This is a genomic window from Nostoc sp., assembly GCF_036917095.1.
In the GTDB taxonomy this organism is placed as follows: Bacteria; Cyanobacteriota; Cyanobacteriia; order Cyanobacteriales; family Nostocaceae; genus Nostoc.
Window position 1 is genome coordinate 57,672 of sequence record NZ_JBALFH010000042.1, and the last position, 57,671, is coordinate 115,342.

46 protein-coding genes and 2 pseudogenes (1 of these 48 only partly in view) are annotated in these 57,671 nt (G+C 41.6%); 36 read left to right on the forward strand and 12 right to left on the reverse strand.

Annotated features, from left to right (window positions below):
* Positions 1-439, reverse strand: the beginning of a protein-coding gene (locus tag V7L01_RS23635) for a GAF domain-containing protein (protein ID WP_335038972.1). Its footprint begins 4,247 nt before the window's first position; the window shows 439 of its 4,686 coding nt (coding positions 1-439); the start codon lies at positions 437-439; its stop codon lies off the left edge, out of view.
* Between the two features lie 234 nt (positions 440-673).
* Here V7L01_RS23635 and V7L01_RS23640 point away from each other — a divergent pair, with 234 nt between their 5' ends.
* The 9 genes from V7L01_RS23640 (at position 674) to V7L01_RS23680 (ending at position 11,949) form a co-directional block, all read left to right on the forward strand.
* Entirely contained in the window at positions 674-997 is a 324-nt protein-coding gene (locus V7L01_RS23640) for a YnfA family protein (protein ID WP_335038973.1), read from the forward strand.
* A gap of 512 nt (positions 998-1,509) precedes the next feature.
* Positions 1,510-2,865 (forward strand): ammonium transporter, encoded by a 1,356-nt coding sequence (locus V7L01_RS23645; protein WP_442937012.1) that lies wholly within the window; start codon positions 1,510-1,512, stop codon positions 2,863-2,865.
* Positions 2,866-3,002: 137 nt separating this feature from the next.
* Positions 3,003-3,872 carry an SGNH/GDSL hydrolase family protein gene (locus tag V7L01_RS23650; protein WP_335038976.1) on the forward strand — a complete coding sequence of 290 codons (870 nt, stop codon included), beginning with the start codon at positions 3,003-3,005 and terminating at the stop codon, positions 3,870-3,872.
* A gap of 436 nt (positions 3,873-4,308) precedes the next feature.
* The gene (locus V7L01_RS23655) at positions 4,309-5,517 is read left to right on the forward strand and encodes a 4-hydroxy-3-methylbut-2-enyl diphosphate reductase (protein WP_335038978.1); all 1,209 of its coding nucleotides are present in this window, start codon (positions 4,309-4,311) and stop codon (positions 5,515-5,517) included.
* A gap of 298 nt (positions 5,518-5,815) precedes the next feature.
* Entirely contained in the window at positions 5,816-6,607 is a 792-nt protein-coding gene (locus tag V7L01_RS23660) for a class I SAM-dependent methyltransferase (RefSeq protein ID WP_335038980.1), read from the forward strand.
* Between the two features lies 1 nt (position 6,608).
* Positions 6,609-7,832 carry a precorrin-6y C5,15-methyltransferase (decarboxylating) subunit CbiE gene (gene cbiE, locus V7L01_RS23665; RefSeq protein WP_335038982.1) on the forward strand — a complete coding sequence of 408 codons (1,224 nt, stop codon included), beginning with the start codon at positions 6,609-6,611 and terminating at the stop codon, positions 7,830-7,832.
* Between the two features lie 212 nt (positions 7,833-8,044).
* Positions 8,045-9,736, forward strand: a complete 1,692-nt coding sequence (locus tag V7L01_RS23670; RefSeq protein ID WP_335038984.1) for an alpha/beta hydrolase — start codon at positions 8,045-8,047, stop codon at positions 9,734-9,736.
* A gap of 663 nt (positions 9,737-10,399) precedes the next feature.
* Positions 10,400-11,158, forward strand: coding sequence for a PEP-CTERM sorting domain-containing protein (locus V7L01_RS23675; protein ID WP_335038985.1), 759 nt, complete (start codon positions 10,400-10,402; stop codon positions 11,156-11,158).
* A 530-nt stretch (positions 11,159-11,688) separates the two neighbouring features.
* The gene (locus V7L01_RS23680; RefSeq protein WP_335038987.1) at positions 11,689-11,949 is read left to right on the forward strand and encodes a DUF7219 family protein; all 261 of its coding nucleotides are present in this window, start codon (positions 11,689-11,691) and stop codon (positions 11,947-11,949) included.
* An 86-nt stretch (positions 11,950-12,035) separates the two neighbouring features.
* On the opposite strand, the gene V7L01_RS23685 is transcribed toward V7L01_RS23680, so the two are convergent.
* Entirely contained in the window at positions 12,036-12,215 is a 180-nt protein-coding gene (locus V7L01_RS23685) for a hypothetical protein (protein WP_335038989.1), read from the reverse strand.
* Positions 12,216-12,224: 9 nt separating this feature from the next.
* Positions 12,225-17,897 carry an alpha-2-macroglobulin family protein gene (locus V7L01_RS23690; RefSeq protein ID WP_335039110.1) on the reverse strand — a complete coding sequence of 1,891 codons (5,673 nt, stop codon included), beginning with the start codon at positions 17,895-17,897 and terminating at the stop codon, positions 12,225-12,227.
* Positions 17,898-18,385: 488 nt separating this feature from the next.
* On the opposite strand from V7L01_RS23690, the gene pbpC reads away from it, so the two are divergent.
* From pbpC to V7L01_RS23705, 3 genes are all read left to right on the forward strand, one after another.
* Entirely contained in the window at positions 18,386-20,794 is a 2,409-nt protein-coding gene (gene pbpC / locus V7L01_RS23695; protein ID WP_335038991.1) for a penicillin-binding protein 1C, read from the forward strand.
* A 307-nt stretch (positions 20,795-21,101) separates the two neighbouring features.
* Positions 21,102-21,269 carry a hypothetical protein gene (locus V7L01_RS23700; protein ID WP_335038994.1) on the forward strand — a complete coding sequence of 56 codons (168 nt, stop codon included), beginning with the start codon at positions 21,102-21,104 and terminating at the stop codon, positions 21,267-21,269.
* 443 nt (positions 21,270-21,712) lie between these two features.
* Positions 21,713-23,347, forward strand: a complete 1,635-nt coding sequence (locus V7L01_RS23705) for a PQQ-dependent sugar dehydrogenase (protein ID WP_335038997.1) — start codon at positions 21,713-21,715, stop codon at positions 23,345-23,347.
* 312 nt (positions 23,348-23,659) lie between these two features.
* Here the strand turns inward: V7L01_RS23705 and V7L01_RS23710 are convergent, their stop codons facing one another.
* Positions 23,660-24,667, reverse strand: a complete 1,008-nt coding sequence (locus V7L01_RS23710) for an NmrA family NAD(P)-binding protein (RefSeq protein WP_335039000.1) — start codon at positions 24,665-24,667, stop codon at positions 23,660-23,662.
* Positions 24,668-24,786: 119 nt separating this feature from the next.
* Here V7L01_RS23710 and V7L01_RS23715 point away from each other — a divergent pair, with 119 nt between their 5' ends.
* The 13 genes and pseudogenes from V7L01_RS23715 (at position 24,787) to hisS (ending at position 34,193) form a co-directional block, all read left to right on the forward strand.
* Positions 24,787-25,551: a red chlorophyll catabolite reductase gene (locus V7L01_RS23715; protein ID WP_335039002.1), complete on the forward strand. Its 765-nt coding sequence runs from the start codon at positions 24,787-24,789 to the stop codon at positions 25,549-25,551.
* A 102-nt stretch (positions 25,552-25,653) separates the two neighbouring features.
* Positions 25,654-26,688: a nitrilase-related carbon-nitrogen hydrolase gene (locus V7L01_RS23720; protein ID WP_335039004.1), complete on the forward strand. Its 1,035-nt coding sequence runs from the start codon at positions 25,654-25,656 to the stop codon at positions 26,686-26,688.
* A gap of 63 nt (positions 26,689-26,751) precedes the next feature.
* Positions 26,752-28,170: an aldehyde dehydrogenase family protein gene (locus tag V7L01_RS23725; RefSeq protein WP_335039006.1), complete on the forward strand. Its 1,419-nt coding sequence runs from the start codon at positions 26,752-26,754 to the stop codon at positions 28,168-28,170.
* A gap of 17 nt (positions 28,171-28,187) precedes the next feature.
* Positions 28,188-28,460: a hypothetical protein gene (locus V7L01_RS23730; protein ID WP_335039008.1), complete on the forward strand. Its 273-nt coding sequence runs from the start codon at positions 28,188-28,190 to the stop codon at positions 28,458-28,460.
* 176 nt (positions 28,461-28,636) lie between these two features.
* Positions 28,637-30,172: an HsdM family class I SAM-dependent methyltransferase gene (locus tag V7L01_RS23735; RefSeq protein WP_335039010.1), complete on the forward strand. Its 1,536-nt coding sequence runs from the start codon at positions 28,637-28,639 to the stop codon at positions 30,170-30,172.
* Positions 30,160-30,774 (forward strand): hypothetical protein, encoded by a 615-nt coding sequence (locus V7L01_RS23740; protein WP_335039012.1) that lies wholly within the window; start codon positions 30,160-30,162, stop codon positions 30,772-30,774. Before V7L01_RS23735 ends, V7L01_RS23740 begins: the two co-directional genes overlap by 13 nt.
* A gap of 15 nt (positions 30,775-30,789) precedes the next feature.
* Complete coding sequence (locus V7L01_RS35500; protein WP_442937011.1) at positions 30,790-30,897, forward strand: hypothetical protein; 108 nt, start codon at positions 30,790-30,792, stop codon at positions 30,895-30,897.
* Positions 30,860-31,027: a hypothetical protein gene (locus V7L01_RS23745; protein WP_335039014.1), complete on the forward strand. Its 168-nt coding sequence runs from the start codon at positions 30,860-30,862 to the stop codon at positions 31,025-31,027. The genes V7L01_RS35500 and V7L01_RS23745 overlap by 38 nt, the downstream gene beginning before the upstream one ends.
* Positions 31,028-31,074: 47 nt before the next feature.
* Positions 31,075-31,548, forward strand: a complete 474-nt coding sequence (locus tag V7L01_RS23750; protein ID WP_335039016.1) for a type II toxin-antitoxin system VapC family toxin — start codon at positions 31,075-31,077, stop codon at positions 31,546-31,548.
* Positions 31,549-31,551: 3 nt separating this feature from the next.
* Positions 31,552-31,779, forward strand: coding sequence for a hypothetical protein (locus tag V7L01_RS23755; RefSeq protein ID WP_109007171.1), 228 nt, complete (start codon positions 31,552-31,554; stop codon positions 31,777-31,779).
* Between the two features lie 174 nt (positions 31,780-31,953).
* Positions 31,954-32,103: pseudogene (locus V7L01_RS23760) on the forward strand (3-phosphoshikimate 1-carboxyvinyltransferase); the annotation flags it as partial.
* Between the two features lie 129 nt (positions 32,104-32,232).
* A complete protein-coding gene (locus V7L01_RS23765; protein ID WP_335039018.1) occupies positions 32,233-32,679 on the forward strand; it encodes a DUF3598 family protein in 447 nt (148 codons plus the stop codon).
* A gap of 125 nt (positions 32,680-32,804) precedes the next feature.
* Complete coding sequence (gene hisS, locus V7L01_RS23770) at positions 32,805-34,193, forward strand: histidine--tRNA ligase (RefSeq protein ID WP_335039021.1); 1,389 nt, start codon at positions 32,805-32,807, stop codon at positions 34,191-34,193.
* Between the two features lie 231 nt (positions 34,194-34,424).
* Here hisS and V7L01_RS23775 read toward each other — a convergent pair whose 3' ends face one another.
* On the reverse strand, positions 34,425-34,928 hold the full coding sequence (locus V7L01_RS23775; RefSeq protein ID WP_335039024.1) for a hypothetical protein: 504 nt from the start codon (positions 34,926-34,928) through the stop codon (positions 34,425-34,427).
* A gap of 444 nt (positions 34,929-35,372) precedes the next feature.
* Here V7L01_RS23775 and V7L01_RS23780 point away from each other — a divergent pair.
* Positions 35,373-35,501, forward strand: a pseudogene (locus V7L01_RS23780) (restriction endonuclease subunit R); the annotation flags it as partial.
* Between the two features lie 83 nt (positions 35,502-35,584).
* On the opposite strand, the gene V7L01_RS23785 reads toward V7L01_RS23780, so the two are convergent.
* On the reverse strand, positions 35,585-36,637 hold the full coding sequence (locus V7L01_RS23785; RefSeq protein ID WP_335039026.1) for a glycerate kinase: 1,053 nt from the start codon (positions 36,635-36,637) through the stop codon (positions 35,585-35,587).
* Between the two features lie 15 nt (positions 36,638-36,652).
* Positions 36,653-36,985 (reverse strand): DUF565 domain-containing protein, encoded by a 333-nt coding sequence (locus tag V7L01_RS23790; protein ID WP_335039028.1) that lies wholly within the window; start codon positions 36,983-36,985, stop codon positions 36,653-36,655.
* 785 nt (positions 36,986-37,770) lie between these two features.
* Between V7L01_RS23790 and V7L01_RS23795 the strand changes: the two genes are divergently transcribed.
* Complete coding sequence (locus V7L01_RS23795; protein ID WP_335039031.1) at positions 37,771-38,397, forward strand: hypothetical protein; 627 nt, start codon at positions 37,771-37,773, stop codon at positions 38,395-38,397.
* A 482-nt stretch (positions 38,398-38,879) separates the two neighbouring features.
* Complete coding sequence (locus tag V7L01_RS23800) at positions 38,880-40,871, forward strand: ArnT family glycosyltransferase (RefSeq protein ID WP_335039034.1); 1,992 nt, start codon at positions 38,880-38,882, stop codon at positions 40,869-40,871.
* A gap of 98 nt (positions 40,872-40,969) precedes the next feature.
* On the opposite strand, the gene V7L01_RS23805 is transcribed toward V7L01_RS23800, so the two are convergent.
* Positions 40,970-44,197 (reverse strand): hybrid sensor histidine kinase/response regulator, encoded by a 3,228-nt coding sequence (locus tag V7L01_RS23805; RefSeq protein ID WP_335039112.1) that lies wholly within the window; start codon positions 44,195-44,197, stop codon positions 40,970-40,972.
* Positions 44,198-44,852: 655 nt separating this feature from the next.
* Between V7L01_RS23805 and V7L01_RS23810 the strand changes: the two genes are divergently transcribed.
* From V7L01_RS23810 to V7L01_RS23845, 8 genes are all read left to right on the forward strand, one after another.
* Positions 44,853-45,434 carry a KaiA family protein gene (locus V7L01_RS23810; protein WP_335039036.1) on the forward strand — a complete coding sequence of 194 codons (582 nt, stop codon included), beginning with the start codon at positions 44,853-44,855 and terminating at the stop codon, positions 45,432-45,434.
* Positions 45,435-45,540: 106 nt separating this feature from the next.
* On the forward strand, positions 45,541-45,855 hold the full coding sequence (gene kaiB, locus V7L01_RS23815; protein WP_335039038.1) for a circadian clock protein KaiB: 315 nt from the start codon (positions 45,541-45,543) through the stop codon (positions 45,853-45,855).
* A 76-nt stretch (positions 45,856-45,931) separates the two neighbouring features.
* A complete protein-coding gene (kaiC, locus tag V7L01_RS23820) occupies positions 45,932-47,494 on the forward strand; it encodes a circadian clock protein KaiC (protein WP_335039041.1) in 1,563 nt (520 codons plus the stop codon).
* Between the two features lie 103 nt (positions 47,495-47,597).
* Positions 47,598-49,838 (forward strand): TolC family protein, encoded by a 2,241-nt coding sequence (locus V7L01_RS23825; protein ID WP_335039044.1) that lies wholly within the window; start codon positions 47,598-47,600, stop codon positions 49,836-49,838.
* Between the two features lie 442 nt (positions 49,839-50,280).
* Positions 50,281-50,658, forward strand: a complete 378-nt coding sequence (locus V7L01_RS23830) for a hypothetical protein (RefSeq protein ID WP_335039046.1) — start codon at positions 50,281-50,283, stop codon at positions 50,656-50,658.
* A gap of 228 nt (positions 50,659-50,886) precedes the next feature.
* A complete protein-coding gene (locus V7L01_RS23835) occupies positions 50,887-51,396 on the forward strand; it encodes a hypothetical protein (protein WP_335039048.1) in 510 nt (169 codons plus the stop codon).
* Positions 51,397-51,921, forward strand: a complete 525-nt coding sequence (locus tag V7L01_RS23840) for a GNAT family N-acetyltransferase (RefSeq protein ID WP_335039051.1) — start codon at positions 51,397-51,399, stop codon at positions 51,919-51,921.
* Between the two features lie 116 nt (positions 51,922-52,037).
* Positions 52,038-52,817: a photosystem II S4 domain protein gene (locus V7L01_RS23845; RefSeq protein WP_335039053.1), complete on the forward strand. Its 780-nt coding sequence runs from the start codon at positions 52,038-52,040 to the stop codon at positions 52,815-52,817.
* 263 nt (positions 52,818-53,080) lie between these two features.
* On the opposite strand, the gene V7L01_RS23850 is transcribed toward V7L01_RS23845, so the two are convergent.
* From V7L01_RS23850 to V7L01_RS23870, 4 genes are all read right to left on the reverse strand, one after another.
* Positions 53,081-53,857, reverse strand: coding sequence for an SDR family NAD(P)-dependent oxidoreductase (locus tag V7L01_RS23850; RefSeq protein WP_335039055.1), 777 nt, complete (start codon positions 53,855-53,857; stop codon positions 53,081-53,083).
* A 351-nt stretch (positions 53,858-54,208) separates the two neighbouring features.
* Positions 54,209-55,117 carry a hypothetical protein gene (locus V7L01_RS23855; protein ID WP_335039057.1) on the reverse strand — a complete coding sequence of 303 codons (909 nt, stop codon included), beginning with the start codon at positions 55,115-55,117 and terminating at the stop codon, positions 54,209-54,211.
* A gap of 885 nt (positions 55,118-56,002) precedes the next feature.
* A complete protein-coding gene (locus V7L01_RS23865) occupies positions 56,003-56,560 on the reverse strand; it encodes a hypothetical protein (RefSeq protein WP_335039059.1) in 558 nt (185 codons plus the stop codon).
* Positions 56,561-56,931: 371 nt separating this feature from the next.
* Positions 56,932-57,294, reverse strand: a complete 363-nt coding sequence (locus V7L01_RS23870) for a type IV pilin-like G/H family protein (protein ID WP_335039061.1) — start codon at positions 57,292-57,294, stop codon at positions 56,932-56,934.
* Positions 57,295-57,671: the final 377 nt, after the last annotated feature.

Consider the following 57,671-nt stretch of genomic DNA (forward strand, 5'->3'; position numbering starts at 1 on the left):
GTAATGCCTCTATCTGATCTGGAGTAAGTTCTCGTGGCACGTAGTCAATTACACATAGCGTTCCTAGCGGATATCCTTCAGGATTAGTCAGAGGTACACCAGCATAAAACCGAATATTTGGGTCAGAAGTGACTAGTGGGTTTGTGGCGAACCTTTGGTCGGATGTTGCATCAGGCACAACCAAAACATCAGGCTGTAGAATAGCATGGGCGCAGAATGCCAAATCTCGATGCGTTTCTATGGCTTCCATTCCGACTTTTGACTTAAACCACTGACGGTTTGTATCAATTAAGCTAATTAAAGCAATAGGAGTCTGACAAATATATGAGGCTAAACGGGTGAGGTCGTCAAAAGCGGCTTCAGATGGCGTGTCGAGAATTTTATACTGCAAAAGCGTCTCGATTCTCTGTGCTTCATTGTCAGGTAATGGTGCTTTCATCCTTGAGCCTTATCTACATTCTGGGGATTGGGGATTGGGGACTGGGGACTGGGGATTAAGGAGAATTCTTAAAAAAGAAGTCCTTATCTTGTTTCTTCCATTCTTTTAGTACCCAGTACCCAATTTCCAATTTAGTCAACAAACTTACTTTAATTAATGACAACAGTTGAGTTAAAAGCGTTAGCGTAATTTCACTGAGTTCGACCTTATTGACCTGATTAAGGAATCGCTAAAATGATTAAGTCCCTGCTGTATTTTTTGTGGGCTGGTTTATTTGAAATTGGGGGCGGCTACGCGATCTGGTTGTGGTTGCGCGAAGGTAAGCCGTTCTGGTGGGGCATATTAGGTGGAATTGCTTTAGCTTTCTATGGGGTTATTGCAACTCTCCAATCGGCAAATTTTGGCAGAGTGTATGCGGCTTACGGTGGCGTGTTTATCGCAATGGCAATGCTTTGGGGTTGGAAGGTAGACAGGATAACTCCAGACCGCTACGACCTAATAGGAGCAAGTTTCGCTTTAGTGAGTGTTCTAATTATCATGTTTGCGCCCAGAAATTAAATAAAATTTCTATATTCTTTCGGACAAATAAGTTTTATAATAGTGCCCCTTCTAAACAGATAATAACCTCACGCAAAATCGTAAAGGTTTTTTAGCAACTAATCGGTGAGAAGCAGCCATACTGATATCTGTTATTTGTGCAAATTCCCTGAAAATACTGGCGAGTAACTAGATACTTGTCAATTCTGACAACGTATCTTGGTTTGTAACAGTAGGTAACTAAAAATTTCTAATTTTGTAGCGGTTCAATAAAATGCTATTCTTCAAAAAAAAGATGCAATGATTGCACACATACACCCTTATTTAAATCTTGGCAACTACAATCAGGATTATATTTTTGTTAACATTTCAAGAAGATTAAGGTTAAGTATCTTTTAAGACAAAAATGTCTAACTAAAAGTAATCAAATGTAGTTAAGAATACAAATAATTGGTGCTTAGGAAGAAAAACAAGTGTTGAAGAAAGTTGTAAAAATTGGGGCTATCACCCTACTGTTTTTGGGAGTACCGCTGATGGGCAATGCTTTTGCCCAAACACCAGCCGCGGCTCCACCTGCTGCTGATACTGGAGATACAGCATTTATGCTGATTTCAGCAGCACTCGTGCTATTAATGACGCCAGGATTAGCGTTCTTTTATGGTGGATTTGTGCGATCGCGCAACGTCCTAAACACATTGATGATGAGCTTTGTGTTGATGGCGATCGTGGGAGTTACCTGGATTCTCTGGGGCTACAGTCTTTCCTTTGCGCCAGGTTTACCGTTTATCGGTGGATTGCAATGGTTCGGATTGAATGGTGTGGGGTTAGAAACAACAGATTATCTCAAAGGGTCAAACCCAGCGGAAGTTGTTTCTTATGCCGGAACAATACCCCACCAGGCATTCACGATCTACCAAGCCATGTTTGCGATTATCACCCCAGCCTTAATTTCTGGGGCGATCGCAGAACGGATGAGTTTCCGCGCCTATTCGCTGTTTGTTTTACTGTGGTCAACCTTTGTTTACGCACCTCTGGCCCACATGGTATGGGCGAAAGGTGGATTTTTAGGTTTGTATGGTGGTTTGGGTGCCCTCGACTTTGCAGGTGGCACAGTAGTTCATATTAGTTCTGGTGTTTCTGCTCTGGTAGCAGCAATCGTCCTTGGGCCTCGGAAAACCCATCCCGATCGCCTTAGTCCGCCGCACAACGTCCCCTTCATTTTGCTGGGTGCTGGTTTGCTGTGGTTTGGTTGGTTCGGTTTCAACGCTGGCAGTGCCCTATCTGTTGCTAGTGGAACTTCTGGTAACTTAGTCACCAATGTGGCAACAACAGCCTTTGTCGCCACCAATACGGCGGCGGCAGCAGCAGCTTTAATGTGGCTAATTTTGGAAGCTGTTTTACGGGGTAAACCGACAGCCGTGGGAGCAGCTACAGGAGCCGTTGCTGGTTTGGTGGGCATCACTCCCGCCGCCGGATTTGTCACACCGCTATCAGCGATTTTAATTGGTTTCATTACCGCCTTTGTTTGCTTCTATGCCATCAGCTTCAAGCACAAGCTAGAAATTGACGATGCTTTAGATACCTTTCCCGTGCATGGGGTTGGTGGTACAGTGGGGGCAATTTTAACGGCCATCTTTGCCACAACTCAAGTCAATGGAGCAGGTAAAGACGGAGTGCTGCGGGGTAATTTTGGTGAATTGGGAGTTGAACTAGTAGCAATTGCCGTTGCCTATGCGATCGCAGGTGTTGGTACGTGGATTATTCTCAAGGTTATCGATGCTACAGTAGGGCTGCGAGTCAAAGAGGAAGCAGAATTGCAAGGTTTGGATATCAACGAACACGGTGAAGAAGGTTACAACTCCGAGTTTGGCGATCGTCCCACTCAGTAAAGAGTGCTGAGTTATTCAATTTTGGATTTTAGATTCAAAGAAAAATCTAAAATCCAAAATTCAAAATCCAAAATTGGGCTGATTTGCGATCGCTAGCGTTAAAATTTGATTCAAATAATTGGTAAATTTCGCTAGTCGTGTCTACATCTGCAAAAACCTTTCCTATCTGGGCATTTTTATCGCTGTTAACCAACGGCATCCTAATGTTGGCGGTCATTCTGCTAATTTGGCAACAGCAGAAATTGGCCGCTTTTTTTGGGGTAATAACATCCCCAGAGTCAATCAGCCTGAACAACTCACGCCAAATTGCTACACTTGATTTAGGTCGCCGTCATCAACTCACTTATCAAGAGTGGGTAGAAATCCTCAAGCAAGAAGCCAAGGTCGCCGCTGACCAACGTCCTCCGCATTTAACTATCCTGGCGGGAGATTCTCTGAGTTTGTGGTTTCCTGCTGAGTTATTACCCGAAGGTAAAAATTGGCTCAATCAAGGGATTTCTGGCGAAACCAGCAATGGACTATTGAAAAGATTAAAAATATTTGACCGCACCCAGCCAGAGGTGATTTTTGTGATGATTGGCATTAATGACCTAATTCGCGGGACGAGCGACGAGGTAATTTTAGATAATCAGCGGCAAATTATCAATTACCTACGAAAGACGCATCCCACAGCGCAAATTGTTGTCCAATCGATTTTGCCACATGCGGCAGAGGAAGCAACCTGGAAAGGACGAGATAAACTTCTGGCTGTTGCCAATAATCGCATTCACGAGTTAAATGAGCAACTGCAAAGCATATCTACCAAAAAAGGTGTTAAATATCTCGATTTATATCCCCTGTTTACCAACAAACAAGGAAATCTCCGCCGTGAATTTACTACTGACGGCTTACACTTAAGTCCTGAAGGCTATATGGTTTGGCGTTCTGCATTGCAGATTTATAGCGAGATCGAATTAAAACCCCAGCTTCACGGAAGAGGACAAGGGGACAAGGCGATGGGGGGATAAGGGACTTCCAAATAAAAAAATAATCAATCGCTGAGGGAGCAGGGGAAGAAGATATCTACTAGTCCTGTTGGATGCAGGAATTGAGTAATTTAAGAGTAATTTAATTTTTGGAGTTCTCTAAGGATGAAAACCTATAGATAAATCTTCATGATTGAAATAAGGACATAAAGCGCCTCGTTGCAAGCAATCAAGAGAATAATTTTTATTTTTCTCCATAAATGAATTCACTCTTCTTGCCCTAAAAGCAATGGGATGTTTTTTTATTTGGAAGTCCCTTGTCCCCTTGTCTCCCCCTTTCCTTGCCCTATAAAGGTCAACGTCCTTCGGGGGAAAAAGGCTAAAGGACAAAAAGAAGTAATATCTTTGAATACAACTCTGTATAAATCGCGTATTGGCGCGAGAAAATAAAAAATAGTGGTTTAAGTAGACAAATCTAATGGATACAAAAGCTTTTAAGCGCAGCCTGCAACATTCAGAAAATTACAATCGTAAGGGCTTTGGTCATCAAGCAGAAGTTGCCACCCAGTTGCAATCTGAGTATCAGAGTAACTTAATTCAAGAAATTCGCGATCGCAATTACACCCTACAACAAGGTGATGTGACAATCCGACTAGCACAAGCCTTTGGCTTTTGCTGGGGTGTAGAACGAGCTGTTGCGATGGCCTACGAAACTCGTCAGCACTTCCCCACAGAACACATCTGGATTACTAACGAGATTATCCATAACCCTTCTGTAAATCAGCGGATGCAGGAGATGGAAGTAGAATTCATCCCTATTGAAGGAAAGAATAAAGACTTTTCTGTTGTTGGAACTGGTGATGTAGTCATATTACCCGCTTTTGGGGCAAGCGTTCAAGAAATGCAGATACTTCACGATAAAGGCTGCAAAATTGTTGATACAACTTGTCCTTGGGTCTCTAAAGTTTGGAATACAGTAGAAAAGCACAAAAAAATCGATTACACATCAATAATTCACGGTAAATATAAGCACGAGGAAACAGTTGCAACTAGTTCCTTTGCTGGCAAGTATTTAATTGTGTTGAATTTGCAAGAAGCACAATATGTTGCTGACTATATTATCAATGGTGGCAACCGTGAAGAATTTCTGACAAAATTTCCTAAAGCTTGTTCAGCAGGATTTGACCCCGATAGAGATTTAGAAAGAGTTGGTATTGCCAACCAAACTACGATGCTGAAAGGCGAAACTGAGCAAATTGGCAAGCTTTTCGAGCGGACTATGTTGCAAAAATATGGCCCCACCGAGTTAAATCAGCATTTCCAAAGCTTTAACACCATTTGTGACGCCACCCAAGAACGGCAAGATGCAATGTTGGAGTTAGTAGAACATAATTTAGATTTAATGATAGTAATTGGTGGGTTTAATTCATCGAATACTACTCAGTTGCAACAAATTGCTTTTGAGCGGGGAATTCCTTCTTATCATATTGATACTGTTGAACGGATTAAATCAGGAGATTCTATAGAACATCGGCAATTAAATGGGCAGTTAATAACTACAGAAAACTGGTTACCAAACGGAGAAATTGCTGTGGGAATAACTTCTGGTGCTTCTACGCCAGATAAGGTGGTAGAAGATGTGATTGAGAAAATTTTTGCATTGAAAGCAACAGTAGCGATGGTTTAAGAGCGATCGACGATCGAGTTGGTAGTAAGGATTAAAGTCCTTACTACGAACCCTCAAAACTATAGCAGTCCTAAATCATTGGTGAAAAATATATCTCTCTTTCTTCTTTTTTTCCTTTGCGTCCTTCGCGTCCTTCTCTAACGAGACGCTGCGCGTTCGCATAGCGTCTCGCAGAGGAGGCGGTTCGTTTCCTAATCTATATTATTCACAACTCAAATAGGATTGCTATAGCTTGAAAAAGTACTAGTGGTAACTGATAACTGTTCGCTATTTTAAAAATTTGTGAGAAATTCAAGAAATGGCTGTCTATGAGCAAATTGGCAAAGGCTATGATTTGACTCGTCGCGCTGACCCTAACATTGTTGCCCAATTAGCTAAACACCTTAAGGTTAAATTAGATTCTTCATATCTCGATGTGGGATGTGGCACCGGAAATTATACGCTAGCTTTAGCTAAACACGGTGGGATTTGGCATGGAGTAGACCAGTCAAAACAGATGATTGACGCTGCTACGAATAAAAGTAATGCTATCGCTTGGCAACTTGCAGAAGCTGAGGCTTTACCTTATGCTGACGGAAGTTTCTCTGGTGTGTTATGCACGCTAGCAATACATCATTTTGCCGCACTAAATCAGGCTTTTCGAGAGATTTACCGTGTTTTGGCGGCTGGTCGTTTTGTATTATTTACTGCCACACCGGAGCAAATGAGCAAATATTGGTTAGTCGAATATTTTCCAGAGGCTATACATAAATCTGCTGAACAGATGCCAAGTTTAGAAAAGGTCAAATATGCTCTCAATGAGGTAGGTTTTAGCTCAGTAGATATTGAACCTTATTCTATTTCCGAAAACTTGCAAGACTTGTTTTTATATAGTGGAAAACATCGTCCGGAAATATATTTAAACGAAAATATCCGCTCTGGAATTTCTACGTTTGCTTTGCTAGCTTCTGCGGATGAAATCGCTACTGGGTGTCAAAAGCTAGCAGCAGATATTAACACAGGACGCATCGCAGAGATTGTCAAGAAATATGAAAACAATCATGGAGATTACTTGTTTGTAATCGCCGATAAAGTATTAATCATGAATTAGCATGACACAGAAATGGCTTTCAATCGTCGGTATTGGGGAAGATGGATTAGAGGGGTTAAGCGCGATCGCTCGTTCTCTAGTCGATCGAGCTAAAGTAATTGTGGGAGGCGATCGCCATTTAGCAATGCTCCCTACAAATGACCAACGTGAGAAACTAGTCTGGACATCCCCCATTAGCACTTCTGTAGACGAAATCATCCAGCGTCGCGGTCAGTCAATTTGCGTACTCGCAAGCGGCGATCCTATGTGTTACGGCATTGGTGTCACCTTGATGCGGCGAATTCCCGTCTCTGAAATGACGATTATCCCCGCACCTTCAGCCTTCAGCCTCGCCTGTGCCAGGGTTGGATGGTCTTTAACTGAGGTGGAAACCTTGAGTTTGAATGGTCGTCCATCCTCTCTACTCCAGTCTTATATTTATCCAAAAGCGCGGCTGTTGATTTTGAGCGAAGGGAAGGACACACCCGGCATTGTCGCTCAAATTTTGACAAATCGCGGTTATGGTGGCAGCAAAATCACCGTATTGGAGCGGATGGGTGGCGCTCATGAAAGAATTGTAGAAGGGACGGCTGCATCTTGGAGTGAACCTGAAGTTGCGGCTTTGAATGCGATCGCAGTTTATTGTATTGCTGATGCTGGGGTTATCCCATTACCAAGATTACCAGGATTACCAGATAACGCCTACCACCACGATGGACAGTTAACTAAACGTGAAGTTAGGGCAATCACCCTAGCAGCTTTAGCTCCCACACCGGGAGCGCTGTTGTGGGATGTTGGCGCGGGTTGCGGCTCAATTTCTATCGAATGGATGCGGAGTAATCCTCGGTGTCGAGCGATCGCGATCGAACAAAATTCTTCTAGACTACTTTACATTGCCGATAATGCCGCCACTCTGGGTACTCCAAATCTGCAAATCATTGAAGGGAAAGCGCCCCATGCCCTGAAAGATTTACCTGCACCAGATGCCATTTTTATTGGTGGTGGGGTGACAGCAACGGGACTTTTTGATGTTTGCTGGGAAGCACTAAAGCCGGGTGGGCGTTTGGTGGCAAATGTAGTGACGGTAGAGGGCGAGCAAACTTTATTTCAATGGCACGAACGAGTCGGTGGTGATTTAACTCGTATTGCAATTCAGCGGGCGGAACCTATTGGGAAATTTTTGGGCTGGCGAGCAATGGCACCGGTGACGCAATGGGTAGTTTTGAAGTCTGAAAAACTAGTATAAGCTATAACCCACATTCCGCACTTCAATTAGTAGTGTATGTCTTCTACCCCTGTTCCTAAAAGCTATTCTCCTCAAGTTAAGGAACTTGCAACATCTGGGGATGAACTAGATTCTCCCAATACTGCTCGGTTAAGGAAAAATCGGGGTCATTATATAAACCTAAAGCATAGTGAGCGCGATATACTTAACCTAAATTATCGAGGAAAATAGACATGATGAACTGTCCTGATAAGAATAATCTGTCAGACAATCAACCATATCAAATTTACGAATTTAAAAAAACCAACCAGGAAAAAATTCCTGGTTATCTAGTAGTTAGTACTGCCAAACTTAATGTTGAAACTGAAGAGAATCGTTCTATTAACTATTTATCAGAAGTTGTTAATAAAAACTTTTTTAACATCAATGATGGACAAGCTGAATCTTCAACCAAGGAGATGATTAAGAAAATTGCTAAAACTTTACAATCAAGTCCAGAACCAGAAATTATTATAAATATTCATGGTTATAGTTCTACACCATCTGATACAGAGACAGGCTGTAAAAAGATTTATGAATATGTTAATACACATATTCAGCAACCAAATAAGTATATTTTTATAGGATATAGATGGCCCGCAGAAAGTCCCATAAAAACAGATGAATCTGGTTCCTTTGGGCAAAAGCTAATTAATGCACTGTATTCTTTACCAATTTTACTAGCTATCAATTTAGTTGTAGGACTAACAATTAGTATATTTTCTGCCATAGTTTTGTTGTTTCTAGATATTTTAAGTAATAGCGCTGTCCACTTTTTCACAGTGTTGCTAATTTTTTCTGGTATTGTATCTTCAATTATTTTTACATTAATTATTCTCCGAATATCTACTTATTTCCGTGATAATTATAGAGCGAGTAATTATGGTGTAACAGACTTAGTTGAATTGATCAGACAGCTTGATTTTACAGTAAACTTACCCCCGAATAAACGGATTAAATTGTCATTTATTAGTCATAGTATGGGGTGTTTTGTAGTTACAGATGTAATTCGTATCCTCTCTGATGTTTTTGACGCTAAATCTATTAATAAAAAACCTGATTCAGATATTGGCAAGGTATTTTGCTTAGGCAGACTTGTGCTAGTTGCACCTGATATTCCTGTAGAAACTATTTTGCCAGGACGAGCTAATTTCCTTCGTTCTTCTTTACGTCGGTGCGAAGAAGCTTATATCTTTTGTAATGAGGGAGATTTAGCGTTACGATTTACCTCCACTGCCGCAAATTACTTTAGTTTCCCCGCACGAACTCGTATTAGTGGCTATAGGCTTGGTAATATAACAGTTAAGCATTTCAACGATAAAAAAGATAAAGTTGGCCATACACCCAGATATGGAGTTGTTAATTTCCAGGAAGAAGAATATGAAAAAGATTACATACTCGATAACCCTTATAACTATTTAGAAATTCGTTCTTCTAGTAGCGAACACAGAAAACTCGAAGGAAGATTTGAAGAAATAACTGAAATTTCTCCCAATGAGGTTAAACCCGCAGATTTATTTACATATTTTGACTGTACAGATTATAAAGACGATCGGAGTGCTCAGATCGGAATTGTTAGTTCTGCTCTACAAAAGCCAGCGATAAATTTTGTCAACTATATTTTCCTAACTTTGGCATTTATTCGCAAGTCTATTAATAATAGAGATCCTCAAGGTGTTGATACCCACACTGGCTATTTTCAAGGTACTTTTAGTCAGAAAGCTATCTACGAATTAGCTTTTTTAGGATTTCAGGGATTTTTAAAATCTTTGTCCATTGAAGGAGACGAGAAAGCTCAAATCCGCAGTTTTTCTCAAAAATGCCAAGAAAAGCAAATTCAAGTCATTCTTGCACCGCAAATTTATCAACAAAAGACTCAAGATTAGATTTAAACATTTTTAAGTATGAATCCTGTAACTTATCTATGAGTTATCTAGTTTTTTTTGAGCATTAGTATTAGCTATTTCAATAGAATTAATCAACAATTTTTACAGAGGAGCAGACAATTAAGCTATAAATCATCAGGAATGCTCCTCCAGTATTAATGTAGACTCAGCAGTACGCCCAAATTCTGCTGGTGCATATTGCAGGTGAACTTGGGCACCAGATCGAGAAAATGTCAGTAAATCGAAAAGTATGCGATCGCACGGTAGGCAAGCTTTGTTTGTCTAGCAATGCCCTGAAAGGGTATTGATTAAAAAAGAGGGATGTTCCCAGTTAAATATACTGTTAACCTGACTCAAGATAAACATCAACAATTAGTGAGTTTAACTAAGAAATGATATAAACCACTAGAATTATCAATGTTTAGATGAAGTTACTGTTAAGATCTGATGTTTAATTTAAAGTTCAGTTAATTTAAATTTATTAAATATCATACCAAAATATATTGCTATCTTAATAATTATTTTTTAAGGCAGTGTTAACATCTGATAATTAGAATAACGAAAAATTACGTAAAGTATGAATTTTGCGAATTTAGTAGTTATAAAATCAAATTTGACTGATTACTTACTAAATTATTTCTCATACTATCTACAACTAAAATTATGATTTCCAAAAAAATCTCTACAAAAATTGCTTATATTTCTGCTATCTGTGCATCTATAAATATTGTAGCTATCACTAAAACTCCTACTGCAAATGCAGCAAGTTTAAGTATAGCTAATGCAGGTTTTGAAGAACCAATAATAGGAGAAGGAGACTTTACTATTAATGTGTTACCTGGCTGGACATTATACGATCCATCTAACCTGACATCTGCCAGTATAGGTGGTGGTGAGCCAATTTATGGTGCATACAATCCTACAGCAGACGTTTATTTTAACGAAGCTCCAGAAGGTAATAATGTTGGATATGTTTACCTCACTTATCCGCCTGGAAGTGGTGCTGTGGGAATATCACAAACACTTCCCAGTCTATTGACAGCTAATACGAAATATACCTTACAGGTTGAAATAGCCAATATTCCACCTGTGAATGGTTTCACCACTTTAGATGGTTTCCCTGGCTATGCTATTCAATTATTAGCTGGAGGAACTTTACTTAGTCAAGATTATAATAACCTGAGCATAACAGAAGGAGCTTTTGTTACCTCTAGTATTTCGTATATTAGTTTAGCTAATAACCCAAACTTAGGGAAACCATTAGAAATCCGATTGCTGAACCTTTTACAGAGTGATGGGATAGAAATTAATTTCGATAATGTGAAATTAAACGCAACTCAAATTCCAGAACCTGCATCGATTTTGGGTATAACATTAGGATTTTTAGGTGCAGGCTTAACCTTAAAAAAGAAAAATGATTAGGTAATAAGGAATACGATAAATTCAAATAGTATCCATCACTGAGCGATGGCTACGCCCGCCGTTGGCAAAGCCTCTCTAAGAGTTGGCATTGCAAAACTTTTCGGTCTACTGGAACGTACCAGGGGCGACAGAACGGACTAAGTAATGCAGACAACTCCTGGTTCGAGGTGGTCAGCGTAGGCGATAATGCGTAGGCGTAGCCCGCTGTAGGCATCGCTCCTTTCAAATCTTCGCACTTCAATTACAATATAATTCATAAGGTAAGGCAACTTAATTTCAAATTGAAATTTCTATTACTTATGATTGCAACGCTATTATCAGAAGCTGGTGTAAATCGCACTTAATGCTCAGGATTGAAAAGCCTTACTGTTATTGCAGCTAACAAACAGCTATTTGCTGTATAATTAGTTTTGTGTTCCCTTTTAGACTCGCTCATGGTTTGCAACTGCAACAATCGTGGCAATTTCTTTATTGAAGCGATTTCTGTTGTGATTATCGTTGGCAAAAAGTCACTTATTGGGAGTTAAATAATGGACGAGCATAATCTTGACAACAAAAACAAATTTCTTTACCTTCGTAGTCGCTATTACGGTCAAGTTAAGCCAGAGAATTTGGTATTTAATGCCAACCTTCAAGAATTTGCTCAAAAAGTTGGCTACATTACCAATTTAGAAACCAATGGTAAGCTTGACCCAGAAGATGCTTATAAACAGATTAAAGCACTTTGGAAAAAGTTGAAGCGTAGTAAAAAAGCATTGTTCATTGGTGAGGAACCACAAGAAAAATCTTGAAGTTGCTTAGGAAACGCGATAATGCGATCGCTTTTTTGTTTATCTTGTAGTATTGCGTAGGCGTAGGCGTAGCCATCGCCTGTCTTTCAGCTACCCTGGTTATCTACTATTAGATTTCTCAAATTTTCTTCATCAAAAGTAAGCCCATGACGTTCTAAATATGGGCGCAAATTTATTTTAATAAATAAATCTTTCAGTTCTTGGGCAATTTCTTGGGGTGGATTTCCTGATAATGCGTAGGCGTACCCCAAGCCCAAGCCAGGCATCGCTCATACTTACGACTTCCCATCCTCCAGTATTAATGTAGACTCAGCAGTACGCCCAAATTCTTCTGGTGCATATTGCAGATGAACTTCTGCACCAGGCCAAGAAAATGTCCCAGGAGTAACAGAACGGACTAAGTAATGCAGACTATAAACTCCTGGTTCCAGATGGTCGGCGTAGGCGATAATGCGATCGCGGTACACATTCTTAAACCCAAGTTCCCAGCTATCGGCTTTTGCTTGTAATGCAGCGGTAGCAGTTTGAAAACTCGCATCCACCGCCTCAAATCCTGCTGGTAACGGATCTTTAATTACCACACGATCCACGGGGCGATCGGCAATGATTTCTAAACCAATATCAAACACCTGTCCAGAGGCTAAAGTCAAGGGTTTATCGAAAGCGTAAAGACCTGTTTTTTGCAGAACTTTCTCTTCATTTAACTTGCTAATTTCTCGTGTTATCCGTAAACCGTTAAATCTGCCTGGTTGATTTCCCTGCAAGCGATAATTATAAGCAACCAGATAGTGTAAAGTGCCATTACCTGCTTTTTGCAGCGTTAAATCTTGACGCCCACGAGGTAATAGATTCATCGGCACAATTAGTTGTAAGCTAGGATTTTTGTAACCTTCAAAGCGATTTTCTCCTAACTTATTACCAGCTAATTGTACTGTGGCAACAAAATTAGGTGGCGTGGGTTGCAGTTGGCTATATTCTACTAAAGCTGTTAAGGCTTGGGCATTATCATAGTTAGTTTGCCATGTGCCATTGCGTCGCAATGCGAGAAGACTTTGGAATAACTTATCTATAACTTCGGGTTTACTTTGTTTGGCAATAAACAAACGTAAAGCTTGCGCTTGCGTCGTGGTAGATGAACTCATCCATCCCCAACTGTTGGGTAAACTCACAACTGCTGTGCGACCAGTTTCATATATACTCTGTTGCAGTTTGTTTACTAATTGTTGAGATTCGTCTTGCCATTCTGGGAATTGAGATAAGTATCGCGCCAATTTAATTTGAGTTACTAAATCAAAGTTATTGCGCTGTTCATAAATATCTGCGAGGAAAGTATTGCGTTTATCGCCAAGTTCTGCTAGAGCGATTAAAGCATTAAGTTGTAGTTGTCTTTTGCACAGTTGCTGTTTGCAAAAATCGTATTCTCCAGGATTTGCGAGAACTTTTTGCAGATAAGCTTTCAGGCGAGACACCATTGCAGAATCGACTAAATTAGGGAATGCCTGACTGGCTTTAGCCAAAGATTCACTCGAATATGAAGAAATCCAAGGGTCGGATTTTTCTTGTCCGGGGAAAGCAGCAAAACCACCATCTGCTATTTGGAGTTTTTGTAATTTTTCAATAGCTTGTTTTGCCTGTTGGCTAGGATTAAATTCTGCAAAGGTCTGGCCATATTTTTGGGCAATAGTTTGCAGATTAGCAGCAATCATTAACTGACTTGCAGCAGGTTCTGTAAACGGTAAATCATCATCTTCTAAAACCTGCTTTGCTGGTGCTTGAATCTCTGGAATTAAGGTACTCGCCAACTGAATATTTAAACCTCCTGCATCCGGGAAGGTATTTTTATCAACATTCAGAGGAATTTTTACCTGTTTTGCAGTGACACCAGTTTCAACGACTTGTTCTGTAATTTCAATTGGCTTAATTTCCAAAGGAACTTCAAAAGCATCTGCGGCTGTACCATTTAGTTGAGTGGTAAAGCGAACTTTACCAGTTCCCACACTATCCGCCACCATTGGAAAGCGATAAGCGTGAGTTGCAGATTCAGCTTTAGTTTGCAAAGCACTAGTTGTGGGGTTTTTGTCAGCAAACTTTACATTACCGCTAAGTTCGCCATTAATTGAGAGATTTCCAGTATTCCCAGTGTTGTTAGTTACAGATAAACCAGCGAGGATGCGATCGCCTGGACGGGCAAACTGTGGCAAGATGGCATTAGTTAGCAGTGGCTTTGTGGCAATAAACGTCGCTTCCCCATTCCCGAAACGCAGATTTCCATCGGTGGCGACAGCCATCACCCGCCATGTAGTTAAATCATCCGGCAATTTAAAGGTTATCTGTGCATTACCATTTGCATCGGTGAGAACAGAACCATTGTAGTAAGCTAAGGCTTGAAAGTCTGTGCGGGCGCGAGTATTTGCTGCACCAGTTGAGAAACCACCGCCATAACCCCAACCTTTAGGTTTAGTTATATTTTGTGGTTGTAATATGACATCTGGTCGATTATCGCTAAAGCGGGTAGATATTGGCTGTTCTGCATAAATTGTATCTACTAAATCTGGCGGACGATAGCCAGAAAGTTGTAACACCGCTTCATTTACCACCATGACTGTAAACTGTCCTTTGGTGGGGTTTCCTTGATTGTCTTTCAATTCTAGCTGTACCGTTGACTCTGCACCAGGTTCTAATGATGCTTGCACTGGCTTAACTTGCAGTTTTAAATACTTATCTTCTAAGTTAACTTTAAAAGGTGTAAAGCCAATCTTCACCAAGTTATCTAAACTTCCTGCTTCCACTTGGTTTATGGGTTTACCTTGCCTGACTAATACAGCTTCGATGGCTGCATTTGGCAGCATTTCTGGCGTAACTTGAAACTGGATTTTTGGTGTGCCACCCTGAACTTTGGTAATTTGCTGATAAAGAGTTTTATCTTTAATTACAGCAAAGTATAATTCTGCATCTGGATAGGGAGATTGAATTAGTACAGTCGCAGTATCACCAGGTTTAAACTCTTTTTTATCTAATTTAACTTCTAAGACATCATCTTCCTTAGAACCCCAAAATACAGGATTTTCTCCAGTTGCCCAAATTTGTAAATCTGTGGCGCTTAATTCGCTTTTTGCATCGCTAAAATTAACTCTAATCCGATATGAAGCAGATTCAGGCGCTGTTAAACTTACTGATTGCGGATTGCTAGCAGATGTAATTTCTGCTTGTCCCACTGTTTTATATTCAACTTGATTTTTTGGTGTTTGACTACCTTCCACCAACTGCGTGACACTGCTGTATTTAATCTGTTGTAATTCCAGGCGCACCCGTTGACCTGTTATCGATTTTCCTGTAGGGTCAGTAACAATCACTTCAATAGGGAAAGCCTTACCAGCATCAGCGATGAAATTACTTTTTAACCCAATGAGGCGATTACTCGGTAAGGCTGTAAAAGTTTTGGAATTCGCTACAGACAGATTAGAAACATCTGCAACTTGCACATCAACCTGGTAAGTCATCGGATATGGTAAATCATTTGCCACATTCACAGTTTGACTAGTTTTACCATTAGCATCTAGCTGGGCATTAGTTTGCAATACATCACTAGATATAGTAGGGGTTTCCTCCGGCCATAACCATTGCCTACCAAAAGTAAATTCCTCCCAACCTTTAGGAACAAAATCAGCCTGCTGGCGAGTGATAAAATATTTTGCTTCTCCACCTTCTACAGGCGCACCAAATAAATAATTACTTGTAGCATTAATATTAACTTTCTCGTCAATGAGAGCAAATTCTTTATCTAAGTTGAGTTCGACTTTAAAATTAGGTGGCTTAAACTCAGCCACCCGAAATTCTCCAGAAATTTCTTGCCCATTCTTCGCCTTAGCCTGGATTGTATAATAGCCTAAGCGCTGAGTAGTTTTGATTGGCAGTTCTAGAGAAAATGTACCAAATTCATTTGTAGTTTGCGTACCTAAATTAGTCTTCTGCCCATCAGGATTTACCAAAGTTAATTGGTAAACAGCATTTTTATCTTGCTGGATTGCACCATTTTGTAAAAAGTCCGCGAAACCAGTCAACCAAGCTTTTTCGCCTGGTTGATATAACTGTCTATCCGAGAAAATTACCCCGCGTGATTCTGGCTTACCATCTTGCCAACCCGCATCAATACCATATCCATAAGCGCCGCTATATTCTTCAACTCTGGTAAATGCCCAATCTTGATTTTCACGGGCAATTACTAATAATTGTGGTGATTTACTAGAACTTTGATTCCCAGAATAACATTGCTGTAATCCTTCACGAATAATTGTAAAAGTTCCATTTTCATCAGTTTTACCCGTTGCACAAGGTAAAGGTTCCGGGCGAGACGTTGCCTGTAATTTTGATTGATAAATTTCCACAGTAGCCGCTTTCACTGGCGAACCATCTGTAAGATGATTGACGCGAATTAACCCTGACTCAGGAAACCATTGAGTAAATACGCCCAAATTCGTCAATTCAACCAAGCCATAAGTCGTAGGTTCTCGCCACAGTTCCTTACCGTTCTCCTGATATTTATTAGTGCGGGCTTGCACTCCATAAGCTAACATTCCCGTAGCTGCACTGATTTTTTCCCGCAGAGGAACAGCAATGTCAACTGATTGATTTTTATTACCCGATACCTTAAAGCTTTGCCAATCAGAAGGTTGTGGTAATAAATCACTACCATTATTAAAATAAACTAAATCTGTTGGGTTAACTACTCGATAAGCTGCTTTGTACTTAGATTCTGGTAGATTCCCCGTACTAATATTTAGCTGTAAATCTTTACTTGTGGGGAAAATATTCAAATCTGATGGTACCCAAATATCCCCAGCTAAATCTCCAGTATCATATTTAAATGTGACGGGTTTACCCAACGTTTGCCCAAACTTATCTTTGAGATTTTCGCCAATAGTAATTGTATAAGTCTTGGCGGGTTCTAGCGCATAAGGATTGATGCCGACAATTTTATCTTCATCATTTACTTCCAAAATTCTAGAAATTTCTTTGGGTGCTGGATTAATGGTAATATTTTCTTTAGCTGAATCTGCTAATAAAACGTTATTAAATTCTAGCTGCGGACTGCCTTTAAGAAACCTTCCATAGGTTCCGCCTGAATCCGGCTGTCCGTAATAGTTAATTTTCTGAAATGCCAAAGGCGAATAAGTTGCTAACTTACTGGCAAATTCTTTCTCTGTAGCTAGATTGCCATAAGCAGGACGTATTCCTGGAGAAAATACCAGGCGATAACGAGTTGCTTTTTCGAGATTTTGCTGGGGAATGAGGTTATAAATCCAATTGCGGGCTGAAGGGTCAAATTTTTCTAAAGGGTCTTCTTCATTTTTTACTGGTTTTTCTTCTTTGTTTAATTCAACTTTAAAACCTGTACTTTCACTTTTACCTTCGGGAATTAACTGTAAATGTTTTTGTACAGAAGCTAAATCCAATTCAACATTTGAAGTAAACTGTAACTTTTGTTGTAAATCAATTGGCTCAATTTCAGCCTTTTCAATGGGATTGACACCGGGTAAATTAGTTAGTTTTATAGATTCAGTATTGAAAGTCCAAGGTAAATCTTTGTCTAGGCGATGATTTTTTAAATCGGCTAAACCTGCTTTGAGAGTGACTTGAAATCTTGTCGCTATGGGCAAAGCTTTCTCAGCTTGAAAACCCACCATTCGCGGTGTTAAAAAGCGAAATTGACCGGGTAAAGGCGGCCAAAGGGCAAATTTTTGTAATAACTTTTGCTGTTCTGGACTGTCAAGACTTTCAACTGGGATTAAAGCCTCTTTAAAACGGATGCGGATTTGGTTAAGAGATTTCGTATCCCCAATGGGACTAATTTGTTCAATCCAATCTGGTAATTTCGGTGGCGTGAGTGCGGAAACTGTTGGTAGTTGTTCTTTACTTGAGTTGATACCAAAAAAGTTACATCCTGCCATCCCCAATGTAAATGTAAACAGCAGAATAAACTGTATTGTTCTCTTCCGGCTTGAAGAATGACGAATTTTTTTTAAGGAACCGCCAAGGAGGTTAAAGAAGATATGGAGAATTGTATGGTGTAAACGGAGTAAAACTCTGATAATCATATTTTGAATAATTAAAAATTCACAAACTATAGCGAATAAAAGTTGGCGTTACCTTATCTATTAGGCAATGTCAAGGCTAAAAAATATGCAGTATGACTAGTTATTTGTACTCAATTTTTGGATCTAACTATGTTTATTTACATTGATAACTAACTCAGTGTGATTGTTCCCAAAAATAACTACAATTCTTAACTATAAAGAAGTATTTAAATTTTGCAAACATTAATTTACATCTGCTAAGTTAGTAAAAATTAATTATTAAGTATTTGACATATTTCCTGATGTAGATGTAATCGTTGCGTCAAAATTAAGGTAAATTTTCTTAGACAGGGAATTCCCTGATGAAACTAATTTCACGATCGCTACTCAAACTTAAGCGCACTAGTAAAGTTATCCTGGCTGTGCTGGTAATCTGTCTCGTGGTACGCCTACTACCTTATTTTGCGCCAATTCGTGCCGCAGACATTGCCCAAAATCAGTTGGCAATGCAATTTAGCGATCGCAATGGTTTACCATTAGGAACATTGCTCACCCGCGACCAAGAGCATACATCAGTAGTACCACTAAATCAGGTTTCGCCCCAGTTTATCCATGCGATTTTAGCCGCCGAAGATGGCAGCTTTTACCATCATGGGGCGTTGGATATGAAAGCTATTATCCGCGCCAGCCAAGAAGCCATCCACGCCAAAAGAATTGTTTCCGGCGCTTCCACAATTACCATGCAATTGTCGCGGATGTTAGATCCTGTGCCCCGCAGCTTCTCTGGTAAACTGAGTGAGATTTGGCTATCTTGGCGGTTAGCAGCAGGGATGAATAAAGATGAAATTCTGGCTGCATATATCAATCGGCTGCCAATGGGAGGGAATATATATGGTGTGGAAGCAGCCGCGCAGACTTATTTTTCCATCCCAGCTAGTGAATTGAATCTTGCTCAAGCTACTTTGTTAGCTGCTATTCCTAATAATCCCACATACTTTAACCCTTACCAGCATTGGGAACGGCTGAAGCAGCGACAAAAATACGTCCTTAATCGGATGGTACAGGAAAAGTATATTAGTGGTGCGATCGCCACCCGAACACACACCGAAAAAGTTGTGTTTCAATCTCGCCAACGGGGAATTATCGCCGCACCACATTTTTTATTTTGGTTAGCCAATCAAATCTCCCCAACACCCCTTGAGAAAGGAGGCTTAATCCCCCCCTTTTTAAGGGGGGTTAGGGGGGATCAATCCGTTATTCGCACCACCATAAATCGTCCTTTGCAGCAGTTTGTCGAAGCACAGGTACAGCAGGTAATTTCTTCCCTCGCGCCTAATAATGTCCATGATGCAGCCGCGTTGGTGATTGATAACCATACTGGTGAAGTATTGGCTTATGTCGGTTCGCCTGATTACTTTAATGAAGCAAAACTGGGACGCAACGATGGAGTGCAAGCACTACGTCAACCAGGATCTACCCTCAAGCCTTTTGTGTATGAATTAGCTTTAGAAAAAGGTTTAATTCGTCCAAATACCATTTTGGCAGATGTACCCGCCCGTTATGCAATTCCCGGCGCGAAACTTTACAGCCCCACAGATTACACCGAACGCTTTCTTGGCCCTGTACGCGTGCGAATCGCTTTAGCAAATTCTTTGAATGTACCAGCAGTGCGGGTGTTAGAAAAAGTAGGTGTGGAAACTTTCCTTGAACGACTGCATCAGCTAGGATTTGAACACCTGAATCAAACACCAGAACATTATGGTTTGGGTTTGACTTTGGGTAGTGGCGAAGTCAGTCTCTGGGAACTAGCTAGAGCTTACCTTACTATGGCACGACTGGGAGAAGCTGCCCCCTTAGTAAGCACATTTTCCAATTCCCCAATCCAAAAGACCCTCTCTACGAGACGCTACGCGAACGCAGACTCGCTAACGCTACGCTATCCCGAATCTAAAATCCAAAATTCGACGACAATATGGCAATTAATCACCAACATCCTCAGTGACAGCCATGCTCGTGCAACAGCGTTTGGTGTAGACTCAGTGTTAAATTTACCCTTTCCCAGTGCGGTTAAAACTGGCACTTCTTCCAATTTTCGCGATACTTGGACTGTTGGCTTCACTACCGATTACACCGTTGCTACTTGGGTAGGCAATTTCACTGGCGAACCAATGCGACAAGTTTCAGGTGTTACAGGGGCTGCACCCTTGTGGAATCGGATTATGCTACACCTACACGAACATCAAGAACCAGCAGATTTTCCATCTCCAGAAGGTTTAGTGCAATTACCTGTTTGTGCAATTTCTGGGTTACGACCAACACCAGATTGTACCTCAGTGGTACAGGAATATTTCTATCCTGAAGATAAAAGTAAGTACGAAGGTGAAAATCAATTCAATTTGCCACCAGAGTATGATGAGTGGTTAGCAAAACAACAGCAATCGAATTTTACTTCTACCAATTTGAGAATTTTATCTCCGCATCATGGCGATTTATTCTTACTGTATCCAGGTGAAGAATCGAAGCAAAAACTCGAATTTAAGCTAGTGGGAAATAAATCTGTACCAGTTGAGTGGTGGTTAAATGGTGAAAAGTTAGATACAAACTCAGCTAATTCTTTATTTTGGAATTTGCGTCCTGGTAATTGGATTTTAGAAGCGAAAAGCGGGGAAATGAGCGATAAAGTAAGTTTTCAAGTGGAATTAGCTAGTCTCAAACCCACTCGTCGGGGATTTTCTATTAGTAATTCTCAGGTAAAGAGGAATCGTCCATAATTAAATAATATCGTGTCCGGTTAAAGACTTATCATTAAGAGCGCAAGGGGGAGAAAGAGTTTTCAGGTTGTTGCACAGATGCAGGAATCATAACTAATTTGACGGACATGATATCACACTCATATTTGATTATTGAAATATACATAAGGTGTGTTAGCAACAGTGTAACGCACCCTTATTAAGGGTTTGCTACTATTTTTCCAGCAATAACTACCTTTTTCACCGAGAATAGAATCCTGATACTTATAGCTACAATAAATATGTGCGACTTGATAAGCGTGGTGTACCCATCATTGCAGGTATAACTATGAAAGTTGTTGAATTGGTAACTTCTCAATTTGTGGCGTTGCAGAGAAAGCGGGATGATTTGGCAATTTCTAAAATTCCTCCTTTGCTTTCCCTGTGGGACTTAAACAAAATTCAGCCTAAATTTAGCCCAAACTGGCGATATTCACAGCAAATTAGTCACGATTAACAGTCAACTCATCGAAAAATCTGCCCCGGACAACTTATACTCCGGGCGATCGACAAAAAGTCTTACGCTGAACGGAAAACTCGTACCTCAGCCCTCAAAGCCAGCTTGACAAAGTACTAGTATAAGTAGTAAAAAATACTTGTTTTCCTTACCGATAGTTGCAATTAGCGCTCTTTTTTACTCTCATTAGAGAATATTTAAATCCTTGTTTCTCCGTGCTTAGTTTCAAACAAAGGTTTTTTGGCTTTGCTGATAAAGCGAGGCTTTGAAAAAGATTCAAGGTCAGCATCTGATTTTTCTCTCGTCAGAGATATAAAACAACGTTAGTCCTAGATAGAAACCATCCTGTTTGCAGGTCAAAGCCTTTCTGGCATTACTGGCTGATACAACTAAAGCTCTAAACACAGTGGTACTTTATTACCCATCTCAAAAGGGAGTTGAAAATGTCAATTCTGTTTAATCTACAGCCGAGACAATGGCTCGGACGGATAGTATCTGCGCGGCTAGTTAGTTTGCTTACCTTGCTTACTGCTGCGATGCACTTCGAGGTTCTTTCAACGCCAGCGTTAGCCATCCCAGCACCTGCGTCTGTTGAAACCAAGATTAACGTGCCTATTACCATGAACTACCCGCCTTTCAATATTAGCCGTTACTTGAAAGTGCCGCCCTATTTCTTCGTCTCCGTTTATGCTCGCATTCCGAAAGCCCGCTTTATTGCAGTTGCTCCTAATGGCGATCTTCTAGTGTCACAGCCCAGTACGGGCAAAGTGTTAATTCTAAGGCCAAATGGCAACAATGACCCAATTATTTCAGACTTCGTGACAGGTCTACGCAACCCGCACGACATTGTGTTTCACACAATTGACAACACCACATATATTTATATCTCTGAGACTAATCAGATTAACCGCTTCATCTACAAATCTGGAGACATAATGGCGCAAAATCGCCAAATTGTCGTAGCTGGCTTACCAGACAGCAGCACCTCAGAACTCAAAGGTGCTTACGGTCACGAACTGAAAAATATCGCACTTGATGCCAACCACAAACTATACGTGGCGATCGCCTCGACGTGCAACGCCTGCAAGGAAGATACTGTCAGTAACCCACTGCGCGGTGCAATTTACCAGTACAACGCTGATGGAACCAATCAGCGGCTTTTTGCCCAAGGTTTACGCAATGCAGAAGGACTGGCATTCGTCCCTGGCACAAATGACCTCTGGGTAGCCGTTAATAATCGAGATAACATCGCCTATCCCTTCAATGATGTGACTGGCAACTACGGTAAGATTATCCCTTCCTACGTAGACAACCACCCGCCAGAGGCATTCACGCGAGTCAGAGATGGCGGCAACTACGGTTGGCCATTCTGCAACCCTAATCCTGACACGCCAAATGGCTTAAACGATATGCCCTTAGACCTCGACTATGAGTTCAATGCTGATGGACGTGTTAATTGCAATACGATGGACAAGACTATCAAAGGTATCCAAGCGCATTCGGCTCCCTTGGGACTAACCTTTTTACAAAATACTAACTTTTCCAGCCTGTACTCAAATGGGGCTGTTGTGGGGCTGCACGGCTCGTGGAATCGGCAGCAGAGAACGGGCTATAAAGTAGCTTACTTTCCCTGGGACAGTGCGACAAACCTCCCAGGCAACGAGATAGATTTAGTCAGCGGGTGGGTAATTCCAGCAACGCAAGAAATCTGGGGACGACCCGTGGATATGGCAGTAGATCCGCAGGGTAATTTGTTAATCTCGGATGACTACAGCGGCACCATCTACAAGCTCTCCTACACGCCACCACTTGCTACACAGGTTCAGGTCTACAGGGACGCTAACTTTACTGGAATTTCCCAGTCTTTTCCCATAACTCCAGGTGTATACAAAGCCAACCAAGGTAACTTAAATGTCATTGGTAATGACACTATTAGCTCATTACGCGTGCCACCAAATACAGTGGTACGTGTATGTCAACATGAAACTGGTGGTCTATGCCGTGAGTTCAGTGCCGGTGATTATGCATATGTTGGAGATGACTTTAATGATTTAATATCGTTTATAGAGGTAAAGTAATACCAAGTTTTTAACGATTGTAAGTAAATCTATTTAGGCAGATGACAATCCTCCCTCGACAATTAAAAAAGTTTCTAGCTGTTGCAGAGGGGGAGTACGGATTAGACAGTCCATAATCCCAGTCAAGGAATTTTATAGCAAGTTTTTCTGCTTACGGAGCAAGAGCTATGGCGATTTAAAGAGCCATTTTTTTTGCAAGCTTTTTGCGATCGCAGATCCTAACTTTAGAATAGCAAGATTGTTGAATCTCCCATACTGGCTGGTCATGGAACGGATTAAAGGTAGGCAAATTGCCACAGTGTACTAATCCGATTACAGACTCTCGTAGGTGAGTTCCGCATTTGCCCAGTTGGTTTCTGCCAGAAATTCCTTAAATGTGGTCAGAAGTCCAGGAAACTCCTCTTCTCGTAAACGCCAGACATCAGCTTGATAACCTTGTTTGCGATACCACTGAATCAAATCGAACAGTTCCTTTTGCAGCAAGAGTAAGAAAATCCAGGCGGGTGTCTCTTTGTAGACAACTTTCATCCCCTGCGCTTGAGAGAATGCCTCTACCATCTGAAGAGGAGTCAGCACATCGCCAGCTAGCTCAATTTCTTGACCAATATACTTGGTTGGATGTTTGATTACGTAGGCAGCAACCCGGCCCATATCCTTCGTTGTAATTAAATGAAGGGGCTTGTCCGGCTGAATAGAAAATGGGAAACTACCTTTGAGGATGGAAGGTCGGGTGTACTTCTTCCAAAACTCCTCCATAAACAAACAGGCTCGCAACATAGTAGTCGGTAAGCCAGCTTGTTTGAGAATTTTCTCCACTTGGTACTTTTGTTCAATGCGGGGGATTCCTGAATTTCTGTCCGCCCCACCTGCGGAATTATAGACAAAGTGCTTAATGTCAGCCTGTTTAGCTACTTGTGCAACTCGCCTTGCTCTCTCCACCTCTAGCGGGTCAATTTTAGCGGAGTCCGCAGAAGTAGCGTGGCAGTAAACAGCCGAAATCCCTGCAAAGGCTGCTATGAGGGAGGCTTCATCGTCGAGGTTGGCTTTTACCAGTTCAACTCCGGCATCGTTGAGCTTCGCAAGAATTGGACGATTAAGGTCAATTTCTCTAGTGATGACTCGCAGGTTGGTAACTCCCTGTTCGAGAAATCCCTTAACGACATTTCCACCTGTGCCGCCAGTAACTCCGATGAGTAAGACTTTATCGGTGTTTGACTCTGTGCGATCGGGGAAATTTGACATTCTCTCTTCTACCTGGAGTTCTTGATTTAAATTAAGTTTATCCAAAGACAGGAAAAGCAAACAATAATTCCACACCATTTACAGTTGTTCTGGCTCAGTGGAAGATTTAAGAATAATTCTGACAGAAGCTAGATGCTAGTTTTTTGCTTTTATATTATGTTTGTTTGCATTCTTATCTAAAAGGGTACATACAAACAGTGCTTGAGCAGCAACCTAATGTAGACAGTACAGCCTTATTTAAGCAGTTGTGGGGCTTGACAAATGAACTCCGTGAGAAAATAGACGCTCGTTTTGAATTACATTCAGATCCGTCTACTAAGAACTTTCAAAACTACTCCGCTTTGGTTGGAGAAGCGCACGGTTCGCTCAATACCTTTTCTGGCCCAGAAATTGATTGGCTGGTGCATTCATGGTTGCGCGAACCTAAGTCTGGCTTTTGCAATATGCACCTAACTGTTTGGCTCAAGTCTCAGATTCGTGTTCCTCATTTGGCTGTTGTCTTTGCCACGGTTCCAGAACTGTTCTTTTTTATAGATTACGTCCCTCGCACCGATCTATTCACTGACCTGGACTATTTGGATCGTTACTACGAACCTGTAAACCAGACATATTTGGCGTTCCTGGAAGATTCACGTTTTCAGCAGTATATTAGCAAAACGCTGTATATCCGTCAGGTACAATCCCATACTAGTTTGTGTTACACCAGTCCAGTTACAGAGGAGACACTAGCTCGCGTCCACACGGTAGCGCATGAGATGATAGATCGTTGGCTAGGTTGGGTAGATGAAGCTGAACCAGTACCAGAATCCGAGCGGGCTGCTTTATCTGAGCGTGATTTATTTGTGCGCCGTACTGTTGCTGAACGCGATCCAGACAACAAAATCGCTGTGCGGCTATTTGGGGCAGAAATGACAGATAAACTTGTGCGATCGCTTTGGGGTGGCGATCGAATTAGTCATTAGTCATTTGTCATTAGTCATTTGTCATTAGTCATTTGTCATTAGTCATTTGTCATTAGTCATTTGTCATTAGTCATTTGTCATTAGTCATTTGTCCCATGCCCTATGCCCATTAATCCAGAATCCTATCGCGCTTTGGCACTGCAAGTTACCTGTCATGCAGTTAACCAAGCAAGCGATCGCCACGAAGCGCGATCGCTCATGCAAAACTCCATCAACCGCCTAGCTCAACAAATTGCTGCTAGTATCGCTTTCATTGGCTTTGACTGTCGTTTAATTGTACTGCCAGAATATTTCCTGACTGGTTTCCCGATGGGAGATTCTCTCTTAGGATGGGCAGAAAAAGCCTGTATAGAAATGGCTGGTGCTGAATATGAGGCACTGGGTAAAATCGCCCAAAAGCATAAAATATTTTTAGCTGGTAACGCCTACGAAGTTGACCCCAACTTTCCCGGATTGTATTTCCAAACCTGCTTTATTCTCGATCCCTCTGGCTCAATTGTTTTGCGCTATCGGCGGCTGAATTCCTTATTTGCCCCCACTCCCCATGATGTTTGGGATAAATATCTCGATTGTTATGGTTTAGAGGGAGTTTTCCCAGTTGCCAAAACGGAGATCGGTAATTTGGCAGCTTTGGCATCAGAAGAAATTTTATATCCAGAAGTGGCGCGGTGTTTGGCGATGCGAGGAGCGGAGATTTTTGTGCATTCCACCTCGGAAGTATACAACAAAAACCTCACGCCCAAAGACGCGGCAAAAATCAGTCGCGCCGTCGAAAATCTGGTATACGTAGTTTCAGCAAATACCGCAGGCATCGCTAATATTGCCATCCCCATTGCTTCGGCTGATGGTGGCTCTAAAATCATTGACCATCGCGGCATCGTTTTAGCAGAAACAGGCGCAGGCGAAAGCATGGCAGCATTTGCAGAGATTGATTTAGGAGCCTTACGCCGCGATCGCCGCCGACCGGGGTTAAATAATTTACTTGCACGCCAGCGGTTTGAGCTATACGCCGAAAGTTATCATCAGTCACACTTTTACCCAGCTAATACTATGCTGGAAGGAGAAGTAGACCGCAAACACTTCCTGCAAACGCAGCAAGCCACCATTGAACGGTTAGCCAAACTGGGGATAATTTGAATCGGGGAATGGGGCATTGGGCAAACAAAAAATAAATAACTCTTGACTAATGACTAATGACCAATGACAAAACCAATAGAAGTCCGCAATCCCCGAACTGGCAAATTTGACTACGTAATTATCCCGCCGCCTCCCAGGCTGCTGGCACAGCAATGTAACCGCAGCCGCAGAGCGCAAGTTCGCTGGCAGCAGTTGGGTTTAGAGGGGAGAATAGAAGCCTTACAGCAGTGGAAACAAGCGATATTATCTGGGCGCGATCGCTTAACGGAAGCTTTGGTAAATGATACGGGAAGATTATCGACCTCAGTATTAGAAATAGACTCCTTCCTCTCTAGCATCGATCGCTGGTGTAAGTTAGCGCCGGAATTGTTACAAGACTCTGCCAAAAACACAGCAATTCCATTTATCGCTTTGCAACAAACATCCGTTCCTTATCCCCTAGTTGGGGTAATTAGCCCGTGGAATTTTCCGCTGTTGCTGTCTACCATTGATACCATTCCGGCATTGTTGGCGGGTTGTGCTGTCATTGTCAAACCCAGTGAAATTGCTCCCCGCTTCGTAGCACCACTGATTACAGCACTCAACGCTGTTCCCCAATTGCGCGATATCTTAACTTTTGTTGAAGGAGCAGGCGCAACCGGATCTACTTTGATTGAAAATGTAGATTTGGTATGTTTTACTGGCAGTGTAGCCACAGGCAGAAAAGTAGCACAGGCGGCTGCTAAACAGTTTATTCCAGCTTTTTTGGAATTAGGGGGAAAAGATCCTGCGATCGTTTTGGAATCAGCCAACTTAGAATTAGCAACCTCAGCAATCTTGTGGGGTTCCGTCGTCAACACCGGACAGTCGTGCTTATCAATTGAGCGAATTTATGTTGCTGAACCCATATTTGAAAAGTTTTACCATCAATTAGTAGCGAAAGCCCATCGTCTTGAGCTAGCCTATCCCACCGTTGAAAGTGGAGAAATTGGCCCCATCATCGCCGAAAAACAAGCAGCCATTATTAGCGATCATCTTTTAGATGCAGTGGAAAAGGGAGCAGTAATTCACAGTGGCGGTGTAATTGAAGACTTAGGAGGGGGTTGGTGGTGTCGTCCCACAGTTCTCACCGAGGTTAATCATTCCATGAAAGTGATGACCGAAGAGACTTTTGGCCCGATTATGCCAGTGATGCCTTTTTCCACAGTAGAGGAAGCAGTTTCTTTAGCGAATGACTCAATTTATGGATTGAGTGCTGCTGTATTTGCCTCGCAAACAAAAGCCTTAGAAGTTGCCCAACAGATTGATGCAGGTGCTATAAGTATCAACGATGCTGGACTCACCGCCCTCATGCATGAGGGAGAGAAAAACGCCTTCAAATTCTCCGGCATGGGAGGCTCGCGCATGGGTGCGGCGGCGCTGAAACGGTTCATGCGAAAAAAAGCTATTTTGATCAAAACTAACGATACTAATGACCCTTGGTGGTTTGGGAATGGGGAGTGATAAATGCCATCATCACTATGCAACTCATTACCGTAAGCAATGGCGTAGCTTGCCGCCGTACTCAAAGCGTCTCCAAGAGTTGGCATCGCATTCTCATCCTGTTCAAAATATCTGTTTTACCAGAGGCGATCGCCTCTGCCACAGTTTTGTCTACGATAACCAAAGCACTAGAAGAATTTATTTTAGTTCAGAACACAAGTCTGTTCGTTAACAAAACAAGTCTGTTCGTTCACAAAACAAGTCCATTTGTTCACACCACAAGTCTGTTGGTTCAGAACACAAGTCTTTGAGACACCCTAGAAAGATAAGTTTAGTCAAAGGTGTGCATTGATGTCACGCAAAAAAATTCCAAGTATTAAGAAAACCTATAGGTCAGTTTCTACAATAGCGTTACACTCTATAACGGACTAAGCCTTTATGTAGATCCTGTAGCGCCTGATGAACCTACTTGATTGCCAATGACAAGTTGATCAAGGAGAATAAATCTCTCAAAACCCTGATCGAAGAAATGGAAGATGAGGTGCTGGCAAATGCTGGGGTTGATGTATTTGAAGAACTATTTAAGCTGATTTTTACGAAGCTCTATGATGAGTGGTATTCTGGGCAGGGCAACCGCCGTAAAACCCGTTCTCTAGAGTTTCGCAATACGGGACAGACAGAAGCGGCACTCAAAACGAAGATTCAGGATTTGTTTGATGGGGCAAAGAAAAAGTGGGAAGGGGTGTTTAGTGAAGATGCTAAAATTAGCCTCACGCCTTCGCACCTGTCGGTTTGTGTGTCGTCGTTGGAAAATGTGAAGCTGTTTAACTCCAATCTGGATGTAATCGATGAAGCCTTTGAGTATTTGATTAACCAGAGCAGTAAGGGAGATAAAGGGCAATATTTCACGCCGCGCTATGTGATTGATATGTGCGTGAAAATGCTCAATCCCCAAGAGGATGAGTACATGATCGATACGGCGGCGGGGTCATCTGGGTTTCCGGTGCATACAATTTTTCATGTGTGGCGGCAGATTTTGGCAGATGAGGGGTTGCAGGCGAGTCATTTGTTTTCGTTGGAAGATAAGCCACCCCGTTGTAGTGAATATGTAGAAGAGAAAGTGTTTGCCATCGACTTTGATGAGAAAGCGGTGCGGGTGGCGCGGACACTGAACCTAATTGCGGGGGATGGGCAGACAAATGTATTGCACCTGAACACCCTAGACTATGAACTGTGGAATGAAGTAACGGAACAAGAAGAATGGGATAACATTTATAATGCTGGGTTCAAACGGCTGAAACGGTTGCGACCGAAAGGGAATAAAGATTTTCGAGAGTTTCAGTTTGATGTGTTGATGGCGAATCCGCCCTTTGCCGGAGATATCAAGGAACCGCGCATGATTGCCCGTTATGATTTGGCAAAGAAGCCGGATGGTAAGTGGCAAACCAAGGTGGGGCGCGATATTTTGTTTATTGAGCGCAATTTGGACTTTTTGAAACCGGGGGGTAGAATGGCGATCGTGTTGCCCCAAGGACGGTTTAACAATTCATCGGATAAGAATATTCGAGATTTCATTGCCGAACGCTGCCGGATTTTGGCGGTGGTGGGGCTGCATGGCAATACATTTAAGCCGCACACGGGTACAAAAACTTCGGTGCTGTTTGTGCAGAAGTGGAATGACGACCCGAAGGTGGGCGCACTCTGTCCTCGACAGGATAACTACAACATCTTTTTTGCGACGATGCGGAAATCGGGGAAGGATAGTTCTGGGGAGAAGATATGGCGCAAAATTTCATCGTCTACTTCACCGCCTGATGACGAACTCAGCGAATTGATGCCGCCTTCTCCGATGCAGCGAGTGGTGGGGGTGGAGGGCGATTTTTTGCAAGATGTTCACGGTCATTTAGTGGTGGATCATGATTTGTATAACCACGAAGGACTAACGGAAGACGGCATTGCGGAAGCGTTTATTGAGTTTGCCAAAAAGGAGAAGCTCAGTTTTTTTGATGTTTGCTCACACTGAACCAAAAAAGACGACAGCCTGATTATATTGAAGAAGATCAAAATCCTTCGGGTTATTTTCCTGTTATTAACTCTAAGTATGTTCGAGCAGGCGAAGTGATCCTATCAGATAATCGCTATGCACCTTTGCCCGAAGGCGACAATCCTTTAGTGATCCAACAAGATGATGTTTTGTTTAATGGAACTGGTGTAGGTACGATTGGGCGATGTGCGCCATATTTTTATGAACAAGAAGCCTTACCCGATACAGAAGTAACAGTTTTGAGAAGTGACAAACTTGATCCAGTATATTTATCAATTTACATCAACAGTATTGCAGGACAGCTACAAGTACAAAAGCATTTACAAGGTTCATCAGGAATTATTCGAGTTTATCCCGGAGACATTGCCCAATTTCAAGTTTGGGATGCGCCGGATTCTGTTCAGCAGAAAATCAGAAGCAAAGTTGAAGTCTCTCACCAAAAGCGGGAGCAATCCAAGCAACTGTTAGAAATTGCTAAAACAGGAGTAGAAAGAGCGATCGCAACCGATGAAGCAACAGCAACGGCTTGGATCAATCAGCAACTTGAAGCGTTAGGAATCAATCTATCAAACTCAAACTAATCTAATGGAGGCACAATGTCTGAGATTACTATAAACCCAGATCAACTTAAGGAAATCTTGAAAAGCGCGATTATTGAATTAATTCGTGACAATCGAAAAGAAGTCTCTGAATTTCTGGCATAAATTATTGAAGACGTGGCAATGGAGCAAGCGATCGCCGAAGGTGAAACAACTGAACTGGTTAGCCGTGAGTCCATCTTTCAACTTTGGGAAGGGCTTGAAAATGACTATCCCCCACAAACCCTTAAAGTAAAGTTTAAATGCTGTAGGATGAGGGGCAGATAAAATTTAGAAAGTGCTGTGAGTGAAACCGTCTATATTGAAACCAGTGTTATTGGTTATCTGACAGCCAGATCGACCAAAAACCTGATTATTGCTGCCAATATCGAAACAACACGGGACTGGTGGGACTTTCGTCGAAACAACTTCACTCTTTACACTTCGGAGGCTGTTTTAGACGAAGTAGCTAAGGGAGATAGAGCGATCGCCACTCAACGACTGGAAATTTTGCAAGACTTTCCTTTGTTGGCATTAAATCAAGCCGTACAAAGTTTAGCTATTCAATTCCTGACCCAGAGTAATCTGCCTCCGAAAGCAAAGGTAGACGCAATTCATATTGCCGCCGCAACCGTCCACGGCATGGATTATCTGTTAACGTGGAATTGTAAACATATTGCTAATGCTCAAATCCAGGGGAAGTTAGCCGAGATTAGCCTTGATTTTGGCTATGTATTGCCTATCCTTTGCACACCCAACGAACTAATGGGATATTAGGTCATGTGGACAGATGAAATTGTCGAAGAGATCCACCAAATCCGTGAAGAGTATGCGAAGTCTTTCAACTATGATTTAGATGCAATATTTGCAGACCTACGTAAGAAGGAAGCAGAAAGCGGCAGAGAAGTCGTGAACTTGTCGCGGAAGCCCGGTATAACAACACGTTGGAGTGGACGAGTGAAGGATATTTGTGGTGATACAACGGATACTAGCCACCGCTTAACTTAGCCATTAAAAGCCGACAAGAAATGCGATCGCTTGGAAGAAAAACGGAATTCGTTATGCTTGGCGTTAAGTTATGCCAGCAATGATTAAAGCCGTCTTTGATAACCTTCCCCACTCCCCACTCATAATATGCGAACATAATTAAGTTGTAGCTGATTACCTGCACAGAGATTTAAAATGGATACCATTACAATCCCTGTTCTGAATCGCCCAGTAGATGCCACGGTAGAGATTCCTGTTTCTAAAAGTATTACCAATCGGGAATTAGTCGTCGCGGCCTTAGCGTCAGTTGACTCGATTTTAGAAAATGCGTTATTTAGTGAAGACTGGCATTTGCTGTCACTGGCTTAAAGGTTCCAGGCATTGTAATAAAAGACCCTGGTAGTACAGCGAAAACTTTTCCCGATTACTTTACTCGATTTCTCCAAATATTAGAACAATAAAAGATGAATTGCAATGTCAAATATTCGAGAAGGAATGCCCGTACTTGTCCGTCATGAAGGAGATTGGGTAGGAACTTATACAGTAGTTGATACCGCAGGAAAAATCCTCGACAAGTATGAATCTCACTTAACTTGTCAATTTCCAGAAAATGGGCCTCATCCCTACTACCAAATAAATCGCTACAAGTGGTCTGATGGTAAACAAGAACAGCATGAATTTCCAGGAAGCTATAAAGATAATAAACTTTGGTTTGACACCGATCGCATAGATGGAAAAGCCTGGGAAGTCGATGATTCAGTTGTTATTTTGTGGTTTGCTTATAAAACAAACCCAGAAATGAACTTATATGAAATGATCTACATTAGTCCTGACAATAACAGTCGTGCCCGCACTTGGCATTGGTTTAAGAACAACAAAATTTTTCAACGCACTCTAATTCAAGAAGAACGGCTAAAATAGTAATTTATTCGCTCAGAGATAATTACTCATTGTTCTCCAGTCCGCGCAGGCGGACTTTCTTTGTGTAGCTAAAGCTTCCAGTAGTTTGGCTTTTATCTCAAATTTCAACTTAGTAAGGTACATACATGGCCAAAGGTGACAAAATAAACTTTTCAACTCCTAGTGGTTTCCCAGAATTTCTGCCTAGTGAAAAGCGGCTAGAATTACATTTGCTAGATATCATCCGTAGAGTTTTTGAAAGCTATGGATTTACGCCCATCGAAACTCCTGCTGTAGAACGTTTAGAAGTACTGCAAGCTAAAGGGAATCAAGGCGATAATATCATCTATGGCATTGATCCCATCCTGCCACCAAATCGACAAGCCGAGAGAGATAAATCAGGCGAAACTGGTTCGGAAGCAAGAGCTTTAAAGTTCGATCAAACAGTTCCTTTAGCAGCTTATATTGCCCGTCACCTGAATGAGTTAACCTTTCCCTTTGCCCGCTACCAAATGGATGTGGTTTTTCGGGGAGAACGGGCGAAAGATGGGCGTTTTCGTCAGTTTCGTCAGTGTGATATTGATGTAGTTGCTCGTCGCGAACTCAGCTTGCTCTATGATGCTCAGATGCCTGCAATTATCACTGAGATATTTGAAGCAATTAATATTGGTGATTTTCTGATTCGCATTAATAATCGCAAAGTTCTTACTGGTTTCTTTAAGTCACTGGGAATTGCTGAAAACCAAATTAAATCCTGTATTGGCATTGTTGATACTCTAGAAAAGATTGGTGAAAATAAAGTAAAACAAGATTTAGAGAAAGAGGGAATTTTAGCAGAACAGGCTGAAAAAATTATTGATTTTATTAAAATTAATGGTTCAGTTGATGAAGTATTAGATAAGCTCAAGCACCTCGCAGAAAATCTTTCAGAAACTGAGCAATTGAACCTGGGAGTTACCGAATTAGAAACAGTAATTGCAGGCGTGCGTAATCTCGGAGTTGCCGAAAATCGTTTCTGTATTGATTTATCCATTGCCCGTGGTCTTGATTACTATACCGGCACAGTTTATGAAACAACTTTATTAGGACATGAAGCCTTGGGTAGTATTTGTTCTGGCGGTAGATATGAAGAATTAGTAGGAGTGTTTTTGGGCGAAAAAATGCCTGGTGTAGGCATTTCTATCGGCTTAACTCGCTTAATTAGCCGTTTATTAAAAGCTGGTATTCTTAGTACTTTAGCTGCTACACCAGCCCAGGTGATGGTAGTGAATATGCAAGAGGATTTAATGCCAACTTATTTAAAAGTTTCTCAACATCTGCGTCAGGCTGGAATTAATGTTATCACTAACTTTGATAAGCGCCCATTGGGTAAACAATTTCAGCTAGCTGACAAACAAGGAATTCAATTTTGCGTAATCATTGGTTCTGAGGAAGCAGCAACGCAAAAGTCCTCGCTCAAAGATTTGAAAACAGGCGAGCAAGTAGAAGTCCTATTGGTAGATTTGGCTGAGGAAGTTAAAAGAAGGCTTGCCTAATTAAAGGAAATGCAAATATCAACTGACTTTTCACATCATATAGAAAAGCTAACGCTAAACTAATCCCTGAGCAAGCTACCCTACTAGGGAATGGAAGCGACGTTTTTCAGATAAGAGTGAAAAGTCAGGTCTTAAAATGAGTCGAAAAAGAGATTGTGTCTGTCCTACCGCCAAGTAGAATCAATGCTCAGTTCACCTGGAACTAAGCTTAATAAATGACAGGCGGAGGGATTAATCACGACCCCAGTCGCGCTGGCGTTCATAGCGATGGTTATTGTCACGAATGTTGCGAAGGTTATTCTCGCGTTCATAGCGACGGTTATTCTCGCGCTCATGGCGGCGATTATTATCGCGGTCATGGCGACGGTTATTCTCGCGCTCATAGCGGCGATTATTATCGCGGTCATAGCGACGGTTATTCTCGCGCTCATAGCCGGCGTTATTCTCGCGGTTATAGCGATAGTTATTGCCACGAATGTTGCGAACGTTATCCTCGCGCTCATAGCGATAGTTATTGTCACGAATGTTGCGAAGGTTATTCTCGCGCTCATAATCACCATCTCTATGGTGACGACTCAGAAGTTCGTGATTACCATCATCGTTGCGATGATAGCTGTAGTTATCTAACTCAGTAAGATAAGACACTGATGCCTTAGCATCAGCTTTTGGAGAAATAGCCAAAGCTGATGCAGATGCTATCAAGCCGGCGAGTAAAATAGAGGTAAAACGGTTCATGGTGTGAGTCGAAAGTTGTTGATAGTAATTTATGCAAGTCTAGTCTGTTTAGGAAGAGCAGATTCCACAAGTCTTTGAATCAATCCTATCAGCGTTGAATAACTCGAAAAGTTTTCTTGGGTGCGGTGATTGAGAAAAGTTTTGTCCTCTGTGATACTTTCTGACTTTCTATATCCCGTCAAAAGTCAGGTGCTACCAGATGCTAAGAGCAACGACCCAAGCCACCGCTCATCCTGCCTTTGCTAAGAAAGTTGGAAATTTCAAATCCACGTTCCTAAATGCGATCGCAATACACTCCACCAAAACTACGATCGGCATGAATATTAATCATTATATCAACTGCTGTTGCATCTTTACCAACGGCTTAATGAATCAATATAGATGAAGCGATCGCCTTGATAAAAAGCTGCGACTATAGTTTTGCTGTAGCTTTATATTTGCTTAAATTATCAGTTTGTCTATCTTGAACAAGGAAATCCCCCTATTTATTACCTGTTACCAGAATTAAACTTAATGGAAAGAGAACGTTCAAGCCAGTTGCTACAAGTTTTAAAAGCAATTTGTCAGCTTTAGAGGATGTTTGAAAAGTCCCTAGTGATATATCAAATACTTTTAGATCCTCCCAAATCCACGCCACTTGCTCATACAAGGCTGTTTCATACCCCAGCCCGATCGCAATACACTTCACCAAAGCTACGATCGCTATGAATCTCAATCACTAGATCGACAGCTGTTGCATCTTTTACCAACGGCTTGATGAATAATTCCGGATGAAGCGATCGCCAAAAATAATTGACAAATTGCTCTATCTCTGCATTGCTCATCCCAGATTTACCCGCAGCAATCATCTGCTGTTCCGCCTGTTTGCGCCACTCCAAAGAACAGCGGTAATCACTCGGATAAAGCAAAATTAAGCTGTCTAATCGCTCCCACAGTGGTAAATAATCGTGGAGGCGAAAATTCAGATCGCGGGCAAATGCTCTATCCTCATCTGTAACAATTGGCGGCGGTGCAGTATCAAATACATTTGGATCGATTGGCCGCACACCCACAAACCAACCTTCAAATAGTACAATATCTACATTTGTGACCATTTCTGGATTAGTGCGATCGCCAGCGCCTCCAAAAGCAGATTTATCAAAGCGGGGAACCATAACTGGACTTTGCAACTGGCGGATTCGATCTAGTACATTTAAGCCTAAATCTATATCGTGGGTTCCTGGTGGGCCGCGCCAAATCAAGCGGGGATCTTGCTGTGTTAAGAGTAAGCGATCGCTGTAAGTTTTATATAAGTCATCCAAAGATAAGCTCACAGTCTGGTATCCCAACCGATCGAGGATCAAACTGAGAATTTTGCACATTGTGGTTTTACCGGTGCCTTGTCCTCCCAAAATTCCCTGAATCAGAGGGCGTCCTAACTGTTGGCGCTGCGATGCTAGTTTGATTCCCAAAGGCAGCCACAAGTCCCACAACACCTGTAACATTTCCTTGGGTTCGATTTGGAGGGTAGTTTGGCAGAATTGACTAAAACCTGGGAGAACAGATTTTAGTAAATGCGATCGCCTTTCGATTGCTTCATCGACATTTTCCGGCGCGATCCCAAAAGCTTTTGCTCTTAACCTATCTGCCAGTGCTGCTTCTGTTGCTTGCTGCTGCCAATTTTCTCCCAGCGCCTCTGTTGCCAAAATCTCACTCAGCCATAAATTCATAAATTCCCCATCTCCCTACGATCCCAGCTTAAAGGCTTCGAGAAACAGGCTGTAGATGAAACCAACTTTGAGCAGATTTAGTGAGTCTATCAAGAGCGATCGCCTTGACAAAAAGCTGCGACTATAAAATATTCTGCTGGTAATTTCCGTCAACAGTACCAAAAAAGCAGCTACCACAATATCTAATACACCCTCTTGTCCGGCTGTAGTGGAAACTGCGTTTCCCAGAAAAAAACCGAACAAAAAACTAATTATCAGCAGCGATAGCCGCCGCCAAGGATTTAAAAACCATTGCCCAAAGCGTGTAGCAATAGCATCGAACAAGTTATTGAGACGAGTATTTTGCATCAAAGGGACTTCTGTGGGAAAGTCAAGATATCTTGAAATACATATATCTTAAGGAGGATATTGGTTTTAGCATCAGCTTGTTTGTTAAGATTATAAGTATGTACTGGGCTTCCAGCGTTTATTCAAATTTGGCTATTTTATCATCTTCAGAGAAATACAGTTTCTTAGAAGGTGTTTAAAAAGTATAAATATTTAGTTTGATCCCCACAAGAAAGTCTTATATAAAGGGGAAAATAACTCAAATTCCGCTTTTTAAAGGGAGCTAGTCCGTTACGTGGGTTTCCTGACTTGTATCCTTATGGGAAAGCAAGCTATGCGTAGCGTCTCACGGCAGGATAAGGAACTGGCGTGGATTTAGGAGAATCTACAAGCACTTGCTATATCACTAGTCACTTTTTAAAAGGTGGCTTTTCATAGCAGAAAGATATATAACACTTAAACTTATGTGAGGTTTGGCAAAGGACGCCTTGTTGAGGCCGCTAGCGGTTTCAGGAAACTTTTATTTTTTTATACAAATGAATTGGCTGGATCGGTATAAAATTTTTTATTTTTATCCAAGCCTACGGTCACAATCCGAAGCAATGGGTGTCTGTACCCCTTGTTTGTCAAACATCAAAGAAATAATTTGCTCTAAATGTTTCTAATCAAAATGATATTTATAATACATTCGTATCCCTAATTTTGGAAAAGTCTATATTAGGCTACTTTCTATGATTAGCTTTTGTGATAATAGGCTACTATTTGCTCAAGCCTAAACAAAATATTTATTTCTAAAAACTATCAATATGAAATCTTCAGTGTATCGTAACGTCGGTGTTACAGCTTGTTGCTTGGGACTGCTTGTTGCTTTGGTGGGATGCTTTGGAATTAGTGTATCCTTTGAGCCTACAAATCCAGATACATCTTCACAACTGCCAACAGAAAGTCAAGAGTGGGAGACAACTTCTGTTTTACCTGAAAAAGGTATTTCCGCTAGTGTATCTACTCCAGTAACTACCCCAACGAATCAAGCAGAACATAGCAGTAAAAAGAATACTCATTCTGTTTTGGCAGATCGCGATCAATCAGCAAGCAAAGCCAAGGATCGAGGGACTTTGCGAATAAGCAATCAAACAAATCAGCCTGTGCGAGTGGCTCTACTGGCGCGACAGTCGGTAGCAAAAGGCTCTGGTACTAAACAGAATAATTATGATGTACCGGCACATTGGGATTTTGATCCTCAAGAAGGTAGTGAGAAGGGACTGATTGTATCCCTACCTCAGAATAATTTAAAGCTGGAAAAGGGAGATATTTTAGTTGCTTTTGCACAAGATGGTTCCCGTCGTTACTGGGGCCCCTATGTTGTCGGCGAAACAGAATTACCTAAGTGGAATTCCCAAAACAGAGAATGGCAACTAGTGCTGAGTCCATAGTCCATAAGCTATTCCACATTTAACTTGCATAATTAGGGCGGGCAAGATGCCCACCCCACAAGAGTTATATTAATTTTGAATATGCAAACTAGATGTGGTTTAGTTTATTGAGTAGTAGCGAATAACTAGTAAGGATTAACGTAAATTAGGCTACCATCAGCTAGACAACTTGCTTGAGCAACTTGTGAAAGCTAGGCAAACTTTCGCCACACTAGTACAGCACGGCAGAAGTAAACCACTCATTTCTAATCAATGAAACGCTTACGCTGTATTCATTTTTAAATTTTAAATTTTAATTTTTAATTCCGCCTTGCGGTACTAGTGTGTTATAAAAGTTTCTCTGGCGACTTGGAGCAACTGGCGTTACTGAACAGGAAAAAGTGTAGAGTACTGAGTAGAGTAAAATTGTTGAATTTAAAACTCCGAAGAACAAAAGATAGATAACCAACGACTATTGATTAGTGATTGTTGACTATTGACTAATGAGAATGAAATTGAGTGTTAAGCACACTGTCGATCGGTGGTTCAACAAAATAGGAAAGAATCCAGCCCTTGGCGTAACTGTGTCAATTTTGTGGTTGATAGTGATTGGCTGGGTAGCTTTTGGGTGGAATTTGGGTAACACCGGCTTGATTGATGAGACAGAGCCGCTATTTGCCGAAGCTTCCCGCCAGATGTTCGTCACAGGTGATTGGATAACCCCATTTTTCAATGGTGACACTCGTTTCGATAAACCTGCCTTAATTTACTGGTGTCAGGCGATCGCTTATGCAATTATTGGGGTAAATGAGTGGGCAGTACGCCTTCCTTCAGCGATCGCAGCATTCGGCTTAATTTGTTTAGCTTTTTACACCATACAGTGGTATTTCGCTAAAGAAGACGAATTAGAGCAAGTTTCACGTCCTACTCGCCGCTACTTAACATCTTTTATAGCAGCAGCGCTCATGGCGCTCAATCCCGAAACTATTATTTGGGCGAGAACCGGTGTCTCTGATATGCTGCTCACCGGATGTATAGCATCAGCTTTGTTATGTTTCTTTCTAGGCTACGCAAGGAAGGAAGGGAGCAGGGAGCAGGGAGCAGGGGGAGTAGGGGGAGTAGGGGGAGTAGGGGGAGAAAGAACAATCAATGCCCCATCCCCAATGCCTGATTCTCTATTCCCTAATAAGTGGTATTTAGCTTTTTATGTACTGATTGCAGGCGCAATTTTGACTAAAGGCCCTGTGGGAATTGTCTTGCCTGCGCTAATTGTTGTCGCCTTTTTGCTTTACGTGGGAAAATTTCGAGAGGTGTTGCGGGAAATGCGCCTTCTCGTAGGTATGCTGATAATTTTAGGTTTATCAGTGCCCTGGTATGCTTTAGTAATTTGGCGCAATGGCTGGAATTACATTAACTCCTTTTTTGGTTATCACAACCTGGAACGCTTTACAGAAGTGGTTAATGGTCATTCAGCGCCTTGGTATTTTTACTTTTTAATAGTGCTGCTGGGTTTTGCACCATACTCAGTGTATTTACCAGTCTCTATAGTAAGACTAAAGTTTTGGCAGCGATCGCACTGGCGATCGCTTGAACGTTTTCAGCAGTTTGGTTTATTCGCCTGGTTCTGGTTTGCTAGCATTTTTGGCTTTTTTACCATTGCTGTTACCAAACTCCCTAGTTATGTCTTGCCTCTAATGCCAGCAGCGGCAATCCTGGTAGCCCTGTTGTGGAGCGACCTTTTACCAAACACAGAGACAGGAGAAGGCAAGGACATCGAAAATCAAGAGGATATGGAGACAGGGGGACACGGCAACACTAGTTCACCGCGTCTGGCCCTCACCGCATCTTCTTCCATCCCTACCATACTCGTCTGGAGTGGTTGGGTGAATGTAGTGTTTTTATCATTTTTGGCAACAGCACTGTTTAACATAACCCAGATATTAGGTACCGATCCTGCTATAAGTAACTTCCACGAACTAATTCAACAATCGGGTTTACCAGTAATAGCGGGTGGAATTTGGCTGGTTTGTGCTGTTTTGGTTGCCGCTTTCTTACTGAGTCGCCGCTGGAACTACATTACCAGTGTTAATTTACTAGGATTTGTGGCGTTTTTAATTTTTGTCTTATCACCTGCTTCGTTTTTCATCGATCAAGAACGTCAATTACCCTTAAGGGAGTTGTCTGCGGTGATTCTAGAAACAAAACAACCAGAGGAAGAATTGATCATGCTTGGCTTCAAAAAGCCTAGTGTGGTCTTTTACAGCCACATTCATGTAAATTATTTAAGATTTCCCAAAGAGGCTATAGAACATATTAAAAACCAGGCTGCTAAAGGACTAAAACCTGCCTCAGTGCTGCTGTTGGCCGAACAAAAAAAGTTTTTACAAATGGACTTACAGCCAGATGATTACAAAAATTTATCGACCAAGGGTGCTTATAACTTGGTTCGAGTTCCTTTTAAGAAAAAGAAAAATGAAAAAATAGATATTTCATAAAACTATTAAATAGTCATTAATCATTTGTCCTTTTTGGATAACCAATGACTAATGACCAATGACTAATGACTAATGACCAATGACCAATGACCCCAGAATTAACATTTGCCATTGTACCCGTTGACAGCTAAAGCTTGATTGATCTGGTTTAAGAGGTCTTCCATTGATATCGATCGCGGTAATATTTGGGTAGCGATCGCACCAACAATAGTTTCTACCGATTCCAAACCATTCTTCTTCTGCTTGTCAATTTCCTTGTAAGCTACCTCTGGCTGGAAACTGGTTTCTGGGCTATTTAATCGCTGATTCAGTACCAGAATTGGTGGTAATTTGTCAGGTGAATCTCCCAATGTTTTCAGTGCTTTAAGCACGTCTTTGTGGATGGCGGATTCTCCTAAACAAATTAGCAGTAAGTCAACGCTTTGGTGGCGAATTTGTTGTAACACTTCTGCCCAACAGGGACTCATCGCCGCTTTGAAGCCTGCTGTTTGTAGGTACTGAATTAAAGCTTGGAACCACTCAGATCCCCGTTCAGCAGTTTCACTACTAATTGAGCAATTTTTTGCTGTCCGATAACCCTTAACTTGCTTGCGTCTTACCTGTGGCAGATCGCGCAACATTGTCAAATCCACTACCAAGATGTTAGCAGGACAGCAAAAACCAGAAGCAATTTCCAGTACTGATAGTAAGGCATCTGTTTTCTCGGTGCGACTGCTGTTGTCTTTAGCAAATGGTGTTAAGTAAGGAAATACAGATAGCCCTGGGATTTTAGAAGCTATTAGGGTGGTTGCAACATCGCAAGTAACTAGTGGTATAGCCGCCAAACGTGGATGCCCAATTAGTTGTTGCAGATAAATTTGGGCGGTGGTACTTTCGACATCTAGCAAAATGACATCAAACTGCCATACCCGCGCCAAAAGTTCTGCCTGATCTAGGTCATCTACCTCAATCACCCGATGTTCTCGAAGTGAGGGGTGGGGATTGACTGATTCCAATTGGGGATTCACCAACCTGAGAATTCGCAGTGGGGTTTTAGTTGGGATAATTGCACTATTATTTAACCCTATCTGCGGTATTACTTGTGCAGTACATAATTTTTCTAGAACTGGTGCTAAAACCTGATGCTCTACTGGCAAACTTAAGAAACCATCGGCTCGGTTAGCAAATGCTTGCTCCTTTTCGGCTCCCGTCGCTGTCACAATTACAGATATATGACGGGTTGCGGTGTCAGATTTCAGTAAAGTCAGCACATCCCAACCTGATAGCAGGGGTAGCAACGGATTTAAAAATATCGCTATTGGTTGCAAGCGTCGCGCTTTTTCGACTGCTTCTGTGCCCGATCGCGCAATCACTACCCGATATCCTAAACCTTTGAGTTGTTCGGTCAAGTCTTCAATATATCGGGCTACTGCCTCGACTACCAAGACCAATCGTTGCGAACTCGCGGGATGATGCTGTGTTAGCGTACTAACTTGCTGACGAGCGGCGGAGTTTTCTCGTGTCTGTTGGTATCGTGTCTCCTCCTCTTCTCTGATTCCCATATCTGGTTCAGAAAAGCCTGTTTTTGGAGGACTGGGCGGCAGAAGTAGGGTAAACTGGCTACCCTTCCCTTCACGCGATAAGAAGCTGACATCTCCGCCGTGCAGACGAGCCAAGGCGCGAGTTAATACCAGCCCCAAACCAGTGCCTTCAAATTGGCGGGTGAGGGGATTTTCTAGTTGTTGAAATTTTTGAAAAATTAAGTGTTGCTGGTGTTCGGGAATGCCAATGCCTGTATCCCAAACTGTAAAGGCAATCCATCCTTCCCAACGACTCACCCGCAGCCCAATTTCGCCAGATATTTCGGTGAATTTAAAGGCGTTGGAAAGTAGGTGCACTAGCATCTGGCGCAAGCGCAATTCATCTGCCACTATCTGGTCTAAGCCTAGTTCAATGGAAAGGCAGAATTGGGGAGCAGATGAACGGGCATTTTGTTGAGTTTGGGATGTTGTTTTGGTAGTTTGAGTGTGGATGGCTTTGGCCTCTGATAAGGCGCGATCGCACACAGCACTAATTTTTACTGGCGTCAGCGTCAACTCCATTTGTCCCGTTTCCATCCGGGTCAAATCCAAAATGTCATTAACCACACTCATCAGGTGGCGTCCACTTTGATGAATCAGTCCCGCATAACGGGCTTGACGCTCGTTGAGTTCTCCCAACTGCTGATCCACGAGCAACCGCGATAATCCCAAAACGGCAGTTAGGGGAGTTTTGAGTTCATGACTAATACAAGCTAAAAACTCGTCCTTCAACCGATTTAGTTGAATTAAATCGGCATTTTTCGCTGCCAATTCTTTGCAAAGCTGCTGCTGTTCGGTGACATCAGTAGCTAAAATCAACCACAAATCGTTACTGAGTGCAACCTCCTCTTCACCACTCATGACTTTAAATTCAGGACTATCTAAGGGAATTTTGGCAAACTGCCAGATTCGTTCCTGACCATTTTGCACTTCGACAACGCAGGTACAAGTACCCACCTGACTATCCAAATAGCAGCGACTGTATGCAGGTTGTGGTGATGCTTCTTGCTGAGTCAGTTCTTCACCATTCTGCTCGTTCTCCCTACCATTGGGATGAACCTTAATTGTTCGTTGGCTGGCATATTCTGGTTTTTCAGAGCGATTAGGGACAAGTATTGCCTCCACCTGTTGCCTAACTCCTTCTGGATCTTTCAAGGCTCCTAATTGCTGCCACCAGGCGGGATTTCGCGCGACCACCTCGCCAGTACCGGTTTGCAACATCAAAGGCCAAGGCAATCTTTCCAACAAGTGTACGAGTGGCTGGTGTCCCAATGATTTGGGTTCATTTGGCGTCGGCGCACCAGATGACTTCTGGATGCCTGAACTTTGTAACCCAGCCATGCGTTCCTTAGCCAACAATCGCAACAGGCGCGAACTATCCAACAGCCCCAAATATTGACCGTCAGAGTCAATCAGCGCCCAATCTAAGCTCTGGTGTTTTTCGGCTTGGGGATAACCCAAGTGCAAGCTTAATTGCTCTACACGCTCAGAAGCTGATATTGTTTGTATTGGCTCAATTAGACCTTGACCCCAGGTAGAAAGTGATTGATGTAAATTTAGATTTTTATCGTCACTATGTGCTAATAATTTTTGGATTAAACGGGCAGAATACAGCAATCCGATGGGGCATTGCTGTTGATTCACTACTACCAAGCGATCGCACTGCTCTTGCTCAAAAATCTCCAACACCACTGCCAGAGAACTTGCTTGGGGGCAGCTAGGTACGGTTGCCTGAAAGTCATAAAGCGGGTAATCTAACATTAACATAGGGCTTTGGGGGTCATTCTTCCTGTGGAACCCTCCGGCATTGCCATCTGCCAACTGTTGATGGTCTTTTCGCCTGAAGTCATATCCTCTAAGAAGACTCATATAAGCAACTCTGGTTATTTCAACGCCATTAAAACAACGGGATTTTCCCTCACGGACACTTGCTTGCGGACGAGTGCATTTTTCCAAGAGGCAACATTTCTCATTTCTAACAACTAGCCTCCCCAGTGTCTTACTGGTGTTTAAACTCCTCATCGATAGCGACAGCTAAAACAATTATGGCCCCAAAGAATCGCTTTAGAACCTTGAGGAATTATAATGATTTAGAATGCGACAATCCTTTAAGTTCGTTTAAGTATCTTATCAAGGAGCAAAATAAAACAATCTATCTTATATACATAGATATGCAAATAATAAATTAGCTACTGTGTCTTGCTATGCGACAGATACCTCATTATCAAAGACCTACTAAGTTTTTCGACTTATTTATGGCACTAGATTGTTGAGTGGCTAGCACTATCTGCTAACACAGAGCCTTATTTTGGGGTTATATCACTAGTTTACTGCACACCCAGTATTCCCCTAGAAGCGTTAGCCAAACTTATCAGCCCACGTTTCTTGGTCGGGGCGATCGAGGAGATAGATTCAAGAATAGATGTTATTACCGATACTGATTCTGCAACCTGATGTTAAGAAATCTTTAAATAATTTAGTTGACTTAGCCAACCAAAAACATTGGATCGCATGGGCGTGGAAATTTATTAACGCGATTACCGCCCAATTATGCTATCTACCTGTTGCTGCAACTACCTCTGAAAAAATCAACTACTTCCCAAATTGGCCGCAACAAAATCCAAGTAAGGTAGACACTGACAAGTACGTCTATGTATTTGCCAGTCAGATGCCAAAAAGCCAACAGCATTTTCAGGAGATGACTCCAGCAGAAAGGCAAGGCTTATTAAGACAGCTTAAATCAGATTACAGCCTGATTCTTATACAATATTTTACCACAGAAAAAACACTCAAAGATAAAATTGATAAATTTATCAATACTATATTTTATGCTAATATTCCTGTGCCCCAAATCATCGAAATTCACATGGAGGTAATTGAAGAATTTTCTAACCAGCTAAAATTAGAAGGAAGGAGTAATGAAACGTTACTTGATTACCGCCTAACATTGATCGATATCCTGGCTCACCTGTGTGAAGTCTATAGGAGTTCAATTTCTAAATAAATTAAATTAAATTTATCGATGTTCAACTTGGAACAAGCTACCGCTGTTAGTTATTCACAATGCGCGATCGCATGTATTTCTACGATCGTGATTAGCCATTAAGTATATGAACAAAGCCAGAAAAACCTACGTTCTCAAGCTTTACGTAGCAGGAAACACGCCTAATTCCGTCCGCGCATTAAAAACACTCAAAGATATTTTAGAACAAGAGTTTGAAGGAGTTTATGCATTAAAAGTGATCGATGTCCTGAAAAGCCCGCAGTTGGCGGAAGAAGATAAAATATTGGCGACGCCGACATTATCAAAAATTTTGCCTCCACCCGTTCGCAAAATTATCGGGGATCTTTCAGATAGAGAAAGAGTATTAATTGGATTAGATTTGCTCTATGAAGAACTGACTGAAGAAGATTTTGAAGAGTAAAATTTTAATCATAAAAAATTGAGTACAAACTTTAATAATAAAAATATCTAGTTTAATACCCTTTTGTTATCAAGCAATGAGTGAAAACGAGCAAGTAGTACCAAAGCAAGCACCGATAATTAGGGGTGTAGAAAAAATTCGGACGATGATCGAAGGGTTTGACGATATTAGTCATGGTGGTTTACCAATTGGTAGAACTACCTTGATCAGTGGCACCTCCGGCACAGGCAAAACTTTATTTTCTCTTCAGTTTCTTTATAACGGTATCACCTACTTTGATGAAGCAGGAGTATTTGTTACCTTTGAAGAATCACCCAGTGATATTATTAAAAACGCTCATGTTTTTGGTTGGAACTTACCACGCTTAATCGAAGAAGGCAAGTTATTTATTCTTGATGCATCGCCCGATCCAGAAGGTCAAGATATCGTGGGAAATTTTGACCTTTCTGCACTCATTGAACGCTTGCAATATGCCATTCGCAAATACAAAGCTAAACGAGTTTCAATCGACTCAATAACAGCAGTATTTCAGCAGTATGAAGCGATGGGAGTAGTGCGACGCGAGATTTTTCGCCTGGTAGCACGTCTCAAACTACTGAGTGTCACTACTGTAATTACCACTGAACGTAGTGAAGAATATGGGCCCGTTGCTTCTTTCGGAGTAGAAGAATTTGTTTCCGATAATGTAGTAATTGTTCGTAACGTTTTAGAAGGAGAACGCCGTCGTCGCACAATTGAAATTCTCAAGTTGCGCGGCACAACTCATATGAAAGGCGAGTATCCCTTCACGATTACTAATGAAGGAGTTAACATCTTCCCACTAGGAGCAATGCGCTTGACTCAACGGTCTTCTAATGTCAGGGTATCTTCTGGTGTCAAAACCTTAGATGAAATGTGTGGTGGTGGTTTCTTTAAAGATTCAATTATTTTGGCAACAGGAGCCACAGGTACTGGTAAAACGCTGTTAGTAAGTAAGTTTATTCAAAATGGCTGCCTCAATGGAGAACAGGCAATATTATTTGCTTATGAAGAATCACGCGCCCAACTATCTCGTAATGCTTCCTCTTGGGGAATTGATTTTGAAGAATTAGAGGATCGAGGTTTACTCAAAATAATTTGTACCTATCCCGAATCAACTGGTTTAGAAGACCACTTACAAATTATCAAATCAGAAATTGCTGTCTTCAAACCAGCTCGGATCGCCATTGACTCTCTATCAGCATTAGCTAGAGGAGTGAGCAATAATGCATTTCGGCAGTTTGTAATTGGTGTGACGGGTTATGCTAAACAAGAAGAAATTACTGGTTTCTTTACTAACACAACTGACCAATTTTTGGGAGCGCATTCGATTACTGATTCTCATATTTCTACGATCACCGATACAATTCTGATGTTACAGTACGTAGAAATTCGTGGAGAAATGTCCCGGGCAATTAACGTATTTAAAATGAGAGGTTCTTGGCATGATAAGGGCATTCGTGAGTATAATATCACTGCGGATGGTCCCGATATTAAAGATTCTTTCCGAAACTACGAACGGATTATCAGCGGTGCTCCTACTCGCGTTAGTATCGATGAAAAGGCGGAACTTTCTCGCATTGTTAGGCGTTTTGAAGACAAACAGAGTTCCGAACCCTAAATTTAGTATCGTAGTATATTCTTTCCTAAATTTAGTATCGTGCTATATTCTGTGGTGAAGAAAGGTTTTCTGCCGCTAGATTGATTTTCGTGTGAGGGATGCGGTGAAAGGACAGCAATTATTTTATAGCTTCTTACCTGGTGTAACGGCAGCGGTCTTAACAACTCAGCCTGCTTGGGCTGGTACTGTGAAACTAACTGGCGTACATTTGGCGTCTTCTCCTAGTGTTTTGACTTCTACTTATGGTCAAGGCTTACTTGTAGACACCAAGAATACGCAACTGCCTAAAACAGGAGATGTTAGCGTTCCAACCTTAGTACCTGCTTTTGGTTTTACTAAACTTAGTGTCAAGCCTTTAAGTAATAACAGTATTCCAGTGTTTACTGCTGAAAATACTGTTGTGCCAATAAAACAAGTACTTAAGAAAGATGAAGGTAGATTTTTTAGTTTGACACCTACCTCTAATCCTTCCCAACAGCTTGATGTCAGTCACTCTGCTCCAAATAACCAAAAACAGAGTAATTCAAGGGCATATTGGCAGAAATTAAAGCGGATAGTAGTTCCCAACTACACTTCAAAACCCGCTTCTGTCCAAAAAGAAATTTTGTCCCTGTCTTCTGCACAGCAGCCAGCGGTTCAAAAGATAAATACTGTTACTCAGTTGCAAACATTTTTAGAAACTTCAGCCACAGGTGGAGGAGCAGCAAAACTCTTGTCAGCGCAGAGGTGTCCACAGGAGTTGGGAAAAAGCAAAACAGGCTCTTTGTCCGATTTGCTACTAACCTCAAGCACCTGCTTACAACAAAATGCTATTGGCCGCGTAGCTCAGAGTAATACCCCGATTCCGGCAGATTCGACGCCAACTCCCAGTGCGCCGGAAACCGTAACTCCTGTACCAGGGGATTCAGTGCAACCTTCAACTGTGCCAGGAACCGTAACTCCTACACCAGAGGGTTCAGTGCAACCTTCCACTGTGCCGAGAACCATAGCTCCTGTACCGTCAGGGCCGGTGCAAATTCCAGAGAACCTGATTCCTAACTCAAATCCCCTGCAATTTCCCACCAAACCGGAGGAAGTGAGACTTCAGGCAAATCAGCCGATTACTTTGGCACAGGCTCTAGAGCTAGCACGCCGTAATAATCGGGATCTACAGGTGTCTCTATTGGAGCTAGAACGCAATCGAGCGGCTCTACGCGAGGCGCAAGCTGCTTTATTGCCCACTCTGGGTATTAGCACGGATCTGACTCGTAGTCAGTCTTCTAGTAGTCAGCTTCAGGACGAATTAAGCGGGCGAAATGGCTTACTCTCTAACCAAGATCAACCCAGTACATCTTTTTCTGGTCAAGCACAACTTTCATATAACGTTTATAGTTCTGGGAGAGTCCAAGCTAGCATCAGAGCGGCTGAAGAACAGGTACGTTTCTATGAGTTGGCTGCGGAAACTCAATTTGAGACAATCCGTCTAAATGTTGCCACTGACTACTACAATCTGCAACAAGCGGACGAACAAGTACGTATTGCCCAATCGGCTGTGCAGAACTCTGAGGCTAGTTTGCGTGATGCAGTAGCTTTAGAACGAGCTGGGGTTGGCACTCGCTTCGATGTGCTACGCTCTCAGGTGAATTTAGCAAATGCTCAACAAAGTTTGACTAATGCTATATCTCAGCAGCAAATTTCCCGTCGTCAATTAGCAACTCGGATAAGTTTGCCGCAGGCGATAAATATCAGTGCAGCCGATCCTGTACAGTTAGCTGGTCTTTGGAACCCAACGCTAGAGCAAAGTATTGTGCTGGCTTATCAAAATCGTCCGGAACTGCAACAGCAGTTGGCACAACGCAATATCAGCGAACAACAGCGTCGGCAAGCTCTTGCGGAGTTAGGCCCTCAAATTAGTTTGGTAGGCAGCTACGACCTGCTAGACCAGTTCGATGATAATGTCAGCGTTACTGATGGTTATTCATTTGGAGTTAGGGCAACTCTAAATTTATTTGATGGGGGAGCAGCAAGAGCAAGGGCACAACAGTCCAGAGTTAATATTGCGATCGCAGAAACTCAATTTGCTGAACAGCGCAACCAGATTCGTTTTCAAGTAGAACAAGCCTATTCTACCCAGCAATCTAGATTAGAGAATGTTCAAACCGCTAATACCGCTTTAGAACAAGCTAGGGAAGCTCTACGTTTAGCGCGTTTGCGATTCCAAGCTGGTGTAGGTACTCAAACAGATGTCATTAACTCTGAAAACGACCTCACACAAGCTGAAGGTAATCGAGTCACAGCAATTTTGGATTACAACCGCGCTTTAGCTCAGTTACAACGCTCTGTTACCCTCAGAGCACTACGCTAGTACTGCTGACTTACTTACAGCAGTTTTCTTTTGCATGAAGTACAAAGCTACGGGTTTTGAGGCAGGAGTAGGAGGCAGGGGGCACGGGGCAGGGGGCAGAAACTCTTTATATCTCATGCCTGAGTCCTGCATTTTGTACTTCACTTAAAAAGCAAATTGCTGTATCTCCAAATTAAAAATTCAAAAAGCCTCATTGAAAAATGAGGCTTTTTGGTAAAAAAGCTATATTTTAGCAGGTCTTGACGCAAATTGTATCAGTTCTGGAGAGTTCGCGAGCGTCTGTCTTTGCTTTCCCAAAGGGTACAGAACTTTCCAAGACGGATTTTAGATTCTGAAAGCGCCCCGAAAAACGTATTTGTAACAGGAATTTTGTGAAATGATATAACATAACTGAGTGTTCGTAGTTTACCGCCGTAGGCATCGCTCGCCTTGTCAAAGACTCATGACTAAAGTAACATCTCAAGAAATTGCACAGTTTCGCTCTCAATTGGCAGATGATCCCAGCGATATGGAAGCGTTGGATTTGATTGAAGACTGTGATGGAGATTTAGAAGATGCGGCGATGACGCTAGCTATTCGGGCAGGACAACAACCAGAAAGAGCAAATTCCGAGTGGTTAGATGCCTTGGCTAGAAAATGGCGTGCGGTGATTTGCGAACAAGAATATCGGGAAGATTTGCTTAATACTTCACCTCAAAAGATGATGGAACGTCTAAAAGCAATGCCGACGTTTCCTAAAAGTTTGGCAACGCCAGTTTTGATATATGTCCTCAAGCAAGGCGCGAACAATTTTTGTGAGCCACTAGATTCGCTAAAGTGATCGGATGTACATTTTACTTGTGCTAACTTGTGCGATGCCTGCGGCGGGCTATTCGGCGTCGCGGTTTGCAGTTGATTTTAATACAAACCTAGCCCCCAACCCCAACCGTTGTAGCGTTGGGGAGTAAGATTCCTGAATCCTAATTCCTACCCAATGCAAGATTGATTCGACCAGGACTGATACGCTGTTAATTAAGGCAAAACTTCTATTAGACAAATTGTAAAATCAATGAATTACCTTGTTGCCGTATTACCAGACCGCATTCAAGCCGAAGCTGCTTACTTAGCTTTAGAAGAACAAGGCATAAACAGCACTATCCTGGGAAGGGGGTATAAAACAGCTGACGAGTTTGGCTTAATTGACCCTAAAGACCAAGCCAAAAAGCAAGCAAAACTGATGGCAACCTGGCTGATACCATTCGGCTTTTTTGCAGGTTTTACCTTCAGCCTGATCACTGGTTTAGATACTTTTGCCTGGGCGGGTGAAGTTGGCAATCACATCGTTGGCGGACTACTGGGTGCTGCTAGTGGTGCTATGGGTGGTGTGGTGGTTGGTGGCGGAGTCGGTTTACTCGTAGGTGGTGGTGATGCTTTACCTTATCGCAACCGCTTAGATGCGGGTAAATATTTAGTTGCCGTTCAAGGTTCTGAAACTCTTACTCGGCAAGCAACCCGAATATTACGTCAGTTCGATCCAGAAAATATCCAAGGTTATGCTGACACAAATACTGTGTATTGAATGAATCAGAGTTTACACATCACTACACAGCGACTTGAGTTGCTTCCCTGTTCTTTGGAAGTAGCACAAGCCGTGATTACAAGAAATAAATCCCAAGTAGAGAAACTTTTGGGGGTAAGGGTTCCTAATGATTGGTATGAATCTGAGGTGTTAGATATTTTCCCAATGTATGCTCAGATGCTAATAGACGACCCTTCCCAGTTGGGTTGGGGTGTGTGGCTAATGATTCACATTGCCGATTCTACTTTAATTGGCGATTTGGGTTTTATTGGTAAACCCGATGGAACAGGAACTGTAGAAATGGGTTATGAAGTGCTATCAGCTTATCGCCAGCAGGGATTTGCTTTTGAAGCAGTAAAAGCACTGGTCGATTTTGCCTTTACTCACCAAGAACTCAAGAGAATTATCGCTCATTCTCCAGACGATCGTGTTGCCTCGATTCGCATTTTGGAAAAACTCGGAATGCAACAAATTGCTAAGGATGAAAACCTTCTAGAATGGGAATTAAAGTTAGAATCAAGATAGTTTTAAAGAGGAGGATGGGGCATGGGGCATTAGTAAAAGATAAATAACTAATGACTAATGACTAATGACTAATGACTAATGACTAATGACTAATGACTAATTCATAATTTTTAAGAATGTTGCCACGAGAAGAACTTTTAAAAGGTGTTGAAAATCGAGATAGTGTAGCTCGTGTAATCGATCAAGCAGAGCAAGCCATCAAAACTTGGGAAGTGGTTTTGACTGATTTTCTGTCTCCCCCAGAATTGGCAGAAATTCAACGGGTGTTTAACCGATTAACAGAAGTGCAATTAGTTGCGTGGGGCGGATATCCACAAGCTGAACGCCAAAGAATAGCGATCGCTCGTTCGGAACTTCCCTTAGATCGATCTCAAGTCAGTCTTGTCGCTGTGGAAATTGCTGGTAACTTCCTATTTGATACCGCCTCTCACCGCGACTTTTTAGGCGCAATGTTGGGGACGGGAATTGTTCGTGAAAAGACGGGAGATATCATAGTCTTGGGAGAGCGGGGGGCGCAGGCGATTGTCGCACCAGAGTTGGTGGAATTTTTGGAAATGAGTCTTAAACAGGTGCGATCGGTTCCTGTGAAAACTCAGCGAATTGAGGTAACTGAATTAAGGGTTCGGGAACCAAAGAAAAAAGAATTAACTACTGTAGAGGCTTCTTTGCGATTAGATGCGATCGCATCTGCTGGTTTTGGCATGTCCCGCAGTAAAATGGTTGATTTCATTGATGCTGGTGATGTCCGTGTCAATTGGAAGGAAATTACTCAAGCTAGTTCTCAAGTGAAATCAGGCGACTTAATCGCCATTCGTTCTAAAGGACGTTTAGAAGTTGGGGAAATCGCCGTTACAAAAAAAGACCGTTACCGAGTTCAATTAACAAGATATATGTAATATAGCGCTTCTCGTTTGGATGCATTCCATTCCTCTCTTCTATTGAGCCTTACTCCCCTTCCCTACTAGGGAAGGGGCTGGGGGTTAGGTCTGTTTTCGATGCAATTGAGAACCGCTATAAGTAAGGAGTTAAGAGTGAAAAGTTAGGAGTTTTAAAATCAGCACCGTCTTTAACTCCAAACTCTACCAATTTTAGATTTTGGATTTAAATGAAAATCTAAAATCTAAAATCCAACAAAATTGAAAGGCTTCTAACTATATACTTAGGCTTTAAAGTGTTTTGCTAACATATTCAACAGAAGTTTGCGCGGTACAAGTCGAGATAATTTGCTTCTAATTTGAGTGTTAGTATCAGAACTAATAACAGTTGGATAGCCTTTTTCTAAAGCATCTAAACACTCCCAAACAACTTTTTGGGAAGAATACACTTTATCTGTACTACTTGCCAGTGCTGGAGGAAAATTAGCTTCTGCAAAAAAGTTTGTTTCTATTGGCCCTGGACAAGTGACTAGAACACGGACACCATATTGATTATTTTCTGCCCATAGCGCTTCACTAAAGCTGAGAATAAAAGCTTTACTGGCAGCATAAACGGAAAGGTATGGTATCGGTTGAAATGCGGTAATAGAAGATACGTTAATAATACTTCCAGAACGACGTTGCCGCATCAAGGGTAAAAATTTATGGGTTAAATCTACCAATGCTAAAATGTTTAATTGTACGATTTTGACTTGTCTTTCTCCATCCCCTTCGGCAAAGTCGCCATAGTAACCAAAACCAGCATTGTTGATTAATAAGTCAATGCTTAATCCCTTTTCTTTTGTGACATTAAATACAGCAGCAGCTGCATTAGGTTCTGTGAGGTCTTTGACTATAACCTCTACTTGAATTTTGTGTTGTTCTCGTAGTTGTTTAGCTAATTGGCTTAGTTTCTCTTCGGAACGAGCAACGAGTACAAGATTTGTCTTGCGTGCAGCTAGTTCCTCGGCAAAAGCTTTACCAATACCACTAGAAGCACCAGTAATCAAAGCAGTTGGCATTCTACATATTAAGATAGTTTTGAAGCACCATTCAAATCTTATCTATGCTGGCTATCAGTTTTAACTACCCAAAGTGATATATCCAAAAGGGTAAAAGCACTACTTAGTACTGAATCTGAATGAAGGTTTCCTCCACTTAGAACTTCTCCTTACCTAAGAGACCATTTATAAAGTAAATATTAAGTAGGGTGCGTTACGGCTTGGGTCTAACGCACCATGTTATCTGGCAGTGCCTTAGGCGCTTTGATTGTGTTTTTCGTGACAAACTTAGATCGAGATATGCGCCTAACACACCCTACGGTAATTTTATTTTTACTTTATAAATAACCTCTAAAGCTTGACTTTCAGAAGCTATATGAATTGTCCAACTACACCGATATGGGAGATTCTTAAATCTTCTTCATCTGTATATTGAATAGACGAGTCGATTTTTTCTGGTAATTCTCCCTCCTTTTGCGACCACTCAAATACAAACTTAGAGTCCAAATGCTTAAGGTTAGAAAATATCTGCTTCCATTGGCTTCGTCGAATTCGATTTCCCCACCTTGATTGTAACTCTCTTGAATAGGCATCCTGTTGATAAGCAAAGAAATCAAATGGTCTTTGTCTCATATTTCTGTGATCTAGTAAATGAATGAGATGGAACATAAAGCCATCTTCAGAAAGACTACTTACAAGGTTTTCTAAAAGTGGCACAACATCATCAACTGGCACATGCTCTAACACAGATTTAGAGAATATGAAATCTATTTTTTCTTTACTCGGCACTTTTTGAGACAAATCAATTGGAGCAATATATTCTATGCCCAAGTCTTGTAAGACTTCTACCGATAAGTTTTTGAATGAAAGCAGTTTTTTTAAACGTAAGTCGATAATATCCCGATCTTCAAATGTAGATAAACTATCTAAGATACTCCAATCTACAGAGTTACACACAGCTTTGAAAATATTTTCGGGTTGTAATAAAGGGCAAACATCCGTTGCATACACCTTTTTTGCTCCAAGAAGGTAAAATACTAACGAATGAGTCAGTAACCATCCACTTCCAATTTCAAGACAAATTTTATCGCGCAATACATATTTTTCTTTACCAGACTGAAGCAGATAGATAGCAATTTCATTGGCGCAAATATCAAGCCTTTTGCCTGCGGCAGCTAGCTTACTTGAATGCATTTTATTATATAAAACTTGATATAGATCGGACGATCTAATAATTGATTTTGTTCGTTCATCAAGGAGATTTTTGACTAGATTTTTCATTTTGCATACCTCTCTAGCTTGACTTATAGCTTTTCCTAATCAAATGAGGTACATCAGAGCAAGCGAGGAGCTTGCTCTTGGGAGGTTGGCGTCGGGTTCTTCTACCTCACTCAACTGAGAACCGCTATATCGTAAATTGAACACAATATTATTAACTGTACCAGTGAGATGGATTACTGTATAACAAAACTGGATACATTCTTTCACTTAAAGTCAACACCCTAACCTCTGGCAGTCATTGTCAGGGGTTTATTATTTATAGCCTTAAGGCGGATAGAGGCACGTAGCGTATTATCTACGTCGCAGTTTGGGTATTATACTTAAAATCACCATCACCGAAAAGCCCTCACGCAGATGTCAAGCGCCGGGATACTTTTGCGAACTATTCAAGAAATTTCTGGTCACAGCGAGCTGGAGACGTTGCAGCGCTATCTAGAGGTTACACCAGAGCAGAAGCGAAAAGCTGTTTCTGTGATTGGGTGTTTAGATTATATAGTTTGGACAACGCCTGTGCCGTCCCCAGGCTCGCATAAAGTCCTTTGGAGGTTGATACCCATCCCAATAGTGAGACAACTCAACAGTATATCTGCCCCACCGTGCTGATTGGGTAAAACTGGAAATCTGTGAAGGTTGCCTTTTATTTTTTGGCGTTGCTGAATCAAGGGATGATTCTTGTCGGGTGGGCGACACGAGCGCCCTGAAATACAAGGGACGGGCAAGATGCCCATCCCACAAAACTAGCAAAATCATCCCGCAAGTATGCAACGCCTATTTTTGTTAATAGGCATTTGACACAGGTCGTAATCACAGCTTCATTTTTCTTAATTAGGATGTCTAAAATAATAATTTTTATTACAACGAGTCAAAATAAATTTGAATTGTTAATTACCATTTTTCAGACCAATAGATAATTTCTGAGGCTGAACTATTAATAGCGACGCCGTAGCTATCTCCATGATTCCACTTGAAGCCGGGTCTACCTTTGTCTTCTGTATTTAATACCAATATTTCATAAGTAGCTGGAAAAGATTCCGTAGGAGAGTCACTGGTGTAAAAGAAAGTTGTCGGCACACCGTTAGGCTGGTTTATGTGGTCGTTTGTGTTACCACCCATATATTTGTGCTTTGCACTACTTCTATATTGTGAAAGTAATTTTTCTATCTTTTTTGGTGGCTCTTTCAGCCTAATTTGAAAAAAACTACTTCCCTGCAAAAAGTCCGGAGAGTAAGCAATGCGAACGCCTTTGGCATCAGTGGGTATCTCATTAGGAAAATGTTTTACTTGGTCATTATTAGACCATAGTTGATTACGAATTTCTTTGTAGCGTGATGTATCAGCTATTATTTTAGGTTTGCTAGTACTGCTAAAAGTTGTTCTCAGAAAAAAGCTTGTCCCGACAATACTAAGACTAGCAAGGGCTAATAGAAACTGCGATCGCTTCATCAAGTTGGGTGCGTCTAACTTTCATAGTCATATACCCAACTAATAATCTAAAATCGTACTATTGCGGATATCCTGCCAGAGATATTAACAGAAACTTTGTATATCCAGAGGAAATTCGGGATTATTGTAAAATTAGTGTGAAGTCGATCGATGATTATCTAGTTAAATACCGCAAGCTATTTTCCGGGAAGCTAGAGTAGTTATTGTTACTTAAGTATTTTCATTAATATTTCTGCGTTATAAACGGTAGTTATTAAAAGGTTTTTATTATAACAAAATAGTTTAATAATAGCCTTGAGATTATTAAACTATTTTTCATGAACTATTAATTGGCAATTTAAGATAGTTTTAGAGTGTAATTAGGTTGTTTACTACTGCAATTTTATAGTTCCCGGACCACAAGTAAGAACACCATTTTGATAAATCGGATCGCTTAAATGGATAGTGCCTGGTAATCTGTTTTGACATATAATTACCAGAGTTGTTAGTTCATTTTTAGTACTAGGTACAATAAATATAGCACTCACATAACCTATTACTGGTATTTTGTGAAACCATCCCTTTCGTACATACTCTCGTCGTGCATTTGCATAATTAAATGCAGAGATTGGGGTTACTTTTATAGAATAGTTATAGTTTGATGTTTCTTCTTTAATATCAATGTCTATTTCATTAATAGACTTTGCAAAAACTCCCTCATGCTCTAAAAAGTATGCCTGCTGACCACGAGTCATCCTGCCAATTTAAGCCTTTGCTACTGATGATGTTGCCCAATTTTTATTACTAAAAGTATCAATGAATAAATTTTGTATAAATAGTGCAAATATAACCCCGGCAAACATAAATAATGCTAGTAAAATTAAAGTTTTAAATCGATTTTGACGATCGGATTTTAAGAAAAAATTCATGAATATTTTTTATACGAGATAATTTGTTGTACTGATGAACACTCTGAAATCTTTAACACAGCCTCTTACTTCAAGTTTTCCCATAGCACAGGCTTTTCTAACAACTTGCTGATAAAGCGAATCTTGACGCAAGGTTTAGCCCTACCAATGCGGCTAATATCAGTCTGTTAGCCTGTCTCAAAAGGACTTTCGATATGAGCCGT

Excerpts from the sequence above, each read along its gene's own strand:
- V7L01_RS23640 (WP_335038973.1), top strand. The coding sequence starts at position 674 with ATGATTAAGTCCCTGCTGTATTTTTTGTGGGCTGGTTTATTTGAAATT.
- V7L01_RS23645 (WP_442937012.1), top strand. The coding sequence starts at position 1,510 with ATGGGCAATGCTTTTGCCCAAACACCAGCCGCGGCTCCACCTGCTGCT.
- V7L01_RS23655 (WP_335038978.1), top strand. The coding sequence starts at position 4,309 with ATGGATACAAAAGCTTTTAAGCGCAGCCTGCAACATTCAGAAAATTAC.
- V7L01_RS23660 (WP_335038980.1), top strand. The coding sequence starts at position 5,816 with ATGGCTGTCTATGAGCAAATTGGCAAAGGCTATGATTTGACTCGTCGC.
- cbiE (WP_335038982.1), top strand. The coding sequence starts at position 6,609 with ATGACACAGAAATGGCTTTCAATCGTCGGTATTGGGGAAGATGGATTA.
- V7L01_RS23670 (WP_335038984.1), top strand. The coding sequence starts at position 8,045 with ATGATGAACTGTCCTGATAAGAATAATCTGTCAGACAATCAACCATAT.
- V7L01_RS23675 (WP_335038985.1), top strand. The coding sequence starts at position 10,400 with ATGATTTCCAAAAAAATCTCTACAAAAATTGCTTATATTTCTGCTATC.
- V7L01_RS23680 (WP_335038987.1), top strand. The coding sequence starts at position 11,689 with ATGGACGAGCATAATCTTGACAACAAAAACAAATTTCTTTACCTTCGT.
- V7L01_RS23685 (WP_335038989.1), bottom strand. The coding sequence starts at position 12,215 with ATGCCTGGCTTGGGCTTGGGGTACGCCTACGCATTATCAGGAAATCCA.
- V7L01_RS23690 (WP_335039110.1), bottom strand. The coding sequence starts at position 17,897 with ATGGCAGGATGTAACTTTTTTGGTATCAACTCAAGTAAAGAACAACTA.
- pbpC (WP_335038991.1), top strand. The coding sequence starts at position 18,386 with ATGAAACTAATTTCACGATCGCTACTCAAACTTAAGCGCACTAGTAAA.
- V7L01_RS23700 (WP_335038994.1), top strand. The coding sequence starts at position 21,102 with ATGAAAGTTGTTGAATTGGTAACTTCTCAATTTGTGGCGTTGCAGAGA.
- V7L01_RS23705 (WP_335038997.1), top strand. The coding sequence starts at position 21,713 with ATGTCAATTCTGTTTAATCTACAGCCGAGACAATGGCTCGGACGGATA.
- V7L01_RS23710 (WP_335039000.1), bottom strand. The coding sequence starts at position 24,667 with ATGGTGTGGAATTATTGTTTGCTTTTCCTGTCTTTGGATAAACTTAAT.
- V7L01_RS23720 (WP_335039004.1), top strand. The coding sequence starts at position 25,654 with ATGCCCATTAATCCAGAATCCTATCGCGCTTTGGCACTGCAAGTTACC.
- V7L01_RS23725 (WP_335039006.1), top strand. The coding sequence starts at position 26,752 with ATGACAAAACCAATAGAAGTCCGCAATCCCCGAACTGGCAAATTTGAC.
- V7L01_RS23730 (WP_335039008.1), top strand. The coding sequence starts at position 28,188 with ATGCAACTCATTACCGTAAGCAATGGCGTAGCTTGCCGCCGTACTCAA.
- V7L01_RS35500 (WP_442937011.1), top strand. The coding sequence starts at position 30,790 with ATGTCTGAGATTACTATAAACCCAGATCAACTTAAGGAAATCTTGAAA.
- V7L01_RS23755 (WP_109007171.1), top strand. The coding sequence starts at position 31,552 with ATGTGGACAGATGAAATTGTCGAAGAGATCCACCAAATCCGTGAAGAG.
- V7L01_RS23765 (WP_335039018.1), top strand. The coding sequence starts at position 32,233 with ATGTCAAATATTCGAGAAGGAATGCCCGTACTTGTCCGTCATGAAGGA.
- hisS (WP_335039021.1), top strand. The coding sequence starts at position 32,805 with ATGGCCAAAGGTGACAAAATAAACTTTTCAACTCCTAGTGGTTTCCCA.
- V7L01_RS23775 (WP_335039024.1), bottom strand. The coding sequence starts at position 34,928 with ATGAACCGTTTTACCTCTATTTTACTCGCCGGCTTGATAGCATCTGCA.
- V7L01_RS23785 (WP_335039026.1), bottom strand. The coding sequence starts at position 36,637 with ATGAATTTATGGCTGAGTGAGATTTTGGCAACAGAGGCGCTGGGAGAA.
- V7L01_RS23790 (WP_335039028.1), bottom strand. The coding sequence starts at position 36,985 with ATGCAAAATACTCGTCTCAATAACTTGTTCGATGCTATTGCTACACGC.
- V7L01_RS23795 (WP_335039031.1), top strand. The coding sequence starts at position 37,771 with ATGAAATCTTCAGTGTATCGTAACGTCGGTGTTACAGCTTGTTGCTTG.
- V7L01_RS23800 (WP_335039034.1), top strand. The coding sequence starts at position 38,880 with ATGAGAATGAAATTGAGTGTTAAGCACACTGTCGATCGGTGGTTCAAC.
- V7L01_RS23805 (WP_335039112.1), bottom strand. The coding sequence starts at position 44,197 with ATGTTAATGTTAGATTACCCGCTTTATGACTTTCAGGCAACCGTACCT.
- V7L01_RS23810 (WP_335039036.1), top strand. The coding sequence starts at position 44,853 with ATGTTATTACCGATACTGATTCTGCAACCTGATGTTAAGAAATCTTTA.
- kaiB (WP_335039038.1), top strand. The coding sequence starts at position 45,541 with ATGAACAAAGCCAGAAAAACCTACGTTCTCAAGCTTTACGTAGCAGGA.
- kaiC (WP_335039041.1), top strand. The coding sequence starts at position 45,932 with ATGAGTGAAAACGAGCAAGTAGTACCAAAGCAAGCACCGATAATTAGG.
- V7L01_RS23830 (WP_335039046.1), top strand. The coding sequence starts at position 50,281 with ATGACTAAAGTAACATCTCAAGAAATTGCACAGTTTCGCTCTCAATTG.
- V7L01_RS23835 (WP_335039048.1), top strand. The coding sequence starts at position 50,887 with ATGAATTACCTTGTTGCCGTATTACCAGACCGCATTCAAGCCGAAGCT.
- V7L01_RS23840 (WP_335039051.1), top strand. The coding sequence starts at position 51,397 with ATGAATCAGAGTTTACACATCACTACACAGCGACTTGAGTTGCTTCCC.
- V7L01_RS23845 (WP_335039053.1), top strand. The coding sequence starts at position 52,038 with ATGTTGCCACGAGAAGAACTTTTAAAAGGTGTTGAAAATCGAGATAGT.
- V7L01_RS23850 (WP_335039055.1), bottom strand. The coding sequence starts at position 53,857 with ATGCCAACTGCTTTGATTACTGGTGCTTCTAGTGGTATTGGTAAAGCT.
- V7L01_RS23855 (WP_335039057.1), bottom strand. The coding sequence starts at position 55,117 with ATGAAAAATCTAGTCAAAAATCTCCTTGATGAACGAACAAAATCAATT.
- V7L01_RS23865 (WP_335039059.1), bottom strand. The coding sequence starts at position 56,560 with ATGAAGCGATCGCAGTTTCTATTAGCCCTTGCTAGTCTTAGTATTGTC.
- V7L01_RS23870 (WP_335039061.1), bottom strand. The coding sequence starts at position 57,294 with ATGACTCGTGGTCAGCAGGCATACTTTTTAGAGCATGAGGGAGTTTTT.